This window comes from Clostridium sp. chh4-2, from assembly GCF_002899675.1.
Taxonomy (GTDB): Bacteria; Bacillota; Clostridia; order Lachnospirales; family Lachnospiraceae; genus CHH4-2.
On record NZ_PKUU01000001.1, the window covers coordinates 57,672 to 115,342 of the forward strand.

A 57,671-nucleotide genomic window follows, 5' to 3' on the forward strand; every position below is an offset into this window, starting at 1 on the left:
GAAGAAAAACCGATTACCGTTTTTCCAAGCGTCAGAACGCAGTATTTTCCGGGAAAACTTATGTTTCCGGTCAAAACAGGGGCCTTGGTTTTCACAGAATCCCTGGATACCTGAACCACAATTTCATCACCGGCTTTTAAGAAACTGCCGGAATGCTCCTTTGCATAGATATGGTTCCTGTTTTCGGCAAGGCTGTAATATCCCATTCTGCCATTGGTGAATTCCACAAAAGCAGAGTTGATATTCTTTACAATATTTTTTACTTTTCCTATATAGATATTACCTAAAACAGATGAATCAGGGGCGGGATCCAGATTCAGCTGGATGATCCCTTCCTCTGATTGAAGGGCAGTCAATATCCCCTGATTCCATCGTGTTACAATTAGCTTATTCAAAATCTTCTCCCAGGTCTTCCAGTGATACAAACGTCCCTGCGTCCCCTGCTTCGGCATAAATTTCTTCCCGCTGTATCTGGAACGCAATGCTCTTAAATTCTTCATTTCTGAAATTGGAATATGCTTCTAAAACCAGTTCCGGCTTCAGATTATTAGCACTTCCTGAGGACAGACGCATACAGATTGTATTATCCTCAACAGAAAGGCTGTAAATAAAGGGACGGATGTCTATTTCCTGTTCTCCTTTTTTTGTTTTTTTCGTGACTATAATGCTGTCCTTCTTATAAAAATCAGCCAGGCTATCGAAATATTCCTTTTTATCAGACGGTTCATATCCTTCACGAAACCAAACCGTATAATCGGCGGCAGCCACGATGGACATGGCATTCTTGGCCGTATCGCTTAGAAGGCGGCAGCTTAATACCTTAATACCTTCTACCATAACACGATTTAACTGGTTTGTCATCTCTTTTGAGCTGGTACTTTGGCTTACTTCTATATCCATATATTCGCCGTTGCTGGTAAGGCCCACTCCCAGAGGAGATGCAAATGACATAATCTGATGGGGGCTGAATCCCTCACTGTAACAGATGTTAATATCGCCGCGGCGCATCGCTTTCTGGAAATATCTCATAATGTCCAGATGGCCGATAAACTTCATAGGCCCCTGTTTTGCAAACTTAATTCTTATCTTCAAAACAAACACCTCCTCCAAAACCTTTTGCACCACAACCGGAACATCTCTGACGGCAATTAGGCGTTACTTTTTCCTGGATGGCATTCTGCCATTCTCTCTTTAAGAATTCTTTTGTTACTCCGGCATCGATGAAGTCCCATGGGAAGATCTCATCCAACGCCCTCTCTCTGGTGGTATAGAAATCGATCGACAGGCCGCAGGCATCAAAACTCTCCATCCATAATTCATTGTGGAAATGTTCGGACCATGCGTCATATAATGCCCCTCTTCTATATACGTCTTCAATCAGCTTTCCGACCTTCCGGTCACCGCGTGCTAAAACGCCTTCCAAAACAGTGAGGTCGGCTTCATGCCAGTTATATTTTAAACTTTTATAATTCAGCATCTCTCTGAATTTGTTCTTAACAATATAAGCTCTCTCTAAAAACTCCTCTTTTGTGCACATTCTGGCCCATTGGAACGGGGTAAATGGCTTTGGAACAAAAAATGAGGAACTGGCCACAACCTGAACCTTACCATGGCGCTCTTCTTTCGGAATCTTATAATATTCCTTGGCAACCAGCTCTGACAGCTCTGCAATTCCTTCCATATCTGAAACGGTTTCCGTAGGAAGACCCAGCATGAAATAAAGCTTAACGCGGTTCCAGCCTCCGTTAAATGCTTCCGCAGCCCCTTTTAAGATAATTTCTTCCGTCAGCCCCTTGTTAATAACGTCTCTAAGCCTCTGGGAGCCGGCTTCCGGAGCGAAGGTGAGGCTGCTCTTTCTTACATCCTGCACTTTGCTCATCACATCCAGTGAAAATGCGTCAATTCTTAAAGACGGCAGGGAGATATTGATTCCCTGGCCTTTAAATTCATCAATGAGGAAATTAACAAGCCCCTCCAGATGAGTATAGTCGCTGGAACTAAGAGAGCTTAAAGAGATCTCCTCATGGCCTGTGGATTTTAACATCTTGTAAGCATAATCCTTCAGATATTCCAGGCTGTGCTCACGAAGCGGGCGGTATACATTGCCGGCCTGGCAAAAACGGCAGCCGCGGATACAGCCGCGCTGGATCTCCAAAACTACACGGTCCTGGGTAACTTTAATAAATGGAACAACCGGATTTTCAATATAACAGGCTGTATCCATCTCCTTAACAAGTTGCTTTACCACAACCGGTTTTGCATGAGAATTATTGGGTAAAAACTGTTCAATCGTGCCGTCTTCTTTATAGAATACATCATAAAAAGCAGGCACATAGATGCCGTCAATCTCAGCGGCCATCTCTAAAAATTCTTTGCGGGTACCGCTGTTGGCTTTATTTTCTTTATAACGGTCTATCAGCTCATAATATACGGTTTCCCCTTCTCCAATATAGAAAAGGTCAAAAAATTCTGCTAAAGGTTCCGGATTATAGGCACAAGGCCCGCCCCCAATCACGATGGGGTCCTCCTCCGTCCGGTCCGATGCATGAAGCGGGATCTGTCCAAGATCCAGAATCTGCAGGATATTGGTATAACACATCTCGTATTGAATTGTGATTCCAAGAAAATCGAAATTCTTAATGGGGTCCTGGGATTCCAGCGCAAAAAGAGGGATCTTTTGTTCCCTCATAATTTTGTCTAAATCGGTCCATGGTGAAAATACGCGTTCGCAGTATATATCTTCTCTGCGGTTAAACATATCATACAGAATCTGCATACCCAAATGAGACATACCGATTTCATAAACGTCCGGGAAACACATGGCAAAGCGGACATCAACTTTTTGGGGGTCCTTATTTACCATATTTACCTCACCGCCGATATAGCGGGCAGGTTGTTGAATACTTAATAATATTTCATCATTTAAAGCTAGTTTTCTCATGGTTTTTCCTTATTTATTGTGCTAATTGCACAGTATTTTTGATTAATGTGAAAGGCCGGTCTGAATCGAAAAGAGCTTAAAAACATGTCCTTATTAGCTCCTTTTTGCTCCTTTTTTCACCCCTTTTTCGAAGAGTATCAGGCCCTTTTTTGAAAAAAACAACAGATTTGTTTTATCCCAACTACACAACACGGGACAATACAATACACCACAATGCATAATTATAAGGCATTTCCCGGTATTAAGCAACACTATTCGGCAGAACATAATCCAGAAAAAACTGTGAAAATGCACAATCAATCACCTGGGGCTCATCGGATGGCAGGATCTCGTCAATGAAGCTGTCAAACTTTTAAAAGTGGGCGAAGGTCTACAACCTAAAGCATATGGCCGCCGCGCTCCAATTTCTTCAGGAACGCGGTCTGACCGATTATGCGACGCTGGAGGCGCATACCATGGCGGAGGTGGAGCACTTTCACACACTGACCGAAAAGCTCCAGACTACCGCGGTGGCCCTCTAAAAATATATGAACTCATAGGAGCTATGGCGGCTATACAAAGACCCGGCCCGTGTTTAACGGCTACAAGGCCGCCCGGTACTCGAAAAGATTATGCATATTTTGTTCATTCGTAAAATTACGATTTATCAAGGCTTTGTTAAGTATATCAGAGCTGGCTGTAAGGAGGTTACATACATAGACTTGTTAGAACGGTTTGGGAAACTGGTGGATCAGAACAAGATAAAGACCACAGTGGAGCTATACACAAACAATCTTATTTTCTCGCCGTTGCTGATCGGCTTTTCCTGCCCTGCATTTGGGCTTCCTGGTGAAACGCCTGATTTGTAAAAGCCTTATAAATCGCAACAGCTGATAAACAAAGCTTGCAAAGGACAGATAAAAGAGGTATTTAATAAACAGATAAGACTGGGCAAACTCCCGCCAGCCATGTAATTCCTCTGCTGCCCGCTGGGGAGTTCCCGCAGGATGCCCGTGGCTTCACCCTCGGTGAGCCAGCCCAGTAGCAGCCCCAACGGGTCAGCATGGCGGCCCGTCCCACCCACCAGTACATCTGGTGGCGCAGGGTGCAGCCCTCCTAGGTCAGATAGCGTATGGTGTCCAACACGCTGCGTCCATCAATCCCCCGGGAACAGCGCACCAGCGAAAAAACCTGCTATTCCATTACCGGGACGTGTTCCACCACATCCATGCCGTCTAATTGATAGTCGTTTAGAGTGGAGATAATCCCAGAGAGCAGGATGCCGAATTTCGCCCAACGGGGATCGTTCCTTTCGTAAGGGCTTGGTTCTTGTTCCGGCAGCATTCCAAGTTGTGCCAGTTTCTCATCCAAAATGCCGTACAGTTCTTCCTCTATCGCAAGGTCCAGATTCTGGTCCTCATCCGTGTCATCTCCGTCGGTCTCTTCCATTACCAGTGTTTCCAAAGCGATGGTGGTTACTCCCATGTCCTCGCCAAAGAATTGGCCCATCATTCCTTCTACGCCAAGGGCGGTCGCCTGGACAACTTGCTCAGCCACTGTTTTCTGAATCAGCGCCTCCGTATCCACCATCTGCGTCATAGCCTCCGGGCGGTTTTTTCCGCTTCTGGCTTTTCGCGCTGATTGCGCCTAAGTTCATCCCATCCCATCCTTTTGCAACGCACCTTTTGTTCCATCCGATTCCGGGTTGAAATAGTATTGTTTCCCGTCAATCACTTTCTGGCCGACTGCCATGGCTCCGCTTGTATCCAGGTAAAACCATGCCTGATATACGGGGTCAAAGTGCCAGCCCGTCGCCATCGCTCCTTCTTTTAAGCCGGTTTTGATCTTACTATCTTCCTCCCGGCACAGATAATACCACTGATTGTTGATAAACTGCCAGCCAGTGAGCATCCGGCCGTCCCTGTCAAAATAGTACCACAGGCCGTCTACTATTCCCCAGCGGTTTGCCGCGTAGGTACCTCTTGTCTGGCGAAATTTCCAGATTCCATCCTCCGTCCGCTCCCAGGTTCCAATGAGGATGTCAGGATTGACTGCGGAACTGTCGCTGTTTCCCGGTGAGCCACGGCGTACATACACCACGCGGATGCCGGAAGTATCGCCCACTGCCCTGCCGTTTACTCCGATGATTAAAGTGCCGGGGCCTGAGATTGAACCATTGATAATCATAGTGCCTTCCACGGATATCGTTCCGTTTACTACCAGGTTTCCATCCATAGTCAGAATAACCCCACTTGGAACGGTGATAACCGCCTCCGTGCCAATCCGTCTGTCTCCGGTGATTGTCGTGTCCTGCTTTACCGTGGCGACTGCTCCGTCCGGCACATCCTCATTCCCATCCCAGGAGGTATCGGCTATGGAATTCTGATTCAGATAGGTATTGATAAGAAGCTGAACCCGTGGAGAGTCCGTAAAAAGAGGCAGTGACTCCGGAAACACCTGTGCGCCCAGTTTTTGCACATTCGGACCAAGATGAGCCGAATCCAGACCGTCACAGCCGTAAAATGCCATTTCACCAATTTCAGTTATCGGTTTTGGAAGTTGAAGGGCGCCGGTAAAGCCACTGCAATCAAAAAAGCTGTTATATCCGATGTAATTTACCCCCGCCGGAAGTTGAAGTGTGCCGGTAAAGCTGCTACAGTTATAAAAGCTGACAGAATCGATGTAAGTTATTCCCGCCGGAAGCTGCAAACTTCCAGTAAAACCGCAATCCTTGAACACAGCATACCCGACATATGTCAATGTATCCGGAAGAGACAAGGCACCAGTGAAGCCACATTTGAAAAATACGTAGTCTTCTAATTTTGTCAGCTTCCCTTCTATGGTCAAATCTCCAGTAAAACCTGCCGAATCAAAAGCTCCGGTCCCCATATGCGACACACTCACAGGGATGGTTAAATCACCGGTAAAACGATTCTTTTTAAATGCTCTATCTCCGATACTTACCAGTGTATTTGGGAGATGAAGCGAACCTGTTATCGCCTTTCCATAGAACGCGCTAGAACCAATGCGGGTTACTGAATACGTCATTCCTGATAATTGGTCTGTAACTGTGTCTGGAATAATAATGTCCATATCAGAATTTCCTTCATAGCCGGTTAACTCTACCGTGTCACCTCCAATTTTTCGATATGTCATATTCCCAACTGGGAAATCTGGATCTGGAGCCGGCTGAATGTGTAGCTGATAAGGCTGGCCTTCAACCATAATTTTACTTGCTTCTACACCACCTGAGGCATAAAGCAGGTCGGCTATCTCCTGCTTCGTAGTGTCAAAACTGGTGAAACCAGTGTTATAGAACGCATACTGCTCAATGCTGGTAATTCCATCCGGGATACTCAGCCTGCCTGTAAGTTTACTGCAATCTTTAAATGCAGAGATGCCAATACTCGTTAATCCATCTGGCAAAACCAGCTCACCGGTAAATCCGCACTCAAAAAAACTCTCGTTGCCTATTTCCTTCAATTTGTTTGGCAGAGTCAGTGTCCCCGTAAAGCTGTTACCAGAAAATGTATCATAATTGATAATGGTCATTCCGTCCGGTATGATCAAGTCTCCTGTAAAGTTACAGTGGTAAAATGCAAGCTCGCCAATATAGTTCAATTTCTCCGGCAAAATCAGCTGTCCGGAAAAAGTAGTGTATGTAAATGCTCTCTCCCCAATGCGAGTAAGTGTTTGTGGCAGGACCAGCTGGCCTGTAAATCCACACTCATAGAATGTGTATTCCCCTATTGTAACCAATGAATCCGAGAGGGTTAGTTCTCCTGTAAAATGGCATCCCGAAAAAGCCATGTCTCCAATCTCGGTCACCGTATCCGGAATCACTAAATCTCCCGTCAGGCCAGAACAGTCCAGAAATGCATAGTGCCCAATGCTGGCTACCTGGTATTCCCTGCCGTTGGAAGGCTTTCGCACTTTGTCCGGGATAACCAGTGTCCCAACTGGCGCCCTATTATATCCTATGAGCTGTACCGTGTCGGGTCCAAGCTCCTTATAGTTCAGACCGTCTATGGTAAACCTGTCGTTGATAGTATTTACCATAGTTCCGCCAAGTGTCACCAGCACGGATATGGGAGGCTCACAGACATAGCTTTCCGGCAGCTCTGCGATAAACTCATATTCGCCGGTAAACGGCCATTCCCCATCCTCGTCCTTTTGATAATCCGGACAGTTCCAGTCAGCTATGGGAAGCGTCACTTCACCCACCTCTTCAATCTCTGCCTTCACCTTTTCCGGAAGCATAGAGACAACCGTGCCGAAATCCGCCCTGTTCTCCGGGCTGACACCAATCAGAGATAGTTCGCCCCCGCTTAAGTTGTCGTCATCTACGAACTCCCATCGAACCACTGCTTTCTCAGTGTTTTCGTATTCCGGCTGTTTTCCATCTGTCAGGTTTTCGTGGGAAGGAATTTCCGTGGAAGGGATTTCCGTGGAGGGTATTTCATCGTCCTTCGGCGTGTCGTCAGGCTTGAGAGCGTCCTCATCCTTCTGCTCCGCATCCGAAGGCGTGGCATATCCTGTCTTCTTTCCAATATACTCGTCACCACCCAATAAGTGGTCTGCTGGTACCATGCTATCCGCCCACGTCATCACAGCGGGCTGAGTGCTAATCAGCAAAACAGCCAGCAGCGCGGATATTACCCGTGTGTATTTCCTTTTCATCGCGTTACGCCTCCTTTTCTATCATGTGGCACTCGGTTCCCCTTTTGTACCGTACTTCCCTCCGTCTCAGGAACAGGAATCTGAATGTGTCCCGGCTATCAAACCCTTCATTTTCGTCATAAAGTTTCCTCCTCTTTTGGCAGCGCATCCTTTGCTCCGTCAGATTCCGGGTTGAAATAATACTGTTTCCCGCAATCTCCCTCTGGCCGACCGCCATGACCCCGTCTGCCCCCAGCGGTATCATTTTCCTTATCATATCGCAGAGGTTCTTTTAAAAGACTGCTATAGCGTATCGGATCCCATACCGGGTGATTGCTGTCCCCGATCGGATCCGTCCGTTCTTTGATAAAACCTTCCGCCGCGCAAAAAAATTCTGGTAGTCTTCATAACTCAGATTCTTACTTTCCTGCTTTGTTATCATTACCTCCTTTTCCGGGGCTGCTTGTAACAGCACGATTTCCTGCATCCTCATTTCTTTAAATCCCTGCCAACATGAACAAATCTGTTCATATTCCCTGAAACGACGAAATGCGAACGCGTTCTCACGCATTCGCATTTCCTTTATCTTGTAACCATATTATATCATTACTGAGCGGCATCTGCAAGCAAAACCGGCTTTGGAGCTTCGGGTAAATATTAACCGTAAATATTCAACGTTTAATATTTTTTGTAGGAAAATTCAGGGCAGAGTGCAGTCTGCCCTTGCCGGAAACGTCAGGGTGAATACCGTTCCTTTGCCCGGCCCGCTTACCACCTCCACGGTCCCGCCCATAGCTTCTACGGTATTTTTTACGATATATAATCCCAGCCCGCTGGAACCGTCCTTCTCGCCCCGCTCCGGCGACACCTTATAGAATCGCTGAAAGATATGAGGGAGATGCTCCGCGCCAATCCCTTCCCCGGTATCGGCCACTACCAGCCTGGCCCGCTCCCCGGCTCCGCACAGTTCCAGGGAGATGCTGCCGCCCTTCGGCGTGTGGCGCAGCGCATTGTAGACTAAGTTGTCCAGCACGCTCCAGATTTTGTGCCTGTCAATCAAAAGCTCCGCGGCGCAGTCCGCCCTGACCGAGAAGGATAGCTCTTTATCACGGATGAGATCGGCGTATTTCCTGTCCGCTTCTTCTAAAAGCCTGGACCCATCCACCCACTCCAGACGATAAACCGTGGTTCCAGCCTCCATACGGGTGACCTCGAACAGGTTATGGATGAGCCGCTGTAAGTCCAAGTTCTTATGGTAAGCGATTCCTATGTACTCCGCCCTCTCCTTCTCGTCGGAGGCGATGTCATCATCCCCCAGCAGCTCCAGATAGTTGTTAAGCACCGTCAGCGGGGTCTTTAAGTCATGGGAAATGTTGCCGATCATCTCTCGCAGGGCGGCCTGGGAGGCGGACAGCTGCCGGTTGGTGTCATTCAGCTGTGCGGTCCGCTCCTCCACAATCCGTTCCAGATTTTCATTGACCCGTTCCACTTGTTCATGGGCGTCGGCATAACTGCGGGAAAGCATCACGCACTGGCTGAGGATGAGAAATAAGTTGGATACGACGCCAGGTATATACAGCTTTGCCTCCAGCACCGTCTTGGTCAGCGGCGCATAGATGATGAAGAGAACCAGGCTGAATAGATACAACAGCCGGTAAGGGTCCCTGCCAACTTTTCCGCTTCTAAGGGCAAGCGCCGCTGCCAGGCCGTTGGGGATCAGCGCAAGGAACAGACCGGCCACCGCCGCCGTATTCGGCAACAGAAAAACTCCCAACACCGGCAGCGCAAAGCAGGCCATCGCCACCCTGCGATGAAGACGGCTTAACCGGATGGAAAACGCCTCCAGCATAAAAAGGCAGATGCAGATGGAATGGAGCGCAAACAGCAGCAGATAAACCCGGCTCAGGAAAAAAGTCAGCCCGTCCCGGCAGAAATATTGTACCATTGAGTTCGTCTCCATCACCAGCCGCAGCACTGTCACAACACAGGTTACGCTGTACACCAGATACAAGCGTTCCATGCGGCGGAACAGATATAAAAACAGGTGGTACACCCCAATCAGCAATATGCCTCCCATAGCGGCGGCGGCCGCCGCCCGCTGCCAGAGTAAATGATGAAGCATGACGGTATCGCGGCCAAACAGTATCGGATAAAACAGGCCGCTGTCGGTCAGATGATAATTGGCAGCCCAAACCACCAGTTCCAGAGTCCCGTCTTCTGATGACACCGCCAGCAGTTCATTGCGTACGCCGGTCACTGTATTGGCAGAGGAATCTCCCACCTGGCCAGCCCGGTAAAGCTCCGTACCGTTGCTCCAGATCACCGCAGATGAGATAATCTCCGGAATAAAGAGCAGATAGATTTCCCCAGGCTCCGTCTGAATGGTCAACCGGTAGGTGGCATGGCCGAGAGCCGGATATCCCAGACCGGCCCAGGAACCGGGTAGCGTAATCAATTCCCGGCCTTTTGGCGTTCCCTGCTTAAACTCTTCCGGCGCATAGAGGCTGCCGTAATAAAATTCCCATTGGCCGTCCAGCTGATAAACCGAGGAGGCAAAGTCAGCCCCTCTAAAATCCAGGCCCCCATCCACCGCCTCCGGCCCCTCTGACACAAAAGAAACGGACATGGTAACAAACAGCGCGGTACACAAAGCCAGAATCAATAAAAAGATTGCCAGAAAGCGTTTCATATCTTTATCCTCACTTCCGAATTAGGTATGAAACGGTAGCCTTCTCCCCGAACCGTCTCGATCCGGCCAATCACAGCCCCAACGTCCTCCATCTTGTGCCGCAGCCGCTTGATATGTACTGCCACGGTGTTGGCGCTGTCTATTTCCCCTGTGCGCCAGACCTGCTGATACAGTTCTGCCGCCGGAAAAATCTGGCCGGGATTGCCAAACAGAAACAAAAACAGTTCAAACTCTTTCTGGGGCATTGGGATGATTTGGTTATCAACCTGCAAAAGCTGGTTCGAGTGGTCGATGGCAAATCTCTTCATGGAGACGCGCCGCACCTGGGCGTATACCCGCGCTGCCAGCTCCTTTAAGCTGTATGGTTTGGTGATATAGTCATCACCCCCAGCCATCAGGCCCTTGATCTTGTCCTCCTCCTCATCCATACAGCTAAGAAACAGGATGGGCGCAGAGGTAAGGGCCCGAATCGCCTCACAAAACGCAAAACCGTTCCTATCGGGCAGCAGCACATCCAACAGGATCGCGTCATAATTCTGATTTTTCAGTTGTTCCAGCGCATCCGACGCGCAGGCGGCCGTGTCAACCTGGTATCCCTGTGCTTCTAAGTACCTGCGGTTCGTCTTGAGAATATCAGGCTCATCATCAACTGCCAAAATCCGATAAGCATAATCCATAGATCCACCTCCAATCCGTAACATGAACGATTCTGTTCATAATCCATAAAACGGGCAAATGCGAATGGCGGCGGCCATTCGCATTGTATCATTATTTCTATTGTATGACACAACTGAGTACTTGTCAATGTAGGGAATGCTTGAGTTTCCGCAGTTTAATCCCCGGAGCCCTTATTATATCTGCCTTGTTATAAACAACTCTAAAAAAATGCCCAAAATATAAGGAATCCTATCCCTTTTTGATGTAAAATTAAATCACCACAAAATAATCCACTAAACAAAAAAGAAAGGATTCCCTATGGTTCATTTTACATCAAATACTTACACTTTGAAACGAAAAATTATAAATTTTTCAAATAAAATTTCCAAGCGACTTTCTAAACCGGAAAAGAAATTTACTGCCGATATCACATATGGCATGCTCGCCTCTGGCAGTTGTTTGTAGCAACCTTCGCTATGGACCGTGGCTATGATGATAATAAAATGTTCCTAAAGCCGGATGCGCTTGGGCAGAACTATGTGATCCGCCTGAAGTCCAACCGTAAGCTCTTATATCATAACAGATGGACAATGGCTACGGAATTGCGCAATCGTCGGGAAGGGAAAGTTAAGACCAGTGTCTTTTATAAAGGCAATGACCATGACGCATACCTTTCCCATGTCAAATTGCGGAAACTCAAGCATTTATCTATGCAGGGATTACTGATTCAAATATAATCAAAATCAATCTCCTGGTTATAATAAAAAATTCCCAAAGAGTGCCGATCTCTCCGGGAATTTTTTTAATAAAATTTCTAATCCGGTGATAATTACCGTACCCATTCCCCATCCGGTCCTGTCATATAACCATCCGGAGTCTGTTCTCCTGCATACATTCTGCCTTTTCCGCCATCTGAAACCGTATGGAAATAATACCATTTTTCATCGATTTGATGCCATCCTACGGCCATCGCGCCGCTTTCATCCATGTAGAACCACTTATGGAATGACGGATCATATAACCAGCCCGTTTCCATTTTGCCATAAGTTTCCGCATCCTGACTCAGGTAATACCACACCTCCCCCAGATACAGCCAGCCGGAAGCAGCAAAACAGTCTTCTTTGAAATAATACCATATGCCGCCTATTTTCTCCCAGGAAGACCGAGCATAGCTACCATCATCTTTTAGAAAGCGCCATCCGCCAACGTTCTGCTCCCAGTAACCATGAGCCGTATCTTCATTTGCTGTCTGCCTTTTTGCCTTTACCGGTTCACTATCATCGTCTCCGGAACCGTCTCCGCCTCTTACCCTTACCTGGCAAACTGCCTGTCCGTCTCCGGCTTTTGCCGTAACAGACGCTGTACCCGGCTTTAATGCAAGCACTGTGCCATCTTTATCCACGGAAACGATATCCGGCCGGCTGGAAGAATACAGAACGGTCAGTTTTTCATCTGCTTCCACCGTTGTTTCCAGCTTCTGTGTCTCACCGACATTCATCGCCAATCTTTCCGGTCTTACATATACTTTTGCCGGAACAGACTCTATAATCTCAATCCGGCAGGACGCCTTCAGGCTCATATCCGCCATGCTGACAGCAGTCACCGTCACTTTTCCGGGGGCCTGTGCAATCAGTATGACAGCCTCCTCTCCGCTTTCAGAAAGTTTCGTTTCCGCCTCCACACTACCCATGTCACCTGTAATTTCCCAGTAGATCTGAGGACTTCCCGGATGAAAATATCCGTTGTCCGAATAAAGATCTGCAGAAAGATTCAAAGGAATTTCCTGCCCCTTTTTAAGCTTTAGGGAAATCGTCCCGTTCGTGATTGTTTCTTCCTGAGACTTGATATTTAAGCCTCTTGGATAGTCAATCAACTGGTTTCCATACCGCAGATAACTGGCTTCCAGCGCTCCAGCCGCCGCAAATGACCAGCAGATACTGCTGTTTCCCTGATGTTTCGCCTTTGTGATCAGATGATAATCCCTGGAATCATATCTTTCAGGGAAATCTAAATCAAGGGGAGCAATCTCTGCCATTTCCGCCGTTTCAAGAGGAATAACTCCCTCATCCTGGGCTCTTATCTCCAGCATTTTCAGAATTTCTTTCCATTCCGCTTCTTTGTCCTGTTTGTTTTCCTCCCTGTCGTCCTCCAGAACTTCATCGACCTCATCTTCATCTGCATCCGCATTTGAATCCGTCGCTTTCTTTAACCTCTCATCCGCATTTGACCCTGTTGCCTTTTTAAATCGATTCCCCGTATCTGAATCCGTTAACCTTTCATCCGCATTTGAATCCGTTGCCTTTTTTAATCGATTCCCCGCATCTGACGCAGTCGCTTTGTCCTGCTTGGAGACTGAATTTAATTCTGTATCCGAACTTAATTCCGCAGTGAAATGATATTCTTCCACGTCTTCCTTATTATCTAATATGGTGATTGCACTTTTTAACGGCGAATATGTATAGGCATAGATACAAGGATATTCTGCTTCTGCCGAGGCATCCAGCTGCTCTGCATCCTCATCCCAGCTTGTATAGTAAAAAGATTTTCCCGGAATCGCTTTGATTCCATCCACCCAGCCCTCAGTATTACGGCACCCGTAAAACCATAAGTTCTTGTCGTCATCACATGACAGGGCTACATGAATTTCAAAATCCGTGTCTTTTGGAAGCTGAATTCCATCCTCCAGGCGTACTGTATGGTATCCGCCATATTTCAGATATCCGGACTTTACCTTTTCTATCGATCCTTCTCCGATCCGGACTCCAATTTCATACGAACATTCTCCCTGAGCTACAACAAAACCTACCGCCCTCAGCAGCTCTTCTTGGTCTTCATTGTGAAAGACCTGAACACCCCTTAGAAATCCTGAGTTCTTGAATGTATCATCAATCAGTCCACCGGCCGAGTTACTGTACAGATGATTATAATTGTCATTCTTTTCCCCGGGAGCAAATACAGTCGGCAGGTATCCGGAAGTTCCAAAATCACTGGATTCGTAAGAAACATAGTAATAAGCAGGCCTTGTTTCGAGGTCCGATCCATAGGAATCCCTGCATATCCAGGCTCCGTCATGTTCCGGTATGGCCTCCCGCTCCAGTATTATCCCTTCTTCCGGGTCACCGTCTCCTGTAAATGCGTCCCAGTTCCGTTCTGTAACACGGAAATTTTCTTTTTTTATCGTATCATCCCAGCCTATAACCAAAACCGCATGGCCGCCATATCTGTCATAGTTCCAATCTTCTTTTGGAACATAAAAGTATTGGTAATCCAATTCAGGATATCCGTTTCCCTCATTTTTATCGAAATAATTGTAGCTGAAAAGCAGCCCGGTATCTATGGCCCCATAAGTCATAATGGCATTCTTCCAGTGTTCTATATACCCGCTGCGTTCGCTGCCTGGAAGCACGAGTGCATTCTGTTCATGGAATTTGGGCTCCGCCTTTTTATAGTATATATAGTCGCTGGGCGTCTCCGCAAAATCCCCTTTCGAATAATAAGGCACTACCGATTCGTCCACAGGGCCTTGCCAATGGGCGAGATAATGAATGACATTAACGATCTGTCCGCCTTTATCTTTATCTTCCGGTTTTTTAGTATTTGTAAACCGGAAAGGAGACTTCGGATCATAGCTGGTTCCGGCCATATGCGCCTCTGAATAATCCGGTATTTTCTTCCTGTTTGCCTGTTTGGCAACACGCAGGGTATAAGAAGATGATTCCACTCCCTCCAAAGGGACAACGCGCACCGTATAGGTTCCCATTTCCAGGCCGGAAGGCTCAAGTATCTGGCTGAACGGCCTTCTGGAGACACCGATCACCCTGCCCTCTGATATCAATTCCAGACCGCATGGATATTCAGATTCCAAAGATATAGTCACATCCGTCTCATCCTCCAGTCGGAAAGAATATCTGTCCTCATCCTCCGATGAGGAGATTGCGGCTTCAATTTGACTGGGAAAAGCAATGATAACCTCTCCCTGACTCTCCAGATTCTCCCATAAATCCTCTGTTTCAGGCAAAATTTCTGGTGAAAGATGCATCTCCCTATCCCCGGCAGTATCGGGAGACGCATAAACTGTTACCGGTGCGAATGCCGTCATCCCATTCAAACAGAGCAAAACGATAATAAGATTCCTCGCCGTCCACTCTCTGCACTTTTTCCCTATTCTATCCGATATTCTTCCCATTTTGACGCCCTTTCTTCTATGTAAATCTTCCGGTCACTTTATCCATTCCTGGAAATGCTGCAATTATCTTATTGTTTATTATATCAAAGACAGATGAAAACGGCATTAATTATTTTTTTGCAGAGCCTCTCCCCGGTTATATCCAGCAACACAATAAATGCGAAGAGAGCCTGTGTTACAAGCTTTCTTCGCATTTATTTTATAAGATAAGAGCATAACGCGTCTATTCATCCGGATCTTCCAGATCTCCCATATCATCTAAATCAACTCCGCCCTTCCAAAGTTCATACGGCATCCCCTCCGTATAACGTTTTTCAATGCCATAGGATTGCCTGGCAACCTTAACAAATTTAACCGGAAGATCTGTAATTCCAATTACCGGAAGAAAAATGCAGGGATAGGTATCGTGGAGAGCGATGTCTATTTCAACGTGAATAATAGGGTTTCCCAGGTTAGTCGCATAAGTTCTGGTGATCCTGCTCCGGTCTACATTGGACAGAGTATAGCCGTATTCATATAGATTTTCATTAAATTCTGTTTTGAATGCCTCCACATAATTATCCGAAAAGGAGTAATATGGAAGCATCTGCTCGATCTCTTCCGACGAGTACTTGACTACTGCGCTGAGTTTTCTGTAGCTGGTAAAATATAACCCCATATCCACCATGATTCCCATAAACATGATAAGAAGAATAATACCAAAGGCTCCCATGATCATGGCATTGCCCTCTTCTTTTTCCATCCATCGTTTGAACATATGTCCTCCTATGTACTGATGCCCGGCGGGAGATTATAGACGTACCGTCCTTCTACCTTCATTGTGACATAATCATTTCCGTCATGGCAGAACAGCCACTGTCCCAAAATGGTCAAAGGTTCGTAGCGATAGGTCATATCCACTCTCACATCCGCGCTGTAATACGCTATCTTTTCGCCGTCCCTTGGCGCTGTCCAGGACGCCTTTTTTCCGGGGACATGGATAACCTCTGCATTGATGTACCAGCCTCCGCTGATCTTATATTCGGCTTCGTCCGGGTCAATCATGGTAACTATCCCCTGTAAACGCTTTTGAAACAAAACCTCGCTGTCAAGGGCAAGGATATAATACATCGGATCAATTGTCTCACCGGACGTCGGGGCGGCAAACGCATACCAGCCATCGTATTCATCATAGCTCCAGAGCGCCTGTTCCTGTGGGCTCAGCCAGGAAGGCTTTCGTCCGGAGCTTTCAGTGACCCAGTCATTCGGATGAACGTCATGATACCAGATCAGCATAAACGGGCCTCTGATATTGCGGCCCACCGCCTCCGTATATTGATTCAGATTATACTTTGCAGTTAAATACCAGGCGACTTCCATGCAGCCAATAATAACTACCAGAAGGATGGGAAGAACCAGAGCAAACTCAACCATGGCCTGACCTGCTTCTTTTTTTATCTTTTTTATTCTGCCGTTCATCTTCTCCTCCCTCCTTATGGCTTATAGCCGTCATTTTCCAGAACCTTTATGGCAGAGCTGTGGGAGTTTAAAATCATGCAATTATCCGTATCTCCAAAAATCAGCTTGCCCATAGGCGTTAAGTAATCCACCTGATAAGTGATATCAAGAGTGGTTTTCAGCACCTTGTAATACATGGGAACTTTCCAATGCTTTCTTTTATTCGATTTCCAAACATAATCATAATAATCGTACCAGCTGACCCTGGTATTGGCGGACAGCTGCATGGCGCTGCCGTCAAATTCCGGGAAGGATTTTTCGATATACAGGCTGATAAAACGCTCCGCATCCCCTTGGTCTGACTTAATGTTGGCATGTACTGCCGTATCCGTCATATCCGCCAGGCTGATGTAGTTATATATCACCCACCCGGTATCCGCAATTCCGCTGAAAAATATGAGCAGAACCGGAAAAACAAACGCAAATTCCACAAGGCTCTGTCCTTCCTCGCGGCGGAACAAAAGCCTTCTCAGCTTTCTTATTACCGCATTCATAGACAATCCCGGCTTTCTATCGTATAGCAGTATTCCCCGCTCTCTTCGTCTATGCCATACCAGTCGGCAAATGACAGGCAAAAGAGGTGGTCTTTCATTTTCTCTAAATTCAAACGGTGGGACAGAGCGTGCAGATAAACTCCGGCATTGGATAAATCCCCTGTCATCAGGACACCTTCTAAAACCCAGTCCTTTAAGACCAGTTTTCTGTAAGCTCCTTTCCTTCGCTGTACCAGAACTTCATAGCGTTCTTCATCCACCATAGTCTTTCCTGCGGAGAACACGACGAGACCATAAAAATTGGCCGTATTCTTAAATTGGTAGAGCTCGGGCTTCTGTTTATTTCCGCCGCACATATTTCTTGCCGCACACCGGCCCATTTGTCTGGCATCCGGCCATATGGCAGAAAGACCCGTCACATCCCCTGCCGCATAGATGTCGTTTGAATTGGTGCGCATATATGCATCCACCTCCAGCCCTCTGTTGACGTGGATATCTGTTTTTTTCAAAAACCGACTAAGCACTGTGTGGATGTGGTAATTCATATAAAGCGCCTGAATGCTGGTGCCCTCTAAAAATTCCATTTGCGGCTTTACACTGGTGGCTGCCACAACAAAATCACAAGAAATTTCAGTTCCGTCCGCCAGTATCACTTTTGTAATCATATCCCGTTCATCCGTGACGGAATCTTTCACTTCGGCTCCCACAAGAACCCGGCAGCCCTGCTGTTCAAATACCTGTTTTAGCAGCCCCGATACGTAATCGTCGGCCTGAAGGGGCATCAGACGTGCCTCTTTCTCAATCAGCGTCACCCGGCATCCTCTTTTCATCATGCCATAGGCGGCATCCAGACCGATCAAGCCCCCTCCGATGATGACGGCTCGGTTTCCCAAACGTTCTGATGAGGTTATAATCCGTCTCACATCCTCCATTCCTCTGAAACCAAAGACATTTTCCGCATCTCTGAAATTGGGGATTGGAGGCACAAAATACGTTGCTCCGGTGGCGATCAGCAGCCGGTCATAGGGGATAGAAGCCCCATCCTCCAATACCACCTTATGCTCTGACTCCCGTATGGAAGCCACTCTGCGCCCGCCAAGAAAGCTGATTTTCAGGCGCTCAAAGAAATCCTCCGGCATAAATTTTATGGATGAAAGGTTTCTCTCTCCGCCAAGATACTGATGCAGCATACATCTGGAATAAACCTCCTGCTCCGCTGACACAATCGTTATCCCTGCTGCAGGATCTAAATGCCGTATCTCCTCTGCTGCAGAAAGCCCTGCGGCTCCGGCTCCGATAATTACGCAGTTCATTTTTTCACCTCCTGCATATAGATGGCTTTTACAGGACACGCCTTCACGCACTGTGGTTCTTTTTCCTGCGTATCTCTGCAAAAATCACACCGGATCACTTTTTTTAGCCCAGCAGCCGGTCTGGGGTGCCCATACCTGCATGCCATGACGCACATAAAGCATTTAGCGCATACCGTTTCGTCATACAGGACAAGTCCGGTTTCCATATCTTTCACCAGCGCTCCGCTCATACATGCGTTCACGCAGTCCGGTTCACTGCAGTTGCGGCAGAAAACAGGATAATACCTGCTGTTTCTCTGGTAAATCATGTTTCTGGGAGGATTTTCCGGATCCACGGCATCCAAATCATAAATTACGTTTGACTCCCTGTGACTGTTCATGCACTCCATGGTGCAGTTTAAACAGCCTGTGCACAGAGATGCATCTATCATGATACGCTTCATCTTTTTCTCCTATATGTTAAGGGCTTTTCTCTTTTGTATAATCACTTCCTCCAGACGGGCGGCAGCTGCAGCACCATCCTGCTCCAAAATCAGACGCCCTCCCGTAAGAGCTTCCATCTGATCTGTAAAAAGTTCTACTGCAAAAGGACTTCCCGTTACAAACGGCGGTTTCCCCAGATGGAGAGTCAGTCCAAGCGCCAGGCCATACGCTCCGTCTGCCAAAGCCTGCTCCTCCAGCCATTGAGCAGCCGACAGGACAAGCGGAAGCTGGGAGATATCGATCTTTAATTCCTGCGCCAGCTCTTCTGCCACCATCTCCAGCCTTCCTATGGCCAGACAGGAGCCAAAACTCAAAACAGGCGGTATTCCAAGAGTGCGGCATACATCCTTCAGGGAATCCCCTGCCAGATCCGCAGCTTCCGGCTCCATCAGTCCGCAGTTAGCCAGGCCACCGGAGGTACAGCCTGCGCTCAGAACCAGGATATCCCGCTTAATCAGCTCTTTGACCAGTTGCTGTGTCAGAACATCATGGCCGCCGTCTAAGCTGGAACAGCCCACAACCCCGGCGATTCCTTTGATCCTGCCGATGATGATCAGCTCGATTAAAGGCTTCCATGTCCCTCCCAGAAAAGCTTTCAGAGACATCTCGCTGAGGCCCGCCATACTCCGCCCGCTGCCATGATCCTTTGGAAGATGGATCGTCACATTTTTCCGGCGCCTTTTATAGCGTTCGGCTATTTTCTTTAACATAATCCCGGCGTCTTTTTCAGCTGTTTCAAAGTGGAACTGCATCAGCTGAGCCCCTCTTTTTCTTGCCATATTATCAATACAAATCTGCTCAATATCGAGTTCATCACAGATCGATTCAATCCCCGGAAGTGTACAGTTAAATTCGGAAATCACGCCGTCGATGGCTCCCGTAGCCAAAACCGCCTCACTGGAGAAATTATTTCCCGCTGTTCCGGCATAAACATCGCCGTAAACCGACTTTTTCTGCTGCATCTCCAGACCGACGCAGGTACAGCCCACAACGCGAAAGCCCTTTGCTCCCGCTTCACCGGCTATTGCAAGCGCAGCCGGCGACGACGCTTCTTTTACAAACTGCATGAATAAGTCTTCCTGATGCCCAGTCAGCATGATATTGATATAATCAGGGTTAATCACCTGGAAACCTACCGGAGCAAAATTGATTTCCGGTTCCCCGATCAGAATATCATTGATCAGGTTGGTCAGTTTCAGCCCATAGATACCAGTGGAGATACCGAGGCGCAGACAGTGCAAAAGCATATCCTCCGGATCACTGGATAAATTGGTGGAAGTCTTTACAGCTCCGTCAAACACCTCTGATTTTCCGCCTCCGGGCAGGATTCCCAGCCTGCGCCAAATCTCATATCGCTTCGGATTGCTTAAACGTTTTATGTAGCTCATCTCTCTCTCCGATTCACGATAGAGATCTTCTTTTATGGAATCCGCGATTTCTACAGCGGTATCATATATATTATCTTTCCCTTCGATTCCCAGCATTCCGGCCAGACGTTCGACTGCCTCCGGGCTGGAAAATCTCCCCCTGGCTATTGCTGCCTTTTTGAGATTTTTTACCACATTTTCAATTACATGAATATAACAGCCTGACCCACAGGCCACGGCCCGCAGGAAGCTGCGAGCGACGATGGTATCAGCATCTGCTCCGCAGACTCCCTTCTCGCCTCCCGGCACAATCCGGCAGGGTCCATTGGCGCAGAGACGGCAGCAGGTTCCCAAAAGGCCGAAGCTGCATTTGACAGACTGCCCTTCCATTCTGTGAAAAGATGTCTCGTAAGGCAGAACTTCAATATATTTTTCAAGACTCTTATCTGCACTCCGACAGATATTACAGTTTAACTCTTCTGTTTGCTGGCTCATGTTCTCCTCCATTTTGCCTGTTTATAAAATTTCTTTATCGTTTGTAATGCTCACGGTATCTTTTCCAGGTGTTTTCTCATCGGTCTCAAAACTTCTCCCGGTAACGGCCGATGCGCGCTTTAGCAGTTCATCAATTTTCTCTTTCTCCGGTATATCCGCCGGCGCATTCTGAATTTTAATTACCTTGCTGTTTTCAAGCGAATTGTACTCTTTGCGCAGTTCCTCCAGCTCCTTTTGGGTTCTTCGCAGCTCTTCCTGCGTTTCCCTCATCTCTTTTTCCGCATTATAGGCCCGTTCCATGTAGGTTAAATTAGACTGATCCTGCGCCAGTTTTTCTTTCTTAACGGCCATCAGCTGTTCCTGATACTCATTAATCTCCTGGTGCAGCTTGTCATTTTCGTTCTCCCTCTGCTCAAACTGCACAAGGATTTCTTCCAGGATCTGACTGGTGGATTCCATCTCACTGTTTAATGAATAGTTTTCAGTCTTTACATTGTTATATTTTCTGCGTACTTCCTTTAACTCTTCCTGATTTTCCTCGTACTGAAGGGAAAGCTTTTCCAGCTCTCTGCTGATATTCTTCATGCTGGAGATTTGCCCTTCCAGGCTCCGCTGCTGAGTTTCCATGGCCTCGCAGTAGGAAGTGATCTCCTCTAACTGCCTTGTCAATGCCGCAATCAGTGTCGGATCTCCATCCGGACCGGGGGAAGGTTCCTGCTGCAGTTTCTGCTGTTCCTGCTGCTGCAGTTCTTCCAGCTTTGCCTCTAATTCCTCCAGCCTTCTGTATGACGCACTGCACTGTTTTAAGAGGTCAGCTTTTTCTTCCTGTGTCGCAAGGAGGCTTTGATTAACCGCTTCATACCGCGCTCTCTGTTCCTGATACTGGTTCTTCCAATATTCTGCGTCCTCCAGCAGGCTTTCCATCTTTTTATTTTTTTCCAGTTCCTCATTCAGCTGCTTTTTTAACACAATCCTCTCGTTGCAGACCCGCTCTTTTTCTGCATTCAGCTCCTGAAGATGGTAATCAAAATTACCCTGCATCAAATTGATCATCTCTTTATAAGTACTGATGATTTCATTGACCTTTTTTTTGGAGTATCCGCCGAACACAACGGTTTTTAAGCTTTCCTCAAGCTGGGCCTGCTCATACTGCCTGCGGATATCTCCAAGTTCATCCGTTTTCTCAGGCTCTTCCTGGCCTTTTTTTTCAAACATGTCCATCTATGTTCTCCTTTCCCGCCCGTCGTCTTCCAACACCAGTTTTTCCGCCGGCCGAATATCCTTCCATTTGCTCTCATGCATCTCCAAAACATGAACCGCTCCTCTGCAGAATTTTCCGCAGCGCCAGGGCTTAACCACCTCACTGTCGATTACACAGTAATCACTGTCCAGATATACGGTGCATATGGGAAAACGCATGAAGCACGTATGGATACAGGAAACCTTTTTGAGGAGAAGACCTTCCTCCGTTCCGATCCTTTTTCTGCCCATAAGACCTGCCAGACGGGTCATAAAATTATCCGCTGTCTTCACATTTTCCAGCAGCATTTCTTTATCGTTTTCATATCTGATCCGGTATCCCATCATCTCACCGCCTTATAATATGGTCATCAGTCTGGGGATTGCCGGCCCCATAATAATGATCAGCATAACTGGAAATATCAGAACCCCCATCGGAAGAAGCATCTTGATAGGAACCTTCTGCGCCCGCTCTTCTGTCCTCAATTTTTGCAGATTTCTCATTTCTCTGGCCTGTGAGCTCAGAATGTTCTTCAATGCGATCCCCAGTTCATCCGCCTGGATCACGGCTCCTGTAAAGGTCCGGATCTCATCAATCCCGCATCTTAAAGCCATCTCTTCCAACGCCGTCCTGCGGCTCTGTCCCAGACTCATGGCGCGGACAGTGGTTCCAAATTCATCTACCAGATCTCCCTGACACTGTTCCGTGATATACTGCATGGCCTGATTGAATCCAAGCCCCGCCTCCACGCTGATACTGAGCAGATCCAGCATCTCAGGAAACTGTTTTTCAATCCGTTCCTTTCGCCGTGCTGCCTTCCCGGATGTGGTAAAACGGATCAGAGCGTAACAGCCATAAACACCGGCAACGGCGCATAGTCCCAGATTTCTCCCCGTCATGAAGCCGTAATACAGGCCTGCTAAGCCGCCTCCCGCCATTGCCAGAAGCTGAAACGCAATGTATTCCTCCGGCTTCATATGGAATCCGCTTTGGTACATCAGAATGCTGATTCTTTCTTTATCTTTGCTGCCCACAGGCAGAAACGATCCAATCATGGAGAGAAGTCTGCCAAAAGCCAGCCTAAGCATCCGTGAAGCAAAAAGTCCATTATAGGCCCTTCTCCTGCTTTTTCTTTCATTACCCATCGATTCGATCAGATCAAGCTGCTCCAAAAGAACCCGTTCACCGCCGCCCAATACGGCTGAAATTATACTATAAATACTGATTCCTGTGCACAATACTGCAATCCATTCCATCATATCCGTCACACTCCCTGAGGATTATGGCTTCGATCCATCTCTTCTTTTGTTACAAACAGCCATCTGTTTTCCGAAATATTTTTGTTCCAGGTTACGTCTACATATCTCCATTGGCCGTCTATGACCACACGGTTCCATGCATGATTCCCGTCGACTACCACTTCGCATGTAAGCCCTGCCGCGCTGCACAGCCCCTGAAACATTCTGGTATAGCCGTTACACGCCGTTTTTCCGGTTTGAAACGCGCTGTAAACATTATTATTTATGTAGCTGTAATCATATTCATAATTATCATATACCCACTGGTATATCTCCAAAGCCTTGCCGTACTCCGTTTTCGAAAGGAGTCCACAGGCGACTTCGGCGAATTTATTCTTAACCGTTTTCTGCTGTCTGGCGGCTTCCTGCGGGGCTTCTGCCCGGATGCCAAGCGCAAACTGGCCCGGTTTGTCTGAATAGGTGACGTAATAGACTGTCAATGGGCTGCATCCATAATAATATCTTTTATAAAAAAAATCTGCAAACTGCCGCACTTCCTGATCGCTGTTCATAATAATGCCGGTGGAGATATTTCCTGCCTGACAGCTTTCCTGACTTAAAATTTCCATAATGGCATCCCCATGTTTTTCAAACTCTGCCGTATTCCCGTTCTCATCCGCAGCCAGGGTCTTAACCGGTACGGCAGTAAGAACCAGGATGCATAAAAGGATTATCCATACATGCTTTATCATTAAACTTTCCTCCCTATACCCTGATATTGACAATCTTTCGTATGAGCAGATATCCCGAACATTCCATTATTGTTGCTATAATCATCAGCATTTTGCCAAAATCCGTCGAATAGAATGTGCTCATATAGTCCGGATTCAGGATGGTGAGAAGAATGAGAGTGAAAACCGGAAGAAGGCCAAGTATCATCCCCGAAATTCTTCCCTGGGCTGTCAGCGTTTTTAAGCTTTGACGGATTCGTATCCGGTCTTTTATCGTATTGGAGACGTTATCGATCACCTCAGCCAAGTTTCCTCCAACCTGCTGCTGTACCATGATCGCAGAATTAATCATCTCCATATCACGGTTCTCCATACGTTCTGCGATGCCCCCCAAAGCCGCCTCCAAGGGGGCTCCATAGTTCATCTCCATCAGTGCCAGTTTAAACTCTTCCGCAATCGGATCCGGCATATCGGTGCTGACCCGTTCAATTGCCTGCCGGAAGGAAAATCCGCTCCTGAGGCAATTGCTGACTGTCATCAGCGCATCCCCCAGCTGAACAGAGAATTTTTCCATACGTTTTTTGCGAAACATCTTCACCACCAAAGGCGGAAGAAGTGCACAGATAATTAAAAGCGGCACAACCGTAACTATCCTGCCGGTAATAAAATAGGCCAGAGCCGCCGGAAGGATCATTACGCTAATCCAAATCAACAGATATTCCTGTACACTCATCCGTATGCCGGAACTCTCCAGTTCTCTGTGGAACTGCTGTGATCCCTTAATTTGAAATAAAGATTTCTTTTTCTGGCCTTTCCTTTTCTTATCTCCCTGTTTTTCCTCCATCCCGCGGCTCCCCATGCGGGAGATCTGTTCCAGCTGTTTTTCCAGGTTTCTCTCACTGTGAAAAAACAGATTAGACAGAAAAAGGAACAGTGCAAACACATAGATGCCAAACAACAGGGAAAGAACGCCTATTTCCATCTCCATCCTCCTCTAGTTAAACCAGGAATCCATAGCATGAATTCCCCTGTCTTCCATCTTTCCAATCACTTTGGGGCGGATTCCAGTCGCTTCATAGCGGCCAAGAGCCTTACCCGAATTATCAAAGCCCTCCGGAACAAAACGATAAATTGTCTGCAGGGTCACCACTTCAGACTCCATGCCGATTACCTCGGATATTTCCACAATCTTTCTGCTTCCATCCTTCATTCTCGACTGATTGACGATAATATCAAACGCAGACGCTATCTGTTCTCTGATTGCCCGGATGGGAAGTTCCATTCCCGCCATTAAAACCATAGTCTCCAGTCTGGATATCACATCCCTTGAGGAATTAGCATGAGCCGTCGTCATGGAGCCGTCATGCCCCGTATTCATAGCCTGCAGCATATCCAGTGTCTCTCCGGAACGGCACTCACCGACAATAATCCGGTCCGGTCTCATACGAAGGGCATTCCTGACAAGATCTCTGATCGTAATCTCCCCTTTTCCCTCGGCGTTGGACGGCCGGCTTTCCAGCGTAATCGTATGGCGCTGGCTGAGCTGCAGCTCCGCAGAATCCTCTATGGTTACGATCCGCTCATCCTCCGGAATATAAGCCGACAGGATATTGAGAAGCGTCGTCTTTCCGCTTCCGGTTCCTCCGCAGACAATGACATTGGCCCTTGCCTTCACACAGGCTTCCAGGAATTGAAGCATCTGAAAGGACGCCGATCCGAAATCGATCAAATTATCCGCGCGGAGAGGGATTTTGGAAAACTTACGTATGGTGATCGACGGCCCTTTTAAGGACAGCGGCGGAATAATTGCATTGACACGGGAGCCGTCCGGAAGCCTGGCATCCAGCATCGGGCTGGATTCATCGCACCTTCTGCCCAACGGTCCTGCGATCTTGCCGATCAGTTCCAGCACATACCGGTCATCCTTCAGCTTAATATCCGTCAATTCCAATCGTCCCCGTCTCTCCACATATACATTGTAGGGTCCATTTACCATAACCTCGCTGATCGTATCATCTCTGAGCAGTTTTTCCAAAGGTCCCAGCCCCTGTGCCTCATCGTAAATCTGCTGCACCAGCTTCTGTTTTTTGCTTCTGGGAATATCCTCTCCGCCGGCCTCCACAAGCTGACTGATGACAGTTCTGATATCAGCCGCTTTTTCATCACCGGCCGCAGGAGTGTTTGCCCGTTTGACCAGTTCCATATGAATCCGGTCTTTAAAATCTTCGTATTCGTCATAATATTCTATGTTTTCCGGCTCCACATCCTTTTCCTGCGCAGCCCTTACGATTCTGGCCTGCTCCAGCCGTTCCAGAAGTCCCATATATTACCCCCGTTTTTTTGCTTTTTTTCTCGCTGCAGCCCTCTTTTTCTTATTCTCCTCCGGCAGGCCGGAATCCTTCTCCATCACTGAACAGAGGCGGGAAACTGCAGCCGTATAGGAGCTTTTCGGAGCGCATAAAACCACCGGTTTCCCTTGATTCAGAGCCGAGGTTGCAGACTTTTCATCGTATGGGAGCACAAGATCGACTTTCCGTCCCAGTACCCGCTCCACATCAGCCTGTGATATGGCCTTTGATGGAGTTTCCTTCATGATCAGACGGATCTTCTGTTCCATATTCAGAGTTCTGAAAAGGAGGAGCGCCTTCTTTGTATTTTTTAAGTTATTGATCTGAGGCTGGGCCACAAGCAGAATCGTGCTGCACAAATCCAGAATCGCCAGATTTACGTCTCCGAAGCCGACGCTGCCGTCTATAACAATATAATCGTAGTAATTTCTCAGAATCCCGATGATCTTCTCGATATTCTTTCCACCTATGGTTTCCGCATATTCTGGGCTTTTGGGCCCAAACAGGACTTTCAGCCCTGACTGGTGGTAATCCAAATAGGAATTGACTGTATCCAAAGTAGGCGCCTTTTGATCCTGTAAAAGCTCTGCTATGGTCTGCTTCGGCTCGATGCCAAGCAGCATACCGGTATCCCCATACTGCATATTAAAATCCAGAAGCACTACCTTGCGCCTCTGTGCCGCCAGCTTCACCGCCAGATTTACGGCAAGAGTGGTTTTTCCGATGCCTCCGCCGGCTCCGGTCACAAATAAGACCTCCGTTTTAGGAAGGCCGGAATTTTCACCAGAACGGTTAAAATGTCTGGAGCTTTCGCTGATGCACAGTTCTTTCAGTGCGCCGATTAACTCTTCTTTGGACGGCAGCGGGGCGATCACTCTGCGGATTCCCGCTTCCATGGCGTAGGGTAAAATACCGATATCCGGCTGGTCTGAGATCATAACCATCGTTACTTCCGGGTACAAAATATAAACCTGTTGGCAGAACATCAAAAGTTTCCGGTCCGTCTCCGCTGATATTAGAAGCAGGCCCGGTTTATTTCTGTCAATCGTCTCTGTTCCGCGCGCAAGATCTGCGATATCACCCTTTAACTCGATCTCCGACTGGCGCAGAAGATCCGTCAGCCGGTCTTTCATGTCGCTGCCAAATCCTACTAGCAATGTCCTTATATTCATATCTCGTTTACTCCTGTTCCGCTTCCGGAGCTGATATTGGGGCGGCCGCCCCTTGGGTCACGACAGGTCCCGCCTCTGTCTCAGAATCGTCAGCCTGCGGGCGCAGTGTCAGACGCAGGTTTCCGTTGTTTATGGTCCTTGCGCGAAACGCCTTGGATTCTGCCTCCAGCGCCTCTTCCGGTGTAACGGAAAGAGTTACGCTTCCATACATGATATCTGCGGCGTTTTCAAACTTTTTAAGGCGGGAATCCACGGCCAGCACCTCAACCTGCTGAAGCAAGTAACCGGTTTCAAACTGTTTCTGATCATTTAAGTCGGTCACAATGATATCCACTTTGTTACCCACAGCAATCAGGCCCGCCACGCCGGCCTCGACCCCCACCTCCAAAGTAAATGCACGTCTTCCGTTTTCCATCTGATAGGCCAGTCCGATTCCTCCGCCTTCTGTCCCGGTAAACCGTCCTTTCGTGACCATCTCCCCCGGAGCAATCTCATCTTTTGCCACCTTTCCAGTCACATCATCCATCCGGGTATAGGCGCTGCCCGGCACATAGGTTCCCAAAATCTGTTTTACTTCCAGCATTCCTGCCTCAATGACGGTTCCTTCTGGGATCGCAGTCCTTGCGATAACGACAGGTGTAAAATCGGCCTCGTCAAACTGCGGCGACGTTTTACTGTTCAGCACAGACCATACTGCGACAGTTGCAGCCGCTGCGGCCAGCAGCGCGATTAGTTTTGTCTTTTTCATCGTCCTGCCCTTTCTTTATCTCATTTTTCAAAAAAGACACTGCAATGCAAAGAGATGAAATCCCTACATTGCAATGTCTCTTTCCACCACTCACGGTTTTCACATGTGCTGTGATGGTTCGTTCCAATTACGGATTAGATGGATTTGTACCGCCTAATTTCGTGTTGATTTCCTGGAACTTACTATTAAGGCTGGTACCAATATTGCCCAGAACAAGAACTACCACTACAGAGATCAGAACAAGAATCAGTCCATACTCTACCATACCCTGTCCGCTTTCTTCCTCTGCCAGCCAACTTTTCATTTCTTCAAACTTCTTCATTCGTGTTTCCTCCTGATTTTATCATTTTCATTTATAGATGATTTATCTATCTCAAAGGCCAGGAATTGTATTTCCTCAGCCTATTGATTCACAAATATGCTTCCGCCTCAGCGAAAAAGCCGGATACTTTAAGCCCAAGCTCTTTTATCAGCCCGATAGTCACAGCGGCTACCAACATAAGGATTAAAGCATACTCAGCCAATCCCTGTCCGCTTTCTTCCTCTACCAGCCATTTCACACTCTTCATACCAACCCACCATTCTTTTTTATCACATCAGCTGGTACAGAAAAGGCATCAGCTGTTTATCAAAAAACGCAAGCACCATGCCCAGAGCGATGAAGCCTCCCATAGGGAAATAGCTTTGCAGGGTCAGTTTCTTAAACAGAAGGCCTCCGATACAATAGATTCCCATGCTCACAGCCATGAAAAACATCATATACGTAAATCCGTAAAAGCCGGTTACCATGGCTGCCGCCATCATAAGTTTGACATCTCCCGCTCCCACCGCCTGATTCTTTTTTGTCAGCACAGCTGCCGCCGCACAGACCAGAGTTCCAAACACCGCAGCTAGAAGACTGCCGCCCACTCCCTTGATCCCGCCCCTAAGCAGATTAAAAAGTAATCCGAAGGCCATCAGCGGAAGCGTGATCTCATTCGCAATAATGCGGTACCGGTTGTCCACATAGATGACAACCATTGCCACCACAGCCAAAGCCGCAATCGTCACCACATAGGCTGCCGTGTAACAATAAACGGCCATAGCCCATACTGCAGCCAAACCTGCGCCGTAAAGCCAGCTTCTCCATTCAGGAAATACATAAGGTTTATACTGTTTTCCCTTTTTCGTTTCCTTGTATCCGATGAGCCTGAGACTTAAAGCCGGCGTCTGTTTTCCAACCACCATGCCCGCCATTCCGGCAGCAAGACATCTCAGTATTAATTCCAGTGACAAGCTTTCCATGAACTCTTCCTTAGTTTTCCCTTTCTTTTTTCTTAATTCCTTACTGTGCCTACATCATATCATCCGCCCCGCTATGCATCTGTTCCTAAAGTGTGACCAAAGTGTGAAAAAACAGATTTTTTTATAAAAATGTCAATATTATTTTAATTAACTGATTTTCAAAAGGCTTTCTGACGTTAAGGATAAGAAAGAGGGGCAAACTTTCCTCTGATGATACAAAAAAAGGACGCCTAAGCGTCCTACACTGACATATTCTGAAGCATGGCGTTCGTCTCCTCCGCCCAGGAATACTCCGGCATATAGTTATCCAGATAGGTTTTCCTGATCTCCTCATTTCCTTCCATAAACTGATAATAGTCGCACTCAAACGTCCCCATATTGGCCGCCAGATAACTCCTGTAATAAGAACAAATCTGTTCGCAGCCAGCCTCCCGGAATGTATTTCGCATAACGGATACGGCTTTGCGGTAAAGCTGTTTTACCTTTGAATCGTAGACCCGATCTTCCCACAGAACCGAGATCACCTGCTCCATGGATACGTCGCCTCCTCTCGCATTCACCAGATAGGCAAACAGTTCCTTTGACTTGCTGTATTTAAAAAAGAGAGGCGTATCCCCGACGCAGACATCAAACTTACCAAACGTTCTTACTATAACCTTATCGTCTTTTTTCGCCGCCTTCCCGCTCATCTGATCCACCAGGAGACTGACACGGTTTACAGCACTGCTGAATTCGGAAAAGGAAAATGGTTTCGTAATATACTCCATCGCATGAAGGCGGTATGCCGCCAGAGCATACTCATCATACCCTGTCACAAAGATAAACTGTATCTGAGGCCAGATATCTCTCAGCATAGCTGCCAGGTCGATTCCGTTTAAGCCTGGCATCTCAATGTCCAGAATGGCCAGTTCCACCTTATTTTTATAAACAAATTTAAGCGCTTCCAAAGACGATGTAAAAGCGCCTACGCATTCAGCCACCTCCACTCTGGACAGATTTCTTTTTATGTCCTCCAGTATATTGATTTCATCATCCACCACTACTACTTTCATGCCTCAGCTTCCGCCCCTTTAATTGATCTTTCTATTTTGGTATTCTGATACTGACCTTTGTTCCGACTCCCAGCCGGCTCTCAATCTGTATCTCTCCTCTGACTAAGTGATGCAGCCTGACCCTGACATTCTCAAGCCCCACACTATGCTCTTTTCCTGGCACTTCCTTATGTTTTGTATCAAATCCGACCCCATTGTCGGTGACCTCTATCAGGATGACCTGATCCTGAAGCCTGGAACTGATAATAAGTTTTCCCGATGTTTCACGCTTGCAGATCCCGTGTTTGATCGCATTCTCCACAATAGGCTGCAGGACAAAATGCGGCAGCCGGAAGTCATCATACCGGATGTCATACTGCACCTGTATCTTTCCCGGAAAACGGCTTTTCTCAATCTCGATATAATTTTTGACAAAGTCCAGGATTTCAGGAAACTGAGCCAATTCATCTTCACTCAGGGAATTCAGCTGGACCCTCAGATATTTTGTAAATGCCACCACGATATCGGCAGCCTTATCCGCATCCGTATAGATAAGCGATTTGATATTTGCCAGAACGTTATAGATGAAATGAGGTTTAATCTGGCTCAGCATCAATTGTGCTTTTGTAAGCTCCATTTTTTCCGTCAACAGGTTATTGGTCTTGATCGTCCGGTACCATTCATCCAGAATATCGGGAATGATATTGACTGATTGATAAAGATTCACGCCATCGTTTCCCGAATTCATTGCCGACAGAGCACGCTGTACTTTCATGCTGTTTAAACTCAAATCCGACTTTATCTGTTCCATAAGGCTGTCAAAGTCCTTACCATCATCCGGATACATGGCGATCCGGCTGTCCGCCGTCATCTCTCCGTATTCACTGTTTTCCAGTACGCGGCAAATTCGTTCCGCCTTTTTCTTCGCATTTAATCCGTTTCCGACATCCCGCAGAAACAGCATCATATTATTGCCGTCAATCCACACAATATCATCCGGATAAATCATCCGGGTGACCAGCTCCATATACTGATATATGACCATTTCCATCCCCATGTTGCCGTCGTTTTTCATAAGGAAATTCAGCCCAACCGCCATCAGGGCATGACGGCAGCCCGGCGGCGACTCACTGATGATATGTTCCGCCAAAAGCCTGGCCCTGCCTGCAACCTCCTTTGATATTCCGCGGCCGTTTACCGAGGTCTCCATAACCACCTTCAGCTTGGAGCTTAAATCCCGGACCGTCCCCACCACATACATGGGAATCTTGCCGTCATACAGGACACTGATCAAACTGATGCTGCACCATTCTGCCTTCTCCGTCTCTCCGTCTCTTATGTAAAATCTCGCCATGATATTGTCTTCAATATCTCCGGAAAGGATCAGATTAAACATCTTGCGCACCTTTGGTATATCGTCTTTAAAGATATACCGTTCAATCTTCCGGAAGCCGTTTTTTCCGCTTCCGACAGCGCAGAATTTCCCGTCCCAGTTATCGGCCAGAGTCATCTGGTTATCCTCGATATTCCACTCAAACAAATAACTCTCAACCAGCTCGGTCAGATTATGTTCTGTTCCTGTTCCGGCTCCTGCCTTTACAAACCCTAACGTCCCGTCCGACATCAAAACGCCGACCCAGATCAGATACATATACCGTTTTCCGGACTCCATGGTCATTGTATATCCAAACAGGCTGATCCAGCAGTCCGTGCCGTCGTCTGACACCATGCTGAAACAGTCAGAGGCCGCATGAACTCCATCTGCCGGGCAATTCTCCCCCTCGCCGTGCCAAAGTCCCCAAAGCCTATTATCCAAATCCTCTTTCATCGTCTGATAGATGGGCCGGGCAAAAAAATCTTTGCTCCTCCGGTCCATAAAGCAGTGTCTGCCGCTTTCCGGCTCTATCACCATAACTCCGCACAGAATACCCTGTTCCCGGAAAATTGCAAGTTTTCTGCGCACCATATGATAAAGGTCCGACCGCCTTTTCTTAGCCGATTCCCGAAACTCCAGATGAATGTCCCGAACTATCAGCAGACAATGTTCCGGTTCCCAGCCGGGCAGAACGCGCACTTCATACCACGTTCCGCCGGTTCCTCTGCGGCGGAGAGTAAACACATGTTCTCGGTATTCCCGATCTTTTGCCATCCGTCTCAAAGCCTCCAGTGAGATCTGGCCGCGGTCTTCTTCCACCAAACTAAATTCCTGGCCGCCAAAAAAATAAGCAAGCCACTCTTCATAGCTTCCTGACTTCCCCTCCGCCGGTATAACAGGTATTATACTTCCATCCTTTATATTTACCTGTATCATGCTTCGCTCTGTCATCTTATACTGCTCCCTTAATATGATATCCTGTTTTCCCTAACTTTGATTTTATCATAACAAGTGTTGCAAAAGTGTGAAAAAACATCGTTCCGATCATCCGGAATACAAAAATCTTAATAGAAGAACGTAAATCTGTCAACCTCCCCACAGACATCCTGTTTTCCCCGCCCTTTAGACGGTATTACTTTTTCAATGCCACTGGCTTTTATAGATATTCGCCGCCATTTGAGGATTTTGAAATGCATTATAATCATTATCTTCAAATAAAAAGCACCGTGCGTTAATACATTTGGTATTTCTGCCGGTAACCGCCTCAACAAACTCTGTTCCTATATCTGATTTACATTTGACATACAGCATTTTTCCATTGCTTTTTACAACGAAAACCCCGGGATCATAGCCCGGAAGCGCTGTTTCTTCATACCAAATCACTGCCACATCCGATATCCGCATAACCCCATTATAAAAATGATCAGGAAGCCGCAGCCAATTCTTTGTCAAGAATCCTACTTTCATAGAATCTTTCTCTTTGGAAGGCTGGGAAGTCAAAGACAACAGCAGCGCATTCGATTGACGGCATTCCCTATAGAACTCCAGAATTTCTTCTGCGCTGCAGTCACTGTCCTTAGCAGTCATCTCTGCAACGGAGGCACCTATTTTGTTTATCAGTTTTCCTCCGAATCCCGATAGGACAATACCCAAAAGCACACAGCATACGGTGACTGCAATCCAAATAATATCGCTCTCATATAGAATATGGAGAAGCAAATGGTTTAAAATTCCCATCGCAAGCACTCCGATTCCCAGAATCAAAAGACCCGCCCCCTCATGTTTCATTTTGCTTTTTTTTGTAAGTTCCTCTTCGGACAACAGCAGTTCCGTTTCCAATGTTTTCGTCATCGGTATAATCATATTCATTTCCTCCTCTTACTTTTGATAAAATTTACTGAAACTGGATGAAAGTATATCTTATTAGACAAGATTCCGGCCTCATTGTGACAGTAAAATTACATTTTTTTACAGCTGTTTTGAAGAAGCTGTTTTACTTGTAAGATTTCGAAAAATTTGTTATAATAAAGTTCTGCTATGAAATAGAAAATCCTGCGGCTTCTGCCGCAGGATTAACGAAGAATCACCCGCCAAGGTTTGTATTCGATTCTATTTCATAGCTTTTTTTCACATTTACTTTCTGTGCTTTGACAAGAACAGTTGCATAGATAAAGAAAATTACAAACAGCCCGATTGTCGTAACAGCAAGTACCGGAGTCAGATTTTTTAGCGAAAGTGCAACAAAAATTCCTCTCAACAGAATCGCTGCCCCTACTCCAATGTAAAATACCGTTTTAGGAAGTTTATAATAGCGTTTTTCCCATGCTTCCGGCAATATTCTGGGTAATCTCCAGATTGCGAAAAACACAATCAGCTCACTGATCGATACAATCAGCACAACATTGCTGGTTATAATCTTAATGCTTAAATTCAATATTATCGGTAAAATTCCCACAAGATAAACCAGAATATAAATGATATAAGGAATTCCGTTCTTATTCGTAACCGCAATTTTTTCCGGAAACCATCCGTCACGGGCCGCCTGCCTGATCGGAGTTGACATGATTGCGAATGCGCTGTTAATCGTCGTGCTCAGAGATGCCAATGGGCCTCCAATTATAAACAGATAATACAGCATTCCCGGCATTATCACTTTTGCCACCTCGGTCAGAGGTTTTCCCGCCACCTGTTCTACAGGAAGTACTGTGCTGTTGACAAAAGCAATTCCGATATACAGCACCAATATAATTGCGGATGTAATTGCCAGCGCTTTGGGAACGTCCCGTTTGGGATTTCTCGCTTCACTTGTAAAATTAATGATGTTTTTATGTCCGACGGTTGACGCAGCCAAAAGCATCACTGCCGCACCAAAGCCCTCTGCTCCATGGGTGAAAAAATCAGGCGCCTTCAGATCCATTCCCTGTCCCGATGTTTTGGAGATACCAAGCAGGATAAAAAGTCCCAGCCCGACAAATAAAATAACAGAAAGGATATTCTGTACCTTTGCCATCTTTTGAACACCGGTCAAATTCAGGATAAAGAAAAAGGTAATCCCAAGCAGAGCCGCTGTCTTTGCCGGAACAGCAGGAAATAAAACGTTCACATACTGTCCGAAGCCACTGCCAAACAGCCCCATATTAAAGATGATCAGCACCGCCGATATGCCGATGAAGCCTCCCCACCGGTCACCCAAAAATGTTGCCGTGATCGTATAGTTGCCTCCCTTTGGTATCATGCAATTACCAAGTAAAGCATATGGCACAATCATCAGGAATCCGGCCACTGTTGCAATCAGGTATGCAAGCCAGGCAGAACGCCCGGTTACAGCGATTGCCTGTCCGGTCAATGTTACAACGCCAGCGCCGACTACGGTGCCCAATGCCAGCGCTACTAAAGCCCCCAGGCCCAAACCATTTTTATGTTTCATTCTGTCTTCCCCCGTATTTACCGTATAATATCAATCTGCGCTTCAGCAACCGCCTGTTCTGAAAGATCTTGTCCGAATCCAGGAAGATCCGGTATCTCGAAATATCCGTCCACCGGCTGATAGTCATACACGAATTGACTGGCAACCGACTTCAAAGTACTTGTCATATGATGTTCATGGATGATAAAATTCGGTATTGCCGCCTCTAAATGCAGGGATACCGCCAGATTCAGCGGGCTTGAGCAGACATGAGTCTGAACATTTACATCATAGATGTGAGCCATATCACAAATCTTTTTGCATTCGGTTACGCCCCCGCAGTTGCCGATATCCGGCTGTATAACGGATACGGCGCCGGATTCCAAAAGTGGGAGGAATCCCCATCTCGTATAAGTCCGCTCTCCGGTTGCCAGCGGAATGCCTACACGTTCAGCCACTTTCTTTGTCACATCCATATTCAGCGGCAACGTCGGTTCCTCATAAAACATGATGTCGTAGGTTTCCGCCATCCGTCCAAGCTGAATCGCCGTATTGGCATCTGTGTTCGCATGATTTTCCAGGATTATATCCACCTGGTCTCCTGCCGCCTCGCGCATGGCTGCCAGACGCTCTTTTGCCAAAGACAGGGTCTTCTTAGGCAGGCTTCCGCAAAGCTCGGAAAACGGAACTCTTCTGCCCTCCAAGTCAAACTGCAGGATATCCGCCTTCACTGCGGTATAACCTTCTCCGACTGCCCGTTTACAGGAAGCGGCATAATCCTCTGCCCTGCCAAGGGCGTTCATGCTCTGTTCTCCCCAGCCAAACTGAAGCTGGCTCGCATAGGCGCGGAGTTTGTTCCGGCATTTACCTCCTAACAGTTCATAGACCGGAACCCCATAATACTTTCCCTTGATGTCCCACAAGGCCGTATCAATGGCGCTGATTGCCGCCATCACGACTCCGCCGTTTCCTTTTCCCCAGAATGACTGCTTAAACAACCGTTCCCAAATCAATTCATGCTTCAGCGGGTTTTCACCGATGATGAAATGGGATAAATCTTTTATCATCTCTGCTGCTGCATATGCACCCGTCACAATCGCGACCGATGCTTCACCCAGTCCGTAGATCCCCTCGTCTGTATTGATTTTACAGATAACCGGACGAATCTGGGTTCCCTCGGGGATTTTGAGCTTCAAAATCTCCATACTTGTAATCTTCATAGCTGCCTCCTATTGTTTTATTACACCTCAGGACACAAGGAAATGATCTTCGATCAACTTCCTGCACAACTCTTTATCCTTGTCCATAATTGCCTGGACTATCTTTGTATGGGACTGACCGGTGAGAAGATCCTGTTCCATCTGGTGTTTTTTTCGTAGGTGAAGCGCAGCGCCGGAATACATGCGCGCTCCAAAGGCCTGGTAGCTGAGGCGGAAAATCTTATTCCCGGACAGCTTGCATAGTTTATAATGAAACTTCAAATCGAATGTAATATTATCCTTCAAATTCTTTTCCTGAAAAGTCTGATCTGTCTGCTCTGCAAGCCGGTATAAATCCGCAAGCTCTTCCTCGCCGGCGCGTTCCATGGCAAGCAGGGCACAGATGTATTCCGTCTCCCTCCGGTATTCTGCCATATCGGCAATATCGCCCTCTTCTATAATCAATTCTCCCACATTGTCAATATACTCTTTAAAATCAAATTCCTTCACATAGTTTCCATCACCTAAACGGGTCTCGATAATCCCCAGAACGGAAAGCTTATGCAGCGCTGTTCTCACGGATACACGGCTCGCATTTAACAATTTACACAACTCTGTCTCTGAAGGAATCTTGTCTCCTACCGCATATTCCCCAACAATAATTTCATTCTTCAGCATCTCGAAAATCTGTTCCGGCACGCTTTGTTTATCCAATGCTTTTAACGCCATGTCTTACCCTCCTTATAATATGTTAGTTGTATGACAACTAAACTATATAATATTTATGCTGCTTTGTCAACCCACATTCCTATAAAATGGCAAAATAAGGCGGTCACACATATGGATTTCCATCCTTTGCGTGACCGCCCTATTCAGCTATAAAAATATTTTCAGCAATCCCCTTCTTCTGTCAAGGCTCTGTGAAGCTCTATAAATAAATGATTGATATCAATCGGTTTAGGAATAAAACCGGTCATACCGGCTTCCAAAGCCGCTTCTTTGTCTTTATTTGACGCATTTGCAGTCATAGCAATAATTGGGATTGTCTTAGCGTCCTCCCGGGGCAACGCCCGGATGGCGGAGGCTGCTTCCAATCCATTCATCTCCGGCATCAAAATATCCATCAGAATTGCGTCAAATGTTCCCGGCTCCTGATCTGAGAACAAATCCACAGCCATTTTTCCATTTTCCGCCCGAACGGTCGATGCGCCTTGTAATTGAAGAAGATCCATGGCTATCTCTGCATTCAGTTCATTGTCTTCAACCACCAGTATATTGCTATTTTGAAGCAGGTTCTCATCGAGCTGCTCTATCTTCACCGGCTTTTTATCCAAATGTTTTTTTGGCAGTGTGATGGTAAAGTAAAATTCGCTGCCTTTACCCGGCTCGCTTTTCAGCTTCAATTCTCCGCCCATCAGCTCTACAATGCTCTGACTGATGGATAATCCAAGTCCGGTGCCCTGACTTTTGGAAATATTAGATCCCAGCTGTTCAAAACGGCCGAAAATCCGCTGCTGATCCTCTTGTGCAATGCCAATCCCGGTATCCCGGACGCAAATCGTAAAGGATGCATCTGTTTCCGCAGATGTATTTTCCAGAATGGAAAGCTGAACCTCTCCGCCGGCCGGCGTAAATTTAAATGCATTGGAAAGCAGATTGATGATCACCTGTCTCAGACGGACTGCATCGCCTGCCACCTCATCATCCTGAATTTTCTTATTCACCAGAAACCGAAGCTTCCTGTTGGAGGCCTCAGTAGATACCATATTTTCTATATCCTGCAGCATATCAGTCATAGAAAACGGTTCGTCAGAAAGGCTCATCTTTCCATTTTCAATCCGGCTCATATCTAAAATGTCATTGATCAGGTTTAATAAGTATTGGGTAGATGATTTTATGGTATCCAAATTCTCTTTTGCTTTTTCCGGAAGAGACTCGGTCATCACCGTCAAATCAGTCAGCCCTACAATGGCATTCATCGGCGTTCGGATTTCATGACTCATCCTGGACAGGAATTCACTTTTGGCCCGGTTATCGGCTTCCGCACGTTCCAGCTCAACCTTCATGGATGCGGCGTGCAGCCGGGATCTGCTCACCACAAGAACAACCGCTAAAAGCAATATGAGAAATGCGGATACCACGGAGATAACCAGCACTGGATCTCCATACAGAATGCTTGAAAGCGTGATATACGGTTTGCCGATGGAGACGGTATTATGATTGCCGATATCGTTTTTCTCTTCGTCGGTCATGTTGTTAATCGCCTTATTGATTATGGAAAACAGATCCGGCTGAACCGGGCTGGTCATTGCAAAACTGATCCCCAGATTGTCATTAACCCGGTTTACCTGCACAAGATTTGTAAAATTCGTATCCTGGATAATGCTTTCAATATGGGACGAAATGCCATAGAAAAAGTCCGCTTTTCCGCGGTTTACATCCGACAATGCATCGTAAACCTCCGTATAATACCGTACATTGTCCGCTGCAACCGTATCAGGTATCTTTCTGCCCTCTAAAACAGCGCCCGTAAGGCCGGATGCGGGATAGCTGGTTTCTTTATTCCGCACCACAGTGGAATTTAACCTGACATAGGAGGAGGTCAGCGCCAGCCCTAACTCCTGAGCATCTTCGCTTGTTCCAATAAAGCCGCCCAGCATATCGGCTTCTCCCCTCCGGACTTTATCCAGAGACTCCGCATAATTATCGCAGTAGAGATAGGTAAAGTTCAAACCGGAATATGCGGATATCTTTTCTAAAACATCGGGAATCAGACCTTCATGCGCATCATCATTGTTGAGACAGATCATGGGATGCCAATCCTTAGGAACCGCCACTGTCACGTTTTTCTTTTGACGGATAAATGCCTGTTCCTGGTCATTCAGCACCGCATAGTTGTTTTCCGTTTCAGGGAAATTGGCCGAATACAGCTTTTTTGCATAATTAGGGTCGGCTTCATATATCTTTTCCAGCGCCATATTTAATTTGTCCAGTATATCCTGATTTCCCGTGTTGGTTACGATATAATGGGGCTGCGAATCGAAATAAGCGGCTACAAAAAAGTCTTCTCCAATGTCCGAACTGTTTCCTAACAGCAGATCCACATCGCCGTTTTCCAGAAATACTTCCAGGTTTCCTTCTGCTTTTTCCTGAATCTCATCATAGCTGTAATATCTGATTGTACAATCCAGATTATTGACATCCAGATAGATCCGGAGCCGCCTGATATTCTCCTTAGCCCGTTCAAATACTCCTATGGTCTTTCCGTTAAATGTATTGAAATCATAGCTTTTAATGCTGTCATCATCCCGTCGGGCCAATAAAAGAAGCTTGCTGTATCCGCAGTTATAGTCCGGATAGGCAAAATATTTCTCCAGGCCGTCCATATAATATTGTCCGCCTATTAAATCAAATTCGCCCGCCTCAGCCAGTTCGATTAGCTCCTCATCATCTACATCAATATATTCGTATTCCCATCCGGTATACTTAGCTATCTCATTGAGAAAATCAACAACGATTCCATAATGGCGCCCGTCGGAATCAACCATGGTATATCCCTTTGCCTTTGGATAGGCAACACGAATTACCTGATTTTTTTCCTCCGCAATACCCGGAAGAACCTGCAGGATCATGAAAACAACTGCAGCACATATAATTGTGAGCCGTTTTATCTTACTGCCTGAGATATATTTCATAAATACATCCTCTCTGTTATTTCTATCAGATCACGTTTTGATCACACATAGTATAGATTATTTTATCATAAAATTCCCGAATAAACAATTGCCTGGCCTGGACATTTTTCATGATACTGGATATTTCCGACCAGTCCATTTTCTGATATACTCCTCAACATAAGGAACGACATTTTAAAGGAGGTATAACCATGAAACGAATCATAACACTCCAGGATATATCCTGTGTCGGCAGCTGCTCAATTACGGTGGCCCTGCCCGTCATATCCGCCATGGGCGTGGAATGCGGGATTCTTCCAACTGCTGTGCTGTCCACACATACCATGTTTAAAACATTTACATGTAAAGATATTTCAGATCAGATTGCTCCCATCTCCGATGCGTGGGAAAAGGAGAACATTTCATTTGACGGCATTTACACCGGATATCTGGCTTCCGCAGACCAATGTGAACAGATCTGCACATTCTTCGGCCGTTTCGCTTCAGATAAGACACTTGTGCTGGTAGATCCGGCAATGGCGGACAATGGAAAATTGTATCCGGCATTTGATGAAAGCTTTCCGTCAGCCATGGCCGGCGTCTGTTCAAAAGCAGATGTGATACTGCCTAATATTACGGAAGCCTGCCTTCTGACCGGCATGCCCTATCGGACCGTGTATGACCAAGCTTATATACAGGAGCTTCTGGAAAAACTGTTAAAACTTGGCTGCGAAACCGCCGTTTTAACCGGTGTCAGCTATGAACCTGATAAATTAGGCGTCGCATTCTTAAAACGCAGCGGAGAATCGTTTTCTTATTTCACCCACCGCTGTCCTCAAAGCTATCACGGAACAGGAGATCTCTATTCTTCCGTCGTGATGGGAGGCTTGATGCGTGGATTGAGCCTGGAAAGTGCGGTCAGTCTGGCAGCCGACTTTGTGGTATCCTGTATCGAAGCGACAGCTAACACAGAAGGGGCCAGGTGGTATGGAGTGGAATTTGAAAATCAGATTCCCCGTTTATGTGCAATGCTCCAGGAAATGCAGGCTTAAAAGTTTATCTTTACAGGCATAAAAAGCGCAAAAACAGGGTCAGGAAAGGGATTCGATCTGTTGGAAAGCAGATCCAGTCTCCAACCTGGCCCCGTTTTTGCGTTGTCAATTCAGACCTGGGCAAAATCTAATTCAAGCTTTTACATTCCATGCTTCTCAGCGATTTTTATCAGCAGTTCCACAGTTTTTTCCATGGACTGTATAGAGATAAATTCATATTTTCCATGGAAATTATGGCCTCCTGTGCAAAGGTTCGGACAGGGAAGACCCTGATAAGAAAGGCGGGCGCCGTCTGTGCCTCCCCGGATCGGGCAGATCTTAGGAGTGATCGAAAGTTCCTCCATCGCTTCCCTGGCCAAATCAACCAGATAGATATGAGGTTCGATCTTTTCTCTCATGTTAAAGTAGTTGTCCTTTACTTCTGCCGTCACTGTATTCTCACCATATTTCTGATTCAGGAAACAAGCGGCCTTTTCAAAAAAATCTTTCTTTTGGGCAAACTTTTTGCCGTCGTGATCGCGGATAATATAATTAAGATGAGCTTCCTCCACATCACCATGCATGTCGTTCAGATGGTAAAAACCTTCATATCCTTCTGTATACATGGGATTCTCAAACACCGGAAGAAGGGACTGGAATTCCATACCGATTAAGAGAGCATTTTTCATCTTTCCCTTTGCACTTCCCGGATGTATATTGGCGCCGTGGATATGCACTTTTCCTGCCGCCGCATTAAAGTTTTCATATTCCAGTTCTCCCAGCATTCCTCCGTCCACCGTGTAAGCGATGTCGGCTCCAAAACCGGGCAGATCGAAATAATCCGTTCCTCTTCCAACCTCCTCATCCGGAGTAAACGCTATTTTGATCGGACCGTGGGGAATCTGCGGGTTGGATAAAAAATAAGCGGCCATAGACATAATTTCCGCAATTCCTGCCTTATCATCCGCTCCCAGCAGCGTTGTTCCGTCTGTGGTAATTAAATCCTGTCCCTGATACTCGGATAAATCCGGAAACTCTGCAGGGGACATGGTCAGTCCCGTATCCTTGTTCAACAGGATCTCCCCGCCGTCATAATCTTTTATAATCTGTGGTTTTACTCCATCTCCCGGATACTCAAACGAGGTATCCATGTGTGCAATAAATCCCAAAGAAGGATAGGTTTTTCCATTTGTAGCCGGTATAGATGCATAAACATAGGAATGTTCGTCCACTCTCACCTGCGAAGCTCCAAGCGCTTTCAGTTCATCAGACAACAATACAGCCAGATTTCTCTGTTTATCCGTGCTCGGAATTTCAGAAATATCTGGCTTTGACTGTGTATCAACTGCAATATAATTCAGAAACCGTTCCAGTACACCGCTTTCCATATTTTTTCCTCCTGACAATAAAATATAGTTAAAATAACTATACCATAAAGGACGGAAAAAAACCAGTAGTAACTGTTTCCAGCCGCCTCAGTTTACATAATTATTTTATGTAAACTGAGGCGGTATTTTAATCAACGTCTGGATAATTCATCCGTAATCTCTTCCCATCCGATTCCCTTATCCGCCATTAAAACCATCATATGATATAAGAAATCAGAAATTTCATATTTAATCTCTTCCGGATTGGGATTTTTGGCGGCGATCACGATTTCCGTGGCCTCTTCTCCCAGCTTTTTCAAAATCTTATCGATTCCCTTTTCAAACAGATAATTTGTATAGGAACCTTCTTTTGGATGTTCCTTCCTGTCCTTAATAACCGCAAATACCTCTTCAAACACCTTTAAAGGATTCGTCTCCCTGTATTCTTTTTGCGCTAAGGTTTGGAAAAAACAGGTGCGGGAGCCGGTATGGCAGGCAGCGCCCACCTGGTTAACTTTTGCCAGAATTGTATCGTTGTCACAATCCAGCTTTAAGGATTTCACATATTGGTAATGGCCTGATGTCTCCCCCTTTAGCCAAAGGGTCTGCCGGCTTCTGCTGTAATAAGTCATCTTACCGCTTGTTAATGTGGCATTAAACGCTTCCTCGTTCATATAAGCCAGCATCAGCACCTCGTCTGTCTTATAATCCTGTACAATAACCGGAATCAAACCGTCGCCGTTTAATTTAAATTCACTCCAGGAAACAGAGGATTCAAAGGTATCGGTGATAATGCCGCGTGCCTTTAATTCCTGTTTCCGCTTCATGCAATTGCCGCTCTCCTCACCCGGAACGGTCAGTATCACCCCGCTTACGGTAGGAACCTTCAAAAATCCGGCGATTGTGGAAGTCACATCATCATCACAGAACAGAAGAAATTCTGCCTGGTGCATGGAGATATCATGAAGCTGCTCATTATCCAGATTGGGAATATCTAAAATCATGCAGGAAGCGCCCAACTGCCCGAACTCCTCCACTCTGCTCAGATAACCGAACTCCGGAAGATAAGCATATGTTTTTTCGCTGCCAAACCGGTCTGCCGCTTCTTTAATCAAATCAATATTTTCATCCAGACTGACATCCAGAAATGCCGCTTTGGCTCCGGCATACAGATATTTTTTTATGTCTTCCAGCCGTTTCACACGGCCTCCGGCAATAATCGGGATATCCACCGCGCCTGCAACCGCTTTAATGATGCCGATGGTGCGCTCATGGTCCTCGTCACTTTCCGATATATCGTGAATCAGAAGCTCATCCGCTCCGTTATCGCTGTAAAACCGGCTTAACGTGATAATATCGTCACTATAATATTCTTCTCCGTAATCCCTTATAATCGCGCGGCCTTCTTTGCAGGCAAAGCTGGGGATCAATTTTTTAAAAGCTTCCATATTCCCTCGATTCCTGCCGCCTTCTCTACGCGGCACAAGATTTTACTTCGATTCAAAGGCCGCCACCGCTTCTTTTAAGTCCACTCTTTTTTCATAAAGAGCTTTTCCTATGATGGCGCCGTGAATTCCCGCCTGATACAAATTTTTCAAATCTTCCATCGAAGAGACGCCGCCGGATGCAATGATATCCATTCCCGTCTCCTCCGTCAGTTTTTTCGTATATTCCACATTTGGCCCGGACAGCATTCCGTCTTTGGAAATATCCGTATAAACGATATGTTCCACCTGATATTCCTTCATCCGCATACAGAGGCTTAAAGCAGTCAGAGAGCTGACTTTTTCCCATCCCTCTATAGCCACCATACCGTCTTTTGCGTCAACGCCCACCACAATTCTGTCAGAGCCGAATTCATTTACCAGATCCCTGATAAATTCCGGATTCTCCACCGCTTTTGTCCCGATAATGACCCGTGAAATACCGAGTTCCAGCATATTCTTTACCGCTTCACGGCTCCGGATGCCGCCGCCTAACTGGATTGGAACGGATACGGAACGGACAATCTCGCGGATTGCTGGCTCATTGACGGAACGCCCTGCAAGAGCGCCGTCTAAGTCCACCAGATGAAGGAAAGAGGCTCCCTGGGATACCCAAAGCTTCGCCATATCTGCCGGAGTGTCGGAATAAACTTTTACATTATCGAATAATCCCTGCGTCAGTCTTACGCAGGCTCCATTTTTAATATCAATCGCCGGGTATAACTGCATAAATGCCCTCTCCTCCTATAAACTGCCTTTTGTCGATAAAACATCGGTGATGCGCGGATCAAACCTGGTTGCCGCATCCAGGGACTTGGCAAACGCCTTAAAAGCGCCTTCAATAATATGGTGGTTATTGCTGCCTTCCAGCTGTTTGAAATGGAGATTCATCTCCGCCGCATAGGAAACTGCATAGAAAAATTCACGGATCATCTCCGTTTCCAGGTCCCCCACCTTCTCTCTGTCCAATTTCAGGTCATAGACGAAATAAGGGCGGCCGGACAGATCAAGGGCGCAGAGAACCAGGGTTTCATCCATGGGAAGAATCTGAAATCCGTAGCGGACGATTCCCTTTTTATCTCCCACTGCTTCTTTAATCGCCTTACCCAGAACTATGCCAGTATCTTCTATGGTATGGTGGGTATCCACGTTCAAATCCCCGTCCACATGGACGCTGAGATCAAAAAAGCCATGGCGCGCAAAGCCGTCTAACATATGGTCAAAAAAACCGATTCCCGTATGGATATCGCTTTTTCCGCTGCCATCCAGGTTAAGGCTCAGGCTGATCTTTGTTTCCTTTGTATCGCGTTTGATGCTGGCTGAACGTTCCATGCGGCACCTCCTATTCCTGGTCTTCGAATCTGACGCGGATGGAATTGGCATGCGCAGTCAGATGTTCTGCTTCAGCAAATTTAATGATGTCTTTATGAATTGGTTCCAATGCCTCTCTGGAATAGTAGATCACGCTGGATTTTTTGATGAAATCATCCACGCTCAGAGGGGAGAAGAATTTAGCGGTACCATTGGTCGGAAGCACATGGTTAGGGCCGGCAAAGTAATCGCCCAGCGGTTCAGAACTGTATTCACCGATAAATATAGCTCCCGCGTTCTGTATCTTGGTCATAACCTCAAACGGATTTTTAGTCACAATTTCCAGATGCTCCGATGCGATCTCATTAGCCGTTTCAACAGCCTCTTCTAAGGTATCCACAACCAGAATGTATCCATAATTATCCAGAGACTTCTGAAGAATTTCCCTTCTGGACAATGTTTCTACAAATGCATCCGCCTGTTTCGATACCTGTTCTGCCAGTTCCATGCTGGTTGTGACCAGTATGGCGGAAGCCAGTTCGTCGTGCTCCGCCTGGGACAGCAGATCGGCGGCCACATAGCGCGGATTGGCGCTTTCGTCCGCAATCACCAGAATCTCACTTGGGCCGGCAATGCTGTCGATGCTCACATGCCCGTATACCGCTTTTTTAGCCAGTGCAACGAAGATATTGCCGGGTCCCACAATCTTATTCACCCTTGGAATGGATTCCGTACCAAAGGCCAGCGCTGCAACTGCCTGGGCGCCTCCCACTTTATAAACTTCCGTCGCTCCGGCCAGATGGGCGGCCGTTAACGTGACAGGGTTAACCTTTCCGTCTCTTCCCGGAGGGGTTACCATCACAATATGCTTTACACCGGCTACTTTAGCCGGAATAATATTCATCAGTACGGAGGACGGATAAGCCGCCTTTCCTCCCGGCACATAGACACCTACGCTCTCAAGGGCTGTGATCTTCTGCCCCAGCAGAGTGCCGTCCGGTTTGCTGTCAAACCAGCTGTGACGCACCTGCATCTCGTGATAGCTGCGTATATTGATCATGGCTTTTTTCATGACGGCCAGAAGTTCCGGTTCCACCTGATCCATGGCCTCTTTAATCTCTTCCTCTGTTACGCGGATATTGTCCTGATTGGTAACCGCCTTATCGAACTTTTCCGTATATTCAAATACGGCCCGGTCTTTCCGGTTCTTCACATCATCCACAATCTGCTGCACGGTTCCCGCATAGCTGTCATAATTATTGGGATCGCGTTTCAGCAGATCCGCCAATATATTCTGTTTTGACTGTTCATCTAATTTAATAATCTTCATAGCTGCCTCCCATTTTTGCCATAGATGCGGCATCTTATCCATAAAAGCATCTTCTGCCGGCCTACTGTTCCTGCAGTAAAAGCTTTAAATCCTGTATAATCCTGGTAATGCGTTCATTTTCCCGTTTCAGGCTCACCTGGTTTACCACCATTCTGGCGGACAGCGGGCACACTTCTTCCAAAACAGTCAGTCCGTTTTCCCGAAGCGTGGAACCTGTTTCCACGATATCCACGATCACTTCCGATAATCCCACAATGGGAGCCAGCTCAATGGAGCCGTTCAGTTTGATAATCTCAACGGTCTGATGCTTTTTATTATAGAAATAATCCTTGGCTATGTTGGGATACTTGGTTGCAACGCGGATCATCTCATGGTGCTTTAACAATTCTTCGGCAGACTGCGGACCGCATACGCACATTGTGCATCTTCCGATTCCAAGATCCATCACTTCATACAATTTACGCCCTTCTTCCAGAATCGTATCCTTTCCCACAATGCCGATATCCGCAGCTCCATATTCCACATAAGTGGGAACATCGTTAGCCTTGGACAGGAAGAAACGGTAACCCAGTTCTTCATTGGTAAAGATCAGTTTTCGGGAGGATTTATCCTTCATCTCTTCGCAGGTGATGCCGATTTTTTCAAATAATTCCAGTGACTTGTTAGCCAGACGCCCCTTCGCCAGGGCAAATGTCAGATATCTCATAAAGCCTCCTAATGTAAATATTCACTGAGCAGAATCAGGTCTTGCTGATTGTTAATCATGTCAATGGCAAGCACCTGTTTCCCGTCCTGCGCCAGATACAGTAAATTGCGGATGCCGGAACGCTCTGCATACGATTTATATTCCTCCAACTGCTTTGACCGGGATTTTCGCGTAAGGCCTGCAGCCATATTCAGAGTTCGGAAATGCCCTGCCAAAGCGATTGCATTCTCGCGGGCTTCTTCATCATAAAGAATCAGCGTATTGGCCATGGATACGGGGATCTCGATCTTCTGCCTGGATAAGGCCATCATCAGACGGTCAACCACAATGACAAAGCCTACCGCAGGAGTGTCCTTTCCAAACTGTATCAGCAGCTTGTCATAACGGCCTCCGGTGACCACATAATCGCCCGTTCCGTAGGTATAAGCTTTAAAAATGATACCTGTATAATAAGAATATTTGCTCAGCATTCCCAGGTCATAGGAGACATATTCTGAAAGGCCGTATATATTCAGAATCCGGTTTACCTTTTCCAAACGTTCGATCGCATGGATGGCTCTTTCATTCTGAGTAAATTTCTTCGCTTCCAAAATCTGTTCTAAGGAGCCGAATAATTCCGGAAGCTTTAAAAATACCTGTTTTAAAGAATCATTCATGGGCTGGGATTCCACCAGCTCTTCCACGCCGAAATAATTCTTATTCTCAATCAGTTCTCTGAGCTGTTCCTGGGTTTCTTCGTCCATTCCGGCCTCTTCCACCAGGCCCCGGAAGAATTCCACCTGGCCTAATTCCACCTGAAACTCCTTTAACCCCACAGAGATCAGGGACTGGATCACCATGGCGATCATCTCCGCATCCGCATCGCTGGAATCGTCTCCGATCAGCTCCACGCCGGTCTGGGTGGACTCCTTTAAGCGCCCCTGATAGCTGGTGTTGTTGATGAACATGGGTTCCAGATAACAGAGCCTTAAAGGCAGCGTTTCGTCCATGAAATACTTCGCAACGCATCTGGCGATGGACGGCGTCATATCCGGGCGTAAAACAAGGGTGTTATTGTCCCTGTCAAAGAATTTAAACATCTCGCTGGAAACCACACTTCCCCGTTCCTTTTTAAAAATATCAAAGAATTCAAAGGTGGGTGTTTCAATATTCTGATATCCATAGAGATGGAATACTTTCTGGATCTTATCCTGAACAGCTAATTTTTTGGCACATTCCTCCGCATAGATATCCCGGACACCGTCCGGTGTATGTAAAAGTTGATTATTCATAACGCCTCCTGGTCTTATATCTCCTGTTATCATACCACCGTATACTTTCACATGGTAAAGTGATAATTTGATAACGTGTTTCTAATTATAGAAAATATTCACACAATTGTCAACCATTTCATGATCCTGGGTTTAAACTCCTAGTTACTGTTCACGGCTCCTGGGGGCTCTGCCGTCTGATCTGGCTCCGATTTCCTGTTTATATCCTTTTGTATCATTTTAAGATAATGCACCAAAATGTCCCTGTGGCGCCCGATCTGCCATTCCTTATCCATCTCGTCATAGGTAAAGCTTTTCCTTCCGCCGTTTTCCATTCTCATCCAGAACCGGTAAAGTTCATCAAAGGGCAGATAGTAGATTTCGTCCAAAGAGGTGAAAGAGATGATAAGAAATGCGATCCCTCCCTGGTCTTCAAATTCTTTCATGAACTGTACCTGGTGGGGATGGACATTCTGCAGAGGAAATGTCTTAACCGCACATTCCTTTGCATCGAAGCAGACAGGTATTCCCTGCACCGTTCCGATATAATCCACAGTGCTCTTCTGGTCAAAATATGCCAACGTGATATGACGTGATTCCTTCGCAATATTGATAGGCGTAATCGGCGTGGGTATCTTTTGGATAAGGGCCAGTTTCTTTTCCCGGTAAATCTGATTGCTGTGGTTAATCATGTCCTCCAATGTGGAACCGCGAAGTCCCCTGCTGTTCCAGGTTCCCATATAAAACCTCGTTTCCGCCGCTTATGCGGCCTGATAATTAATCATCGCTCCAGGATACGGATCTGATGGAATAGACCTTGTTTCCATGCACGGAAAGCGGCACCGGTTCACTTCCGCTTCTGAGCGGGTCCATGCACAGGTATCCATCACTGTCACTTCCTACAATGAGAACCCAGTGGGAAGCGCCGTTCCCATTATTCTTCACTCTTGCCAGCGGATAAATGCGCTTTTTCAGCCACTCATCGATTTTTTTGCTGCTGACCGATGACTCCACATTGACAGAGCTGTTTAGCAGAGCTTTTCCAATCTCTCCCCATACAATATCACCGGAAGCGTTGTACACTTCTTTTTCGGTAAAAAGGCGGTTTAATTCGCCTGGGGTAACGGGCTGGTTTCTGTTTTCTTCTTCCGCCTGTATGGAAAGCGCAGATGCGATACAGGAAGTCAGGCAGCCGGAGCCTCCCATCGTATAGGAAGATTGTCCAAGCTTATCCTCGCTCCACCGGCTGTCTTTTTGAAGATAATAGACCACAGACGGCGGTTCAAAAACGGCAGAAGGTGTGACAATTACTCCCTTCTGCGGTCTGCGCATAAGAAGGCCGCAGGCGCCTGCTGCCAAAAAGACAATCAATATTAGAATAAAAGGGATATATTTCTTTTTCATAAGTTCTCCTGTTTAATCCAATGACAAAAGAGCTGGAATCAGCTCTTTAAAATCCGGTTGAACGTATCCGGCAGCGGGGCCGTATATGTTTTCCCGCTTAGATAGGCCAATGGTTCCGGCAGCGGCGGAAACACAATTTGATAGGAATGAAGGAGCTGGGACGTGATTCCGTATTTCTTTTTCGCCTCGTCGTTGACTGATTTGATTCCGTATTTATAATCTCCCACAACCGGATGTCCGATGGATGCCAGATGGGCTCGAATCTGATGGCTTCGTCCCGTGATCAGCGTTACCTTTAAAAGTGTATATGGGCCATGATAAGCCAGCGGCTCATATTCCGTAAGAATGGGAACGCTGCCGTCAATTTCAGTCTCATGGATTGTGACCTGATTGGTCCGCTCATCTTTTGTAAGATATCCGTTAATGGTCTGCTTATCCCGCAGTTTTCCGGCCACGATACACTGGTAATATTTGTGAATGCTTCTATCCTTAAACACCTCTGCCATAATCTGAAGGCCGGGAAGCGATTTTCCTGCTGCCACAAGCCCGCTGGTGTTCCGGTCTAAACGGTTGCAGACAGAAGGACGGAAACTCCTTAAATTTTCTTTTGTCAGAGCATTGCTGTCCAGCAAATAGTCAATCACATATTCCACCAGCGATTCATCCGTATCCCTGGCCTTTTGCGACAGCATTCCGGCTGGTTTATTAATCAAAAGAATATGGTCATCCTCATAGATGATGTCCAGTTTTTTCTTTTTAACCTTCTGCACCTTGATCTGAGAGAATTTTTCTATGGTTTCTTCCGCCAGATAGAGCTTGATCTCGTCTCCTGCGGCCAGCTTTTCGGAACCATCGCATTTTTTATCATTTAAAACAATATTTTTCTTTCTCATCATCTTATAGATGAAGCTTTTTCCGGCCAGGTTCAGATATTTACTTAAAAGTTTATCCAGACGCTGACCGGATTCGTTGTCACTGACAGTTAACAGCCGCATGATGTACTCCTTTACATGGATAAACTTTTCAGCAGATCCAAGCTGTATCCGGTACTGCCGTCGTCCTCGTATTCCGAGGCAGGTTTCAGCTGGTCTAACCGTTTAAAAAATAAGGATTCCTCTTTAAATATCTTCACATGAGGGTCCAGTTTATGTCCTGCAAACATTTCATTTAAAAACTTTTCCGCCTTCGCCGCATCCACTTTTTGAGAAATGCAGTAGGCATATACCCCGCGAGGATGGACAGCAATGGCGTCCATCGGCATTATGGCTTCCTTCGATGTGAGAATCAGGTCATACAAGACCGGAAACTTGCTTTCATAGGGAAGAACTCTTTTGTAAAATTCTTCCGAAGAAGTGGTAAACCGCCAGGAAGCCAGTAACGGCGACGCTGCATTGGCGGTGGGGAGCACAGAGAGAATGGCCATAACGGTCAGAATATTCTTTGCCGGCACACTGTCGGTCAGATTCCTGGCTAAAAGCTGTGCGATAATCATCAATGCTCCAAACAGCACCTTGAAGAGCTGGATTTTTCTGTGGTAATTTCGATAGCCGTATTGGCCTTTTGCTCGTTTGTTTGAATGCTTCATATTTAACCTCGATTTTACTGACTGCAGCAATCTGAACGATTGCTGATTCTATATAATTTCCATCACCTTTAGCAGCAGTCCGTGTGGAAGAATTTTACAAAGAATGTGAAATGCCTTCATTAACGGCCCGTACACGGAAACGGCTTTCCCGCACATGGTGTCCCGAAAGGCCAGATCAACCACCTTTTTCGGGTCTGCCATGGCAAGCTGCTTATAAAGAGGAATTTTACCCGTAGTTTCCGCAATATCGAAAAATTCCGTTTTTACAGGCCCCGGGCAGACTGCCGTCACGTAGATCCGCTTTTTACGCAGCTCACAGGCCAAGGCTCTGCTGTAGCTCAGCACAAATGATTTTGTGGCGGCGTAAATGGCGAACTTAGGTTGCGGCAGAAATGCTGCGGAAGACGCAAACTGCATGATCCGGCTGCTCTCAGGCATATAAGGAAACACCATATGGGTGACAGCGCAAAGAGCTTCACAATTCAGGCAGACCATGCCGGTTTCATCGGAAAGCTTTAAGCTGCCCACCTTCCCGATCTTGCCAAATCCGGCCGCATTGATTAATAGCTTGACTTGCGGCTTTTCCATATCCAATGCCTGCTTAATCCTATCCCTGTCTTCTGTTTTTAAAAGGTCCGCCTCTATCTTTCGTACCGGAACATCTAATTTCTGTTCCAATTCCTCCAGCCGTTCCATTCTTCGGGCAATCAGCCAGATCTGGTCGATTTTAGGGAACCGTCTGGCCGTCTGTATGGCGGCCTCCCATCCCATTCCCGAAGAAGCTCCTGTAATAACAGCAATTTTCATAGCAGCAATTCCTCCTATATTATTTTTTAACCGATTTTTTATGAACATTCCGAATTGTTTTTTTCGGTTTTTTCTTTTGTACAGCCGTTTCCTGTTTTCGGGACGGCTGGTATGGAGAACCGCCTCTTGGCCGGATCAGGCATTTTTTATCAAATCCGATTAAATCGGTGCGGCCGGCCGCTTTTAATGCTTCAGCCACCAGTTCATAGTTCTTAGGATTCCGGTACTGGATCAGCGCTCGCTGCATGGCCTTTTCATGAGGATTTACCGGCACATATACCTTTTCCATCGTTCTGGGATCATATCCGGTATAATACATGCAGGTAGAAATCGTCGACGGAGTCGGGTAAAAATCCTGAACCTGTTCCGGCATATACCCTAGATCTCTCAGATATTCGGCAAGTTCCACCGCTTCTTTCATGGAAGATCCGGGATGAGAGGACATCAGATAGGGAACCAGATACTGCTCTTTGCCAATTCTGGCGTTCATCTCCTTATATTCCTTCACAAACTGCCGATATACGCTGTTTTGCGGCTTTCCCATCCTGGACAGAACTTTGTCCGCCACATGTTCGGGAGCCACCTTCAGCTGCCCGCTGACATGATATTCGCACAGCTCCTTTAAGAATTTCCGGCTGGGATCAGCCAGCACATAATCAAACCGGATGCCGGAACGGATGAAAACCTTTTTCACCTTTGGCAGCGCCCTCAGTTTTCTGAGAAGAGCAATATAATCGCTGTGATCTGCCCGCAGATTTTCACACGGTTTTGGGAACAGACACTGACGGTTAGGGCAGGCCCCTTTGGTCAGCTGCTTTTCACAGGCAGGGAAGCGGAAATCTGCGGTTGGACCGCCCACATCGTGAATATACCCTTTAAAATCAGGCTCTTCCGTTAAAAGTTTGGCCTCCTCAAGCAGGGATTCGTGGCTTCTGGCCTGAATGATTCTGCCCTGATGAAAGGTCAAAGCGCAGAAGCTGCATGCGCCAAAACAGCCGCGGTTGCTGATCAGGCTGAATTTAATCTCCCGGATTGCCGGTATTCCGCCTTCTTCTTCATAGCTCGGATGATAATTCCTCATATAGGGAAGCCCGTAAACCTCGTCCATCTGGAACTGGTCCAATGGTTTTGACGGCGGATTCTGCACAACGTAGAGATTGTCCTTATACGGTTCAACCAAACGTTTTCCTGTAAACGGATCGGTGTTGCAGTATTGAATATAATAGCTTTTGGCATATTCTTCTTTGTTTTCCACGAGATCAGGAAACGATGGCAGCATCTTATAATCATAGACGGACTCCAGACTTTTCGTCTTATAAACGGTTCCGTCGATAAAAGTGATATCTTTAATGTCAATTCCGCTGTTCAGCGCATCGGCAATCTCCACGATGGACCGTTCTCCCATCCCATAGGAAATGAGATCCGCCTGGGAATCCAGCAATACGGAACGTTTCAAACGGTCTGACCAGTAATCGTAATGGGCCAAACGCCGCAAACTGGCCTCAATCCCTCCAATGATAACAGGAACATCTTTATAAACGGAACGGATCAGATTACAGTATACGATGGTGGCGTAATCGGGCCTTTTTCCCATCACTCCGCCCGGCGTATAGGCATCCTCTTTTCTTCTTTTTTTAGAAACGGAATAGTGATTAACCATGGAATCCATATTGCCGGCCGACACGAGAAATCCCAATCTTGGCTTTCCAAGAATTGTTATGCTTTTGCTGTCCTTCCAGTCAGGCTGAGCGATAATCCCCACCTTGTATCCATGGGCTTCCAAAAGGCGGCTGATGATGGCGGTGCCGAACGAAGGATGATCCACATAGGCATCTCCCGACACATAGACAAAGTCGCACTGGTTCCATCCCCGGATACTCATATCCGTTCTGTTAATTGGTAAATAATCATGCATCATGCCATAACTCCATTCAGTAATTCGTAGTAATCATTAATAAAGTAATCTGCGAGGGAACATTTTTCCTCTCTTAAATCCCTGGAAAATTCATCGTCTACGGCGCATACCGTCATGCCCGCCCTCTTTCCGGCCAAAATCCCGGCCGGGATATCTTCAAACACCATACAGCGTTCCGGTTCTGTTTTCAGATGACCGGCCACCTTTAAATAAATATCAGGCGCAGGTTTTCCGGCTGCCACTTCACATGCAGTCGTCACTACCTGAAAGTATGAGCTTATTTTCAAAGATTCAATCACCGCGTCCACCATTTCCCGGCCATTGCTGGTGGCAATTCCGGCTTTAATTCCATGTGTTTTTAAAAACTCCAGAAATTCTCTGGCTCCTGGTTTTAAACTCACCTGGTGGCGGTATTTATCAATGGACATTTGGGTCCATATCTGTTTAATCTCATCTAACGACAGAGGAAGTGAAAAACGATCTTTAAAATAAACTGCTGTTTCCGTAAAGCTCATCCCCTCGATCTCACGCTGTAAATTTTCCGGAAGCTCATAGCCGTATCTGCCTAAAAACTCAATATCAATGGCCTTCCACATCCACATGGAATCCACTAACGTTCCATCCAGATCAAATATTACTGCCTTTTTATTCTTCATCATAGTTTGTTAATTCCTTCAATTCTTTTAATTCAGTTTCCGTCAGCGGACGGAATTCTCCGGGTTTCAGGGATTCATCCAGTTTCAGACAGCCCATGGACATGCGTTTTAAATAAGTGACCTGGCAGCCGAGCGCTTCAAACATCCGTTTTACCTGATGGAACTTTCCCTCATGAATGGTTAAAAACACTTTGCTGTTCTCTCCGCTGGATTCTGTAACCACCAGCTCCGCCGGCTTCACAACCGTTCCATCGGTTAACGTGAGACCCGCTTTCATCTGTTCTGCGGCATCTTTTGGCAGGCGGCCTTCTACCTCGGCATAGTAGACCTTGTCCACGTGCTTTTTCGGTGAAAGCAGGCGGTGCGCCAGTTCCCCGTCATTGGTGATCAAAAGCAGTCCTTCCGTATCGATATCCAAACGCCCCACCGGAAACAGGTCCCTTCGCACATCGGCCCCCAAAAGGCTGATTACGGTCGGATGAACATTGTCTTCGGTTGCTGATACCACACCATTTGGTTTATGCAGCATATAATATTCATATCTGCGGTAGTTTACGATCTTTCCGTCAAAAGAGACGTTGTCTTTTTCAGGATCGATTTTCCGGTCTGTTTTCTTCTCAACGGCTCCATTTACCAGGATCCGCCCTTTTTTGGCAGCTTCCTTCATCTGGCTTCTGGTGCCCAGATTCATTTCCGTTAAATATTTATCGAGTCGAAGTTCTTTTCCCATCACTGCCACCGCCATCCCGGATAATATTTATTTTTCAAATTCCGCTTATTGCCTTTTGCAAAACCTAGGGGATATCCGTCTACACCGATCAGGCACCATCCGTTTCGTTCCGGTTCGTCCTGCTCCAGTAAAATCGTCTCTCCCTTTAAATACCGGATCACCCTGGGATCGTCATGGGCAAATGAAATGCTGTTTTCAAATTCATCCATCTTTAAAGCCATAGCAAGGGCCTGAGACGGTTCGAAACGGTTCTTTTTCACCTCTCCCATCAGCAGCCCGGTTCTCAAATACCGGAGCTTGTGACGCTGTCTGTATCCCTTTGGAAGGTAATAGATCACTCCCTGGCGTTCGACCAGGCGCCCTTTTTCCACCGGCATGGATATCCGGTTCAGAAATTCCTTTAATTCCGGCAGCTTGTCCAATGTGAGCGGCTTATAATCAGGCGCTTCCTCCGTACCGATTCCCTTTTCACCCTTTTTTCTCAAAAGCGCTATAAAATGCCCTTCCCCTTTGATCTTATGGGGAAACAGACGTACGCAGCCGTCTAAACCGATGCCGCCCGCCGCACCTTCCCACAGTGGAATGGGAACCAATTCCATATCCGGGCAGCGTTCCAGCAGCCACCGGATCACCTCTTCATCTTCCATCATGGAAAATGTGCAGGTGGAATATAAAAGAGATCCTCCGGGCTTCAGCATAGCCGCTGCCTGAAGGATAATTTCCCTTTGAATCGGAGCATAGTATTCCGGCCCATGTTCCAGCCAGCTGGTAATCATTCCGTGGTCTTTTCGAAACATCCCTTCACCGGAACAAGGCGCGTCCACCAAAATCTTGTCAAAAAATTCCGGATATACGCCGGCTAAACGCTCCGGTGAATCGCTGGTCACACAGATATTGGGGATTCCCAAAAGCTCTAAGTTCTTTAAAAGGGACTTGGCCCTGGAATTGCTGATATCATTGGCAACCAGCATTCCCTCTCCCTTCAGCTTTGCCCCTAATTCCGTGCTTTTGCCTCCCGGCGCCGCGCAGAGATCCAGCACCATATCTCCCGGCTCGACGGAAAGCAAGCTGGCCGGCGTCATGGCGCTGGGCTCCTGCAGATAGTAAAGCCCTGCATAATAGTAAGGATCTTTTGCCGGACGGTCCGCTTCCTGATAGTAAAATCCATTGGAAATCCAGGATACCGGCTGTAAATGGAATCCGGACACAGCCTGAAACGCTTCCGGTGAGATCTTCGCCGTATTAACGCGAAGCCCGTAGAGGCGTTCCTCCGAAAAACTATCGATATAAGAACTGTATTCTTCTTTTAACAGTTCTTTCATTTGTTCTGTAAACTGCTCAGGTAAATTCATGATATCCTCAAATTCTATTGTTTTCTTCAGGCGTTCTGCCTTACACGCCATTATATCATAAAAACGCTTTCTGTGGGGTTAATAGCTGTATTTTAGGCGATATTTTTCCAGGTAACGCAAAATCCAATAAGGATTCACGCTCAATTCGTCAAAGTGGTCAGTTTTCAGATAGATGCCAAGATGAAGGTGAACATCGAAATTGCCAACCGTTCCCGGCACTGTGCTGTAACCGGAATCTCCCATATACCCAAGCAGCTGGCCTGCGGTCACGGTATCCCCTTCCTGAAATTCCTGGCTGTACTGATACAGATGTGCATAGTAAAGATAGACCCCCGATGGGGTGCGGATTCCAATCCTCCACCCGCCCTTTTCCAGCCATCCCACTTTTTCCACCGTTCCGTCGCTGATGCTGACAACCGGATAAGTGCCCCGTTCCATCCCGGTGCCCATGATATCGCAGCCCTCATGCGGGCGCTCCCCGCCGTATTTTCGTGATTCGCCCCAGCTGTCCCCATAGCTGATTTCGGGAATTTCACT

51 protein-coding genes (2 of these 51 cut by a window edge) are annotated in these 57,671 nt (G+C 46.8%); 2 read left to right on the forward strand and 49 right to left on the reverse strand.

Annotation, left to right across the window (positions count from 1 at the left end; genetic code table 11):
* The 3 genes in view from C0033_RS00290 to C0033_RS00300 are tightly spaced (each overlapping or abutting the next) and all read right to left on the reverse strand, a layout consistent with a single transcriptional unit that may run on beyond the window.
* A protein-coding gene (locus C0033_RS00290) for a ribonuclease E/G (protein ID WP_103225878.1) crosses the window boundary here: on the reverse strand, nt 1-395 show its beginning. Its footprint begins 802 nt before the window's first position; 395 of the gene's 1,197 nt are visible here — the first part of the coding sequence; its start codon is at nt 393-395; its stop codon lies beyond the left edge, outside the window.
* Complete coding sequence (locus C0033_RS00295) at nt 388-1,092, reverse strand: TIGR03936 family radical SAM-associated protein (protein WP_103225879.1); 705 nt, start codon at nt 1,090-1,092, stop codon at nt 388-390. Before C0033_RS00295 ends, C0033_RS00290 begins: the two co-directional genes overlap by 8 nt.
* A complete protein-coding gene (locus C0033_RS00300; RefSeq protein ID WP_103225880.1) occupies nt 1,076-2,941 on the reverse strand; it encodes a TIGR03960 family B12-binding radical SAM protein in 1,866 nt (621 codons plus the stop codon). Before C0033_RS00300 ends, C0033_RS00295 begins: the two co-directional genes overlap by 17 nt.
* A gap of 701 nt (nt 2,942-3,642) precedes the next feature.
* Between C0033_RS00300 and C0033_RS26780 the strand changes: the two genes are divergently transcribed.
* Nucleotides 3,643-3,789 (forward strand): hypothetical protein, encoded by a 147-nt coding sequence (locus tag C0033_RS26780; protein ID WP_180994503.1) that lies wholly within the window; start codon nt 3,643-3,645, stop codon nt 3,787-3,789.
* A 325-nt stretch (nt 3,790-4,114) separates the two neighbouring features.
* Here C0033_RS26780 and C0033_RS00310 read toward each other — a convergent pair whose 3' ends face one another.
* The 29 genes from C0033_RS00310 to C0033_RS00465 all read right to left on the reverse strand — a co-directional run bounded on the left by C0033_RS00310 (nt 4,115) and on the right by C0033_RS00465 (nt 40,227).
* Nucleotides 4,115-4,519: a hypothetical protein gene (locus C0033_RS00310; protein WP_146043713.1), complete on the reverse strand. Its 405-nt coding sequence runs from the start codon at nt 4,517-4,519 to the stop codon at nt 4,115-4,117.
* A gap of 54 nt (nt 4,520-4,573) precedes the next feature.
* Entirely contained in the window at nt 4,574-7,600 is a 3,027-nt protein-coding gene (locus C0033_RS00315) for a leucine-rich repeat protein (RefSeq protein ID WP_103225882.1), read from the reverse strand.
* Between the two features lie 679 nt (nt 7,601-8,279).
* The gene (locus C0033_RS00330) at nt 8,280-10,268 is read right to left on the reverse strand and encodes a sensor histidine kinase (RefSeq protein WP_103225885.1); all 1,989 of its coding nucleotides are present in this window, start codon (nt 10,266-10,268) and stop codon (nt 8,280-8,282) included.
* Nucleotides 10,265-10,945, reverse strand: a complete 681-nt coding sequence (locus C0033_RS00335; RefSeq protein WP_103225886.1) for a response regulator transcription factor — start codon at nt 10,943-10,945, stop codon at nt 10,265-10,267. Before C0033_RS00335 ends, C0033_RS00330 begins: the two co-directional genes overlap by 4 nt.
* A gap of 809 nt (nt 10,946-11,754) precedes the next feature.
* On the reverse strand, nt 11,755-14,943 hold the full coding sequence (locus tag C0033_RS00345; protein ID WP_180994504.1) for a lectin like domain-containing protein: 3,189 nt from the start codon (nt 14,941-14,943) through the stop codon (nt 11,755-11,757).
* Between the two features lie 391 nt (nt 14,944-15,334).
* On the reverse strand, nt 15,335-15,868 hold the full coding sequence (locus C0033_RS00350; protein WP_103225888.1) for a hypothetical protein: 534 nt from the start codon (nt 15,866-15,868) through the stop codon (nt 15,335-15,337).
* Between the two features lie 8 nt (nt 15,869-15,876).
* Nucleotides 15,877-16,569: a TadE family protein gene (locus C0033_RS00355; RefSeq protein WP_207656843.1), complete on the reverse strand. Its 693-nt coding sequence runs from the start codon at nt 16,567-16,569 to the stop codon at nt 15,877-15,879.
* A 14-nt stretch (nt 16,570-16,583) separates the two neighbouring features.
* Entirely contained in the window at nt 16,584-17,102 is a 519-nt protein-coding gene (locus C0033_RS00360; protein WP_103225889.1) for a TadE family protein, read from the reverse strand.
* Entirely contained in the window at nt 17,099-18,415 is a 1,317-nt protein-coding gene (locus C0033_RS00365) for an FAD-dependent oxidoreductase (RefSeq protein WP_103225890.1), read from the reverse strand. The genes C0033_RS00360 and C0033_RS00365 overlap by 4 nt, the downstream gene beginning before the upstream one ends.
* Nucleotides 18,412-18,858, reverse strand: a complete 447-nt coding sequence (locus C0033_RS00370) for a 4Fe-4S dicluster domain-containing protein (RefSeq protein WP_103225891.1) — start codon at nt 18,856-18,858, stop codon at nt 18,412-18,414. Before C0033_RS00370 ends, C0033_RS00365 begins: the two co-directional genes overlap by 4 nt.
* A 9-nt stretch (nt 18,859-18,867) precedes the next feature.
* Complete coding sequence (gene cooS / locus C0033_RS00375; protein ID WP_103225892.1) at nt 18,868-20,760, reverse strand: anaerobic carbon-monoxide dehydrogenase catalytic subunit; 1,893 nt, start codon at nt 20,758-20,760, stop codon at nt 18,868-18,870.
* Nucleotides 20,761-20,781: 21 nt separating this feature from the next.
* Complete coding sequence (locus C0033_RS00380; RefSeq protein ID WP_103225893.1) at nt 20,782-21,981, reverse strand: hypothetical protein; 1,200 nt, start codon at nt 21,979-21,981, stop codon at nt 20,782-20,784.
* Entirely contained in the window at nt 21,982-22,344 is a 363-nt protein-coding gene (locus tag C0033_RS00385; RefSeq protein ID WP_180994505.1) for a DUF192 domain-containing protein, read from the reverse strand.
* 12 nt (nt 22,345-22,356) lie between these two features.
* Nucleotides 22,357-23,259, reverse strand: coding sequence for a type II secretion system F family protein (locus C0033_RS00390; RefSeq protein ID WP_103225895.1), 903 nt, complete (start codon nt 23,257-23,259; stop codon nt 22,357-22,359).
* A 5-nt stretch (nt 23,260-23,264) separates the two neighbouring features.
* Nucleotides 23,265-23,990: a transglutaminase domain-containing protein gene (locus tag C0033_RS00395; protein WP_103225896.1), complete on the reverse strand. Its 726-nt coding sequence runs from the start codon at nt 23,988-23,990 to the stop codon at nt 23,265-23,267.
* A gap of 13 nt (nt 23,991-24,003) precedes the next feature.
* On the reverse strand, nt 24,004-24,951 hold the full coding sequence (locus C0033_RS00400; protein WP_180994506.1) for a type II secretion system F family protein: 948 nt from the start codon (nt 24,949-24,951) through the stop codon (nt 24,004-24,006).
* 12 nt (nt 24,952-24,963) lie between these two features.
* Nucleotides 24,964-26,292 carry a CpaF family protein gene (locus C0033_RS00405; RefSeq protein ID WP_103225898.1) on the reverse strand — a complete coding sequence of 443 codons (1,329 nt, stop codon included), beginning with the start codon at nt 26,290-26,292 and terminating at the stop codon, nt 24,964-24,966.
* A gap of 3 nt (nt 26,293-26,295) precedes the next feature.
* Nucleotides 26,296-27,489 carry a P-loop NTPase gene (locus tag C0033_RS00410; protein ID WP_103225899.1) on the reverse strand — a complete coding sequence of 398 codons (1,194 nt, stop codon included), beginning with the start codon at nt 27,487-27,489 and terminating at the stop codon, nt 26,296-26,298.
* A gap of 7 nt (nt 27,490-27,496) precedes the next feature.
* Nucleotides 27,497-28,237: a Flp pilus assembly protein CpaB gene (gene cpaB / locus C0033_RS00415; RefSeq protein ID WP_103225900.1), complete on the reverse strand. Its 741-nt coding sequence runs from the start codon at nt 28,235-28,237 to the stop codon at nt 27,497-27,499.
* A gap of 127 nt (nt 28,238-28,364) precedes the next feature.
* A complete protein-coding gene (locus C0033_RS00420; protein ID WP_207656844.1) occupies nt 28,365-28,559 on the reverse strand; it encodes a Flp family type IVb pilin in 195 nt (64 codons plus the stop codon).
* Between the two features lie 88 nt (nt 28,560-28,647).
* A complete protein-coding gene (locus C0033_RS00425) occupies nt 28,648-28,806 on the reverse strand; it encodes a Flp family type IVb pilin (RefSeq protein WP_103225901.1) in 159 nt (52 codons plus the stop codon).
* 22 nt (nt 28,807-28,828) lie between these two features.
* Nucleotides 28,829-29,521 carry an A24 family peptidase gene (locus C0033_RS00430; RefSeq protein ID WP_103225902.1) on the reverse strand — a complete coding sequence of 231 codons (693 nt, stop codon included), beginning with the start codon at nt 29,519-29,521 and terminating at the stop codon, nt 28,829-28,831.
* Between the two features lie 239 nt (nt 29,522-29,760).
* Nucleotides 29,761-30,573: a response regulator gene (locus tag C0033_RS00435; RefSeq protein ID WP_103225903.1), complete on the reverse strand. Its 813-nt coding sequence runs from the start codon at nt 30,571-30,573 to the stop codon at nt 29,761-29,763.
* 31 nt (nt 30,574-30,604) lie between these two features.
* Nucleotides 30,605-32,878 (reverse strand): histidine kinase, encoded by a 2,274-nt coding sequence (locus C0033_RS00440; protein WP_103225904.1) that lies wholly within the window; start codon nt 32,876-32,878, stop codon nt 30,605-30,607.
* A gap of 189 nt (nt 32,879-33,067) precedes the next feature.
* Nucleotides 33,068-33,790: a hypothetical protein gene (locus C0033_RS00445; RefSeq protein WP_103225905.1), complete on the reverse strand. Its 723-nt coding sequence runs from the start codon at nt 33,788-33,790 to the stop codon at nt 33,068-33,070.
* Between the two features lie 220 nt (nt 33,791-34,010).
* The gene (locus C0033_RS00450) at nt 34,011-35,354 is read right to left on the reverse strand and encodes an APC family permease (RefSeq protein WP_103225906.1); all 1,344 of its coding nucleotides are present in this window, start codon (nt 35,352-35,354) and stop codon (nt 34,011-34,013) included.
* Between the two features lie 17 nt (nt 35,355-35,371).
* Nucleotides 35,372-36,553 carry a mandelate racemase/muconate lactonizing enzyme family protein gene (locus tag C0033_RS00455; protein ID WP_103225907.1) on the reverse strand — a complete coding sequence of 394 codons (1,182 nt, stop codon included), beginning with the start codon at nt 36,551-36,553 and terminating at the stop codon, nt 35,372-35,374.
* Between the two features lie 27 nt (nt 36,554-36,580).
* Nucleotides 36,581-37,261: an FCD domain-containing protein gene (locus tag C0033_RS00460; protein ID WP_103225908.1), complete on the reverse strand. Its 681-nt coding sequence runs from the start codon at nt 37,259-37,261 to the stop codon at nt 36,581-36,583.
* A gap of 161 nt (nt 37,262-37,422) precedes the next feature.
* On the reverse strand, nt 37,423-40,227 hold the full coding sequence (locus C0033_RS00465; RefSeq protein WP_103225909.1) for a transporter substrate-binding domain-containing protein: 2,805 nt from the start codon (nt 40,225-40,227) through the stop codon (nt 37,423-37,425).
* Between the two features lie 191 nt (nt 40,228-40,418).
* Here C0033_RS00465 and C0033_RS00470 point away from each other — a divergent pair, with 191 nt between their 5' ends.
* Nucleotides 40,419-41,258 carry a pyridoxamine kinase gene (locus C0033_RS00470; RefSeq protein ID WP_103225910.1) on the forward strand — a complete coding sequence of 280 codons (840 nt, stop codon included), beginning with the start codon at nt 40,419-40,421 and terminating at the stop codon, nt 41,256-41,258.
* Nucleotides 41,259-41,398: 140 nt separating this feature from the next.
* Here C0033_RS00470 and pepT read toward each other — a convergent pair whose 3' ends face one another.
* From pepT to C0033_RS00555, 17 genes are all read right to left on the reverse strand, one after another.
* The gene (gene pepT / locus C0033_RS00475) at nt 41,399-42,625 is read right to left on the reverse strand and encodes a peptidase T (protein ID WP_103225911.1); all 1,227 of its coding nucleotides are present in this window, start codon (nt 42,623-42,625) and stop codon (nt 41,399-41,401) included.
* 131 nt (nt 42,626-42,756) lie between these two features.
* The gene (gene hisIE / locus C0033_RS00480; RefSeq protein WP_103225912.1) at nt 42,757-44,052 is read right to left on the reverse strand and encodes a bifunctional phosphoribosyl-AMP cyclohydrolase/phosphoribosyl-ATP diphosphatase HisIE; all 1,296 of its coding nucleotides are present in this window, start codon (nt 44,050-44,052) and stop codon (nt 42,757-42,759) included.
* Nucleotides 44,053-44,094: 42 nt separating this feature from the next.
* The gene (hisA, locus tag C0033_RS00485) at nt 44,095-44,817 is read right to left on the reverse strand and encodes a 1-(5-phosphoribosyl)-5-[(5-phosphoribosylamino)methylideneamino]imidazole-4-carboxamide isomerase (protein WP_103225913.1); all 723 of its coding nucleotides are present in this window, start codon (nt 44,815-44,817) and stop codon (nt 44,095-44,097) included.
* Between the two features lie 15 nt (nt 44,818-44,832).
* Entirely contained in the window at nt 44,833-45,420 is a 588-nt protein-coding gene (gene hisB / locus C0033_RS00490) for an imidazoleglycerol-phosphate dehydratase HisB (protein ID WP_103225914.1), read from the reverse strand.
* A 10-nt stretch (nt 45,421-45,430) separates the two neighbouring features.
* Nucleotides 45,431-46,729 (reverse strand): histidinol dehydrogenase, encoded by a 1,299-nt coding sequence (gene hisD / locus C0033_RS00495; protein WP_103225915.1) that lies wholly within the window; start codon nt 46,727-46,729, stop codon nt 45,431-45,433.
* Nucleotides 46,730-46,790: 61 nt separating this feature from the next.
* Nucleotides 46,791-47,435: an ATP phosphoribosyltransferase gene (gene hisG / locus C0033_RS00500; protein ID WP_103225916.1), complete on the reverse strand. Its 645-nt coding sequence runs from the start codon at nt 47,433-47,435 to the stop codon at nt 46,791-46,793.
* Nucleotides 47,436-47,443: 8 nt separating this feature from the next.
* The gene (gene hisZ / locus C0033_RS00505; protein ID WP_103225917.1) at nt 47,444-48,706 is read right to left on the reverse strand and encodes an ATP phosphoribosyltransferase regulatory subunit; all 1,263 of its coding nucleotides are present in this window, start codon (nt 48,704-48,706) and stop codon (nt 47,444-47,446) included.
* A gap of 140 nt (nt 48,707-48,846) precedes the next feature.
* On the reverse strand, nt 48,847-49,425 hold the full coding sequence (locus tag C0033_RS00510; RefSeq protein WP_103225918.1) for a Holliday junction resolvase RecU: 579 nt from the start codon (nt 49,423-49,425) through the stop codon (nt 48,847-48,849).
* 37 nt (nt 49,426-49,462) lie between these two features.
* Nucleotides 49,463-50,089: a hypothetical protein gene (locus C0033_RS00515; protein WP_103225919.1), complete on the reverse strand. Its 627-nt coding sequence runs from the start codon at nt 50,087-50,089 to the stop codon at nt 49,463-49,465.
* A gap of 38 nt (nt 50,090-50,127) precedes the next feature.
* The gene (locus C0033_RS00520; protein ID WP_103225920.1) at nt 50,128-51,084 is read right to left on the reverse strand and encodes an RluA family pseudouridine synthase; all 957 of its coding nucleotides are present in this window, start codon (nt 51,082-51,084) and stop codon (nt 50,128-50,130) included.
* An 11-nt stretch (nt 51,085-51,095) separates the two neighbouring features.
* Nucleotides 51,096-51,674 carry an O-linked GlcNAc transferase-like protein gene (locus C0033_RS00525; RefSeq protein WP_103225921.1) on the reverse strand — a complete coding sequence of 193 codons (579 nt, stop codon included), beginning with the start codon at nt 51,672-51,674 and terminating at the stop codon, nt 51,096-51,098.
* 48 nt (nt 51,675-51,722) lie between these two features.
* Nucleotides 51,723-52,481: an SDR family NAD(P)-dependent oxidoreductase gene (locus tag C0033_RS00530; RefSeq protein ID WP_103225922.1), complete on the reverse strand. Its 759-nt coding sequence runs from the start codon at nt 52,479-52,481 to the stop codon at nt 51,723-51,725.
* Nucleotides 52,482-52,500: 19 nt separating this feature from the next.
* Nucleotides 52,501-54,399 (reverse strand): YgiQ family radical SAM protein, encoded by a 1,899-nt coding sequence (locus tag C0033_RS00535; protein ID WP_103225923.1) that lies wholly within the window; start codon nt 54,397-54,399, stop codon nt 52,501-52,503.
* On the reverse strand, nt 54,396-55,055 hold the full coding sequence (locus C0033_RS00540; protein WP_103225924.1) for an HAD family phosphatase: 660 nt from the start codon (nt 55,053-55,055) through the stop codon (nt 54,396-54,398). The genes C0033_RS00535 and C0033_RS00540 overlap by 4 nt, the downstream gene beginning before the upstream one ends.
* Nucleotides 55,042-55,782 (reverse strand): pseudouridine synthase, encoded by a 741-nt coding sequence (locus C0033_RS00545; protein WP_103225925.1) that lies wholly within the window; start codon nt 55,780-55,782, stop codon nt 55,042-55,044. Before C0033_RS00545 ends, C0033_RS00540 begins: the two co-directional genes overlap by 14 nt.
* Nucleotides 55,782-57,134 (reverse strand): RsmB/NOP family class I SAM-dependent RNA methyltransferase, encoded by a 1,353-nt coding sequence (locus C0033_RS00550; protein WP_103226167.1) that lies wholly within the window; start codon nt 57,132-57,134, stop codon nt 55,782-55,784. Before C0033_RS00550 ends, C0033_RS00545 begins: the two co-directional genes overlap by 1 nt.
* A gap of 78 nt (nt 57,135-57,212) precedes the next feature.
* Nucleotides 57,213-57,671: the 3' portion of a peptidoglycan DD-metalloendopeptidase family protein gene (locus tag C0033_RS00555; protein ID WP_103225926.1), read on the reverse strand. Its footprint extends 345 nt past the window's final position; only the last 459 of its 804 coding nucleotides appear in the window; the start codon falls outside the window, past its right edge; its stop codon occupies nt 57,213-57,215.

Bases quoted from the DNA above. Each gene is read 5' to 3' on its own strand.
- pepT (WP_103225911.1), bottom strand. From the start codon at position 42,625: ATGGAAAGCGGTGTACTGGAACGGTTTCTGAATTATATTGCAGTTGAT.
- C0033_RS00530 (WP_103225922.1), bottom strand. From the start codon at position 52,481: ATGAAAATTGCTGTTATTACAGGAGCTTCTTCGGGAATGGGATGGGAG.
- C0033_RS00455 (WP_103225907.1), bottom strand. From the start codon at position 36,553: ATGAAGATTACAAGTATGGAGATTTTGAAGCTCAAAATCCCCGAGGGA.
- C0033_RS00360 (WP_103225889.1), bottom strand. From the start codon at position 17,102: ATGAATGCGGTAATAAGAAAGCTGAGAAGGCTTTTGTTCCGCCGCGAG.
- C0033_RS00385 (WP_180994505.1), bottom strand. From the start codon at position 22,344: ATGGGATACCGGATCAGATATGAAAACGATAAAGAAATGCTGCTGGAA.
- C0033_RS00460 (WP_103225908.1), bottom strand. From the start codon at position 37,261: ATGGCGTTAAAAGCATTGGATAAACAAAGCGTGCCGGAACAGATTTTC.
- C0033_RS00395 (WP_103225896.1), bottom strand. From the start codon at position 23,990: ATGATAAAGCATGTATGGATAATCCTTTTATGCATCCTGGTTCTTACT.
- hisA (WP_103225913.1), bottom strand. From the start codon at position 44,817: ATGCAGTTATACCCGGCGATTGATATTAAAAATGGAGCCTGCGTAAGA.
- C0033_RS00550 (WP_103226167.1), bottom strand. From the start codon at position 57,134: ATGAATTTACCTGAGCAGTTTACAGAACAAATGAAAGAACTGTTAAAA.
- C0033_RS00520 (WP_103225920.1), bottom strand. From the start codon at position 51,084: ATGCGGCTGTTAACTGTCAGTGACAACGAATCCGGTCAGCGTCTGGAT.
- C0033_RS00425 (WP_103225901.1), bottom strand. From the start codon at position 28,806: ATGAAGAGTGTGAAATGGCTGGTAGAGGAAGAAAGCGGACAGGGATTG.
- C0033_RS00365 (WP_103225890.1), bottom strand. From the start codon at position 18,415: ATGAACTGCGTAATTATCGGAGCCGGAGCCGCAGGGCTTTCTGCAGCA.
- C0033_RS00400 (WP_180994506.1), bottom strand. From the start codon at position 24,951: ATGGAAATAGGCGTTCTTTCCCTGTTGTTTGGCATCTATGTGTTTGCA.
- C0033_RS00440 (WP_103225904.1), bottom strand. From the start codon at position 32,878: ATGACAGAGCGAAGCATGATACAGGTAAATATAAAGGATGGAAGTATA.
- hisZ (WP_103225917.1), bottom strand. From the start codon at position 48,706: ATGAATAATCAACTTTTACATACACCGGACGGTGTCCGGGATATCTAT.
- C0033_RS00470 (WP_103225910.1), top strand. From the start codon at position 40,419: ATGAAACGAATCATAACACTCCAGGATATATCCTGTGTCGGCAGCTGC.
- hisG (WP_103225916.1), bottom strand. From the start codon at position 47,435: ATGAGATATCTGACATTTGCCCTGGCGAAGGGGCGTCTGGCTAACAAG.
- C0033_RS00510 (WP_103225918.1), bottom strand. From the start codon at position 49,425: ATGGGAACCTGGAACAGCAGGGGACTTCGCGGTTCCACATTGGAGGAC.
- C0033_RS00525 (WP_103225921.1), bottom strand. From the start codon at position 51,674: ATGAAGCATTCAAACAAACGAGCAAAAGGCCAATACGGCTATCGAAAT.
- C0033_RS00355 (WP_207656843.1), bottom strand. From the start codon at position 16,569: ATGAACGGCAGAATAAAAAAGATAAAAAAAGAAGCAGGTCAGGCCATG.
- cpaB (WP_103225900.1), bottom strand. From the start codon at position 28,237: ATGAAAAAGACAAAACTAATCGCGCTGCTGGCCGCAGCGGCTGCAACT.
- hisIE (WP_103225912.1), bottom strand. From the start codon at position 44,052: ATGGAAGCTTTTAAAAAATTGATCCCCAGCTTTGCCTGCAAAGAAGGC.
- C0033_RS00300 (WP_103225880.1), bottom strand. From the start codon at position 2,941: ATGAGAAAACTAGCTTTAAATGATGAAATATTATTAAGTATTCAACAA.
- C0033_RS00535 (WP_103225923.1), bottom strand. From the start codon at position 54,399: ATGATGCATGATTATTTACCAATTAACAGAACGGATATGAGTATCCGG.
- C0033_RS00445 (WP_103225905.1), bottom strand. From the start codon at position 33,790: ATGATTATACCGATGACGAAAACATTGGAAACGGAACTGCTGTTGTCC.
- C0033_RS00465 (WP_103225909.1), bottom strand. From the start codon at position 40,227: ATGAAATATATCTCAGGCAGTAAGATAAAACGGCTCACAATTATATGT.
- hisD (WP_103225915.1), bottom strand. From the start codon at position 46,729: ATGAAGATTATTAAATTAGATGAACAGTCAAAACAGAATATATTGGCG.
- C0033_RS00370 (WP_103225891.1), bottom strand. From the start codon at position 18,858: ATGAAGCGTATCATGATAGATGCATCTCTGTGCACAGGCTGTTTAAAC.
- C0033_RS00310 (WP_146043713.1), bottom strand. From the start codon at position 4,519: ATGACGCAGATGGTGGATACGGAGGCGCTGATTCAGAAAACAGTGGCT.
- C0033_RS00405 (WP_103225898.1), bottom strand. From the start codon at position 26,292: ATGGGACTTCTGGAACGGCTGGAGCAGGCCAGAATCGTAAGGGCTGCG.
- C0033_RS00410 (WP_103225899.1), bottom strand. From the start codon at position 27,489: ATGAATATAAGGACATTGCTAGTAGGATTTGGCAGCGACATGAAAGAC.
- C0033_RS00390 (WP_103225895.1), bottom strand. From the start codon at position 23,259: ATGATGGAATGGATTGCAGTATTGTGCACAGGAATCAGTATTTATAGT.
- C0033_RS00350 (WP_103225888.1), bottom strand. From the start codon at position 15,868: ATGTTCAAACGATGGATGGAAAAAGAAGAGGGCAATGCCATGATCATG.
- C0033_RS00335 (WP_103225886.1), bottom strand. From the start codon at position 10,945: ATGGATTATGCTTATCGGATTTTGGCAGTTGATGATGAGCCTGATATT.
- C0033_RS00435 (WP_103225903.1), bottom strand. From the start codon at position 30,573: ATGAAAGTAGTAGTGGTGGATGATGAAATCAATATACTGGAGGACATA.
- C0033_RS00330 (WP_103225885.1), bottom strand. From the start codon at position 10,268: ATGAAACGCTTTCTGGCAATCTTTTTATTGATTCTGGCTTTGTGTACC.
- C0033_RS00450 (WP_103225906.1), bottom strand. From the start codon at position 35,354: ATGAAACATAAAAATGGTTTGGGCCTGGGGGCTTTAGTAGCGCTGGCA.
- C0033_RS00515 (WP_103225919.1), bottom strand. From the start codon at position 50,089: ATGAAAAAGAAATATATCCCTTTTATTCTAATATTGATTGTCTTTTTG.
- C0033_RS00420 (WP_207656844.1), bottom strand. From the start codon at position 28,559: ATGAAGAAGTTTGAAGAAATGAAAAGTTGGCTGGCAGAGGAAGAAAGC.
- hisB (WP_103225914.1), bottom strand. From the start codon at position 45,420: ATGGAACGTTCAGCCAGCATCAAACGCGATACAAAGGAAACAAAGATC.
- C0033_RS00545 (WP_103225925.1), bottom strand. From the start codon at position 55,782: ATGGGAAAAGAACTTCGACTCGATAAATATTTAACGGAAATGAATCTG.
- C0033_RS00315 (WP_103225882.1), bottom strand. From the start codon at position 7,600: ATGAAAAGGAAATACACACGGGTAATATCCGCGCTGCTGGCTGTTTTG.
- cooS (WP_103225892.1), bottom strand. From the start codon at position 20,760: ATGAGCCAGCAAACAGAAGAGTTAAACTGTAATATCTGTCGGAGTGCA.
- C0033_RS00540 (WP_103225924.1), bottom strand. From the start codon at position 55,055: ATGATGAAGAATAAAAAGGCAGTAATATTTGATCTGGATGGAACGTTA.
- C0033_RS00430 (WP_103225902.1), bottom strand. From the start codon at position 29,521: ATGGAAAGCTTGTCACTGGAATTAATACTGAGATGTCTTGCTGCCGGA.
- C0033_RS00380 (WP_103225893.1), bottom strand. From the start codon at position 21,981: ATGGACATGTTTGAAAAAAAAGGCCAGGAAGAGCCTGAGAAAACGGAT.